Source organism: [Clostridium] aminophilum (genome assembly GCF_900101295.1).
Lineage (GTDB): Bacteria > Bacillota > Clostridia > Lachnospirales > Lachnospiraceae > Clostridium_R > Clostridium_R aminophilum_A.
This window is the reverse complement of record NZ_FOIL01000004.1, coordinates 1-57,671: the sequence shown is the minus strand read 5'-3', so window position 1 is coordinate 57,671 and position 57,671 is coordinate 1. Positions and strand designations below refer to the sequence as shown.

Genomic DNA, 57,671 nt, shown 5'->3' with positions numbered 1-57,671 from the left:
ATCTCTCCCGGGTCCGCATCCAGCAGTGCACAGGCAACGGCGCTTCCCGTCGTCGTGTTGCCGATTCCCATCTCGCCGCCGAGAATCAGGTCCATCCCCGCTTCTTTTGCGGCGCGGGCGCAGTCTGTACCGGTCAGAACCGCCATCCGCACTTCATCCTCCGTCATCGCCGGTTCCTCCAGAAAATCCGAAGTTCCCCGACGGATCCGTCGATCTATGACCGTCCGGTAAATCTCCGGATTCATCGCGGAAGCAACGCCGAGATCCAGAGCATACACTTCGGTGCCCGTCTCCCGTCCCATATGCGCCGAGCAGCTCTCGTCCCGTCCGATGACCTCCGTCACGCTCGCCGTCACATCCTGCCCCGTCTGGGTCACTGCCTCTTTGACCACGCCGTTGTCCGCGCAGAAAATAAAAAGCGCGCTCCGGTCCATCCGGACGTCAGGATCCCCCGTAATCTGCGCGATCCGTGCAATGTCTTCCTCCAGAAGTCCCAGACTTCCGAGAGGCTTGGCAATGCTCTGCCACCGGCGCCGGGCCGCTTCTCCCGCATTATGGTCCGCCGGAGTGATGCGTCCGACCCGCTCCTTATATATTTTTTTCAGTTCATCCGAAGAACAGGACCGCCAGTCGGCGATCCGTTCCGAAAGATTTCCAATCAATCGTGTATCCAATGTTCTTTCCGTTTCTATAAATTCTCCGCCGTTTTGCCGCACTCCGGGCGGACCGTTATAAGACACCGTTCCTGTGCAATGCGATATTTTCACACACCGTTCCGCCGAAACAGATGACCGTCACCGGGTTCATTCCCTTCATCAGATGAAAGGGTCCTGCCTTTTCCGCCCGCGCGGCGGAAATCTGTGATATCTCCGGTTCGATTTTCCGGTCCCGGAGCGCCGAAAGCACTTCCTGGATCGATTCCAGCGCAATCGCGTTGATCACAACACGGATCCCGCTCTGCGGCACTCGCAGAAGATCGAGAATTTTCGCGGTATTTGCCGTCGCGCCGCCGATAAAGACATAGTCCGGAGCCGTCTCCGGATGTCCGGTCAAATACTGCTCCAGCGATTCCGGAAGATTCCCCGGAACAATCTCCACCCGGTCTTCCACGCCGGCTTTTTCCGCATTCCGCCGGATCAGTGAAATCGCCTCATCCTTTTTCTCGAAGGCGGCAATTCTCAGATCCGGGTAGGTCACCGCCGCTTCCACAGACACCGAACCGGTTCCGGCCCCGATATCAAACAGAATGCTCCGGGCACATTTCCCGCTGCGTTCCCCACCGCCTCGTCTGCTTCCGATCTCCAGCTTCGCGATGGAGACCGCCCTCACTTCTTCCTTCGTCATCGGAACATTTCCGCGTATAAACCATTCATCTCTCATCCGTCTGTCTCCAGTTTCTGCACATGGCAAGCCAGTTTTCCACAAAGTCCGGATCCGACGGATAATAGAGATGCGGAAAGCCCGCTATCATTCCGTCGCGGTCATGGATGCACCTCCAGCTTCTTCCGTTCGGCTTGACCGCCATCCAGTCTCCGCCGCAGTCGCTGCTGTCCCAATAGTGGTACTCATGCCCCCGGATTCCGTCCGAATGGGGCCCCGAAAGGGAAATGTAGCCGAACCGCCCCAGTTTCGGCGTCCGGAATGCCCTTCCCCGAATGACCCCGGCGGCCGGATAGTTTTTCCCGTCATCGCCTTCCAGTTCTTCATGGAGATACATAAATCCACCGCACTCCGCAAGGATCGGCATGGACTGTTCTGCCATCGCCCGGATCTGCGCAAGCATCGCATGATTTTCCGAGAGTTCCCTCGCGAAAAGTTCCGGATAACCTCCTTCCAGAATCAGTCCGGAGATTCCCTCCGGAAGCTTCGCGTCATGAATCGGCGAGAACGGAACAATCTCCGCCCCCATTTTCTCCATCATACGACGGTTCTCCTGATAGTAAAAGCAAAAGGCCTCATCCGCAGCGGCCGCAATCCGCACACGCCTGCGGGTACTTTCCGGAGTGATCGCTTTTTCTGTCTCCGATCTCGCTCCCGCTTCCACCGGCTCCGCTCCGTCTGCCAGCGCAAAAATCGCATCCATGTCAAACGATTTCTCCATCTGATCGGCCAAAAGTCCGATCTTCCGGCGAAGATCCGTGATCTCATGCGGGAGACAGAGTCCCAGATGACGGCTCTCCATCTTCCAGTCCTCCGACTCGGGCAGAAAACCCAAAACCGGAATTCCGCATTCTTTCCGGATCATTTCGCCGAGAACCTTCGCCATCATCGCGGTAGTCCGGTTCAGAATCACACCGGCAATGCCGCTCCCCCGCTGTCCGGGATCCTCCGAAGCCGTCGGATAATGAAGAAAGCCGGAAATCAGCGGAACAAGGGACCGGGACGCCCCTTTCGCATCGATGATCAGGATGGCCGGCGTCCGGGTAATGCGGGCAATATCATAGGTGGACGCGGTCAGTTCCGTTCCGCTGACGCCGTCGTAATATCCCATGACCCCCTCAATCACACAGGATCCGCTCTCCGTTTCCGAAACCGTCTCCGCGAGGACTCGCCGGACACCGGTTTCGTCCAGAAAAAACGAATCCAGATTGGCGCCGCCGACGCCGGACACATAGCGGTGAAACATCGGGTCAATGTAGTCCGGTCCGCATTTGAACGCCGCCGGTTTCCTGTCCCTGCGCCGGAAAACCTCGATCATGCCGCAGGTAATAAGAGTCTTTCCGCTCCCGCTCTTCGGCGCGGTCAGCAGAATCCGCGGAATTCTTCGTCCGCTTTTTCTCTGCGTCTTCTCCATGTTCTCATCCTCCCGTGTTCATGCCGCCGTCGGTAATTCTTTTGCCGCCATCGGAACAAAGTCCGCAAGCGGACTTTGCGCGCCGCCGATGTCGCGGTCATTGCGCTTTATTCAGCGATACCGCAATCACCGATAATGCGGAAAAACGGACTTTTTCCGGCTTATGGCAGAGTTCCTCCGCCGTACTCTCCGTGATGTTCTCTTCCCGCATCGACAGATTCTCTCCGATGACGACCCGCGAAGTTCCGAATCCCCTCCGGGTCAATGCCTCCGCGAGATTCCGCACATCGTCTCCTGTCCCGGACAGAATGCAGAAATGTTCCTTTCCGGAGGCCAGAAGCGATTCCAGCATCTCCTCTGCCGGCTGCGATGTGCCATGCATGGACAAGAAAGCTGCATCCGCAAGCTCCAGGCCCATATAAGAAGCAAGGTACGTTACGCTTGAGATTCCCGGAAGAACCGAATACGGGATTCCGTTCTCCGCAAGAAGCGCTTCGCAGGCGCAGGCGCCGCTGTGAAACGCCAGACTTCCGGAAAAAAGCAGAAGAACATTCTGTCCCGCCGCTTCCCGGATCATCCGCAGAACCTCTGCCGGACGGTATTCGGCAATGTAGTCTCTCCGATCCGTTTTCCCCGGCTCAAACCGCCGCACCGCTTCCTGGGCACAGTCAATCATACGGGCAGCACCGATGATCCGGTCGGATGCAAGAATTGCTCCGATCACGGCAGCCGTCATATGATCCGTGTTTCCCGGACCGATTCCGGCAATCACAACACTCTGCCCCGAATAACGCTTTCGAAGAAGTTCCAGACACTGCGCAAGCCCGATTCCGGCCTCCTTTGGTCTGCCGATGATCACCGACTGCGCTCCACAGGCCTTGGCAGCCGCCAGCTTTTCCCGATATCCGCCGTTTTTTCCGCTCTCCTTGGTCACAAGATATTCAGCACCGGTCTGGTGAAGAAGGGCCTTGTTCATTTCCACGGAAAACGGCCCCTGCATCGCGATGATATGACTGCCCCGCAATCCGTTTTCCTGACAGGCGCGGATGCCTTCCTCGCTTGGAAGAACCCGCGCGTAAATCCGCTCGGAAGAATTCGGAATCGCCGCAAACACAGCCAGTGCGCGGCTCCCCGTCGTGAGAAGGATCTTCCCCTCCGTCCCGGCAAGATACGCTGCGGCGTCTTCGGGAGTTTCAAAGAACATGTTTCCCCGGCGGCATTTCTCATCCTGATCTTCCGTTTCTCCGGATTCCTCCGCATCCCGGAGCACGCGGACCAGTTCCGCGGAAGTCTCAGCCGCCGCAGCCCGGATATTTTCCGACACATTCTTCGCGTACGGATGCGTTGCATCGATCACCAGACGGATTTCCTTCTCTTTCAGAAGCGCTCCGATCTCTTCCCGGTCCATCGGACCGACCAGAACGCGGACCCCGGTCCCCGCCGTGTCCAAAGACCATTCCTCCGACCCGATCATGTCCGCGCCGTAACCGGAAAAGACACTGACAAAGGCGGAGATTCCATGCTGTGAGCAGAATTCCGCAATCTCTCTTCCCTCGGTCGTTCCTCCGAAAATCAAAATTTCCGGTCTCATGTTTATCATCCTTTTCTGTCTTCTCCCGCCGTGGCATCCAGGCCGCGGTATCCCCGCGGAGTCACCATCCGCCCCTGAAGATTCTTTGTACTGCTGCTTCCGATGAAAACCGTGGTAAACATATCCACCGGCGTACCGCTGAGTTCTCCGAGTGTGAGAATCCGTGCCTTTTCCCCGTCCCGGCCGATCTCGGACGCCGTACCGCAGACGGTATCCGACGAGCGGTAACGGCGGATGATCTCACACGCATGACGAAGATATCCTTTTCGTTTGTGGCTCTCCGGATTGTAGAGGCAGATGATCATATCGGACTGCGCCGCCGCAGCCAGTCTCTTCTCGATGGTCTCTATCGGCGTGAGGGCATCGCTCATACTGATCACAGCAAAATCATGTCCGAGGGGTGCTCCCAGAAGCGCACCGCCGGAAAGCGCCGCCGTGATCCCCGGAATAATCTCGACGGAGACATCCGGATAACTCCCTGCCATCTCCAGAATCAGGGATGCCATGCCGTAAACGCCGGAATCACCGCTGCAGATCATCGAAGTGATTTTCCCGGCTGCAGCAGCTCTGAGTGCCAGTTCGCAGCGCTCCTTTTCTTTCCTCATCGGCGTCGTGATGATTTCCGCCTGCGGGTATTCCGACCGGATCAGATCGACATAAACCGTGTATCCGGCAATCACTTCCGAGCACCGAAGCGCCCGGTCGGCCCGAAATGTCATATCATCGTGTCCGCCTGGGCCCATGCCCACCACATATAATTTCTTCTCCATTTTTATCCTCTCAAAACCGCGGTGTTTTTACAGAAAAGCCCGCCGCGCAGACCGTCACGCCGTCCCGGACGGTCTTTCCCGCAAGAAGCTTCACTTCACCGCGGTTTTCGTCCGCATCGAACGCCGCAAGTACCGCCGCCCGCTGGCAGACATTGTCTGTCCCGGTTGTTTTCTGCACGAAATCCGAGTGTTCGTAGGCGAATCCGTCCGGCGCCCGGTTCAGCTCATCCGCAGTGTAAAACCGGAGGTGTTTCTTTGCCTCCTGCGCAAACGCCCGGAGTCCCTCCTCATCCTTCTTCAGATCGATGGATGCGATCTCCGCAATCTCATCGATGGAAAGCCCGGCGGTCTCCAGAACCGACTCCACCGCTGACGCAATGGCTTCTTTCGGCGTGCCTCTCCGGCAGCCGATGCCGAGCACCGCCCGCTGCGGAATCAGAACCAGCATATTGTCATTTTGGGCCGAGCGAAGACTTCCCGCCTTCCGCACCAGCACAATGTTCAGTCTCCCCGGCTCATCCGGCGAAAGTTCCTCCGGACAGTCGCCCTCAATATAACACTCCGTAAAAAAGCCAACTTTCTCCCCGGCCAGAATCGCGGTGGAAATCCTTTTTGCCGCCGTGAGATCCGTCACCGTAAGCCGGTTTTCTCTCGCAAAATCGTCCACCGCAAACGCACGGTGAAGATCCGTTGCCGTGGTCACAACCGCCTCCGCTCCGAGGATTTCCGCCATCTCCTGTGCGGCGGCATTGGCTCCGCCCAGATGGCCCGATAGAATCGGAATGACGTATTTCCCCGTCTCATCGATGACGATCACCGCCGGATCCGTCGCCTTGCTCTTGATATACGGAGCGGTCATTCGGACCGCAATCCCCGCCGCGCCGATAAAGATCAGTGCGTCAAAGCGGTAAAAGCAGTCGCCGACAAACTTCCGCAGCGGCACTTGAAGTTCGGCGGAACCCGTCACGGAGAGATCTCCCATCAGGCGCTGTTTCTCCGGAATCCCCTCCAGTCCCCGGAGGAGCCGGTCGGCGCATTTTCCGCCGTTTTCAGTGAAATAGATAACCTGTGCTTTCATGATGACGTCCCTTTGCGATATCCGGTGGTAAATGCCGGATCATAGAGTTTCGAGAAATCATAATCCTTCTGTGCCACCGCATCTCCCACCACGATGAGTGCCTGTCTTGTGATTCCTGCATCCGCGGCTGCCTGCTCCAGTTTCTCCACTGTCGTCCGGACGATCTTCTCATCCGGCCAGGACGCGCGGAAAACCATTGCGCAGGGCGTCTCGGCGGAATATCCGCCTGCCATCAGTTCTTCCGCCATCCTGCCGGCCATACCGCTGGACAAAAAGAGCACCATCACTGCCCGGTGCGCGGCAAAGCTGCGCACCGACTCCCGCTCCGGCACCGGCGTTCTCCCCGCACCGCGCGTGATAATGACGCTCTGTGAGATTCCCGGCAGCGTGTATTCCATCTGAAGCGCCGCGGCCGCCGCGCAGAACGAACTGACTCCCGGGCAGACCGCATACGGAATCTTCCGCTCATCCAGCGCATCCATCTGCTCCCGGATGGCACCGTAAACCGACGGATCGCCGGTGTGAAGACGAACGGTCATTTTCCCGTCCCGCTCTGCTTTTTCCATCTGCGCAATCACTTCCGGAAGGCTCATCCGGCTGCTGTCATACACCTCGCAGCAGTCCTTTTTCCATGCCAGAATCTCGGGATTGACCAGAGAGCCGGCATAGATGATGCAGTCGGCCTCCTCAATCAGTTTTCTTCCCCGAACCGTGATCAGGTCGACCGCCCCCGGACCGGCCCCGACAAAATTAACCATAGATTGTTTTCTCCTCCTCCGAAAGGATTCTCACCAGTTCCTCCGCTCCGTCCGTCTGAGCAAGAAGCCCCCGCTCTCCGTCCAGAAACATCACTTCCACCCGGGCATGCGAAATCGCCTCCAGTTCGCATTTTACGCGGGCTGCCGCCTCGGCATACACCGGCCCCCGCAGTCCCGCCGTGTCGAGATATTCGGACGCTTCGTTGGTTGTGTTTAAGTTGAGAATCCGACGGCACATTTCTTCATCCGCTCCCACCGCTCTGGCACAGTCCGCCATAATCTCCATCCGGTGATCCCCGTATTTCGAGTGGGTATTCAGGATTCCTCCGGCAACCTTGATCAGTTTTCCCGGATGTCCCGCAAACAGTGCTTTTTTCACGCCAACCTGATCCAGCATCCGGAACGCCTCTCCCACATAATTGGAGCATTTGACAAAATGTTCCATATCCAGTCCCGTCTTATCGTGGAGATATTGCCTGCCGTAGTTGCCCGGAGCGATAGCGAGAACGGTCCGCCCTTCCGCGCTTCGGACGCGGATCTCCAGTTCGACTGAGCGGATCAGGGAGTCCTCGCTCATGGGATGCACGATTCCGGTTGTCCCGAGAACAGAAAGTCCTCCCACAATGCCGAGTTTCGGGTTGAATGTCTTTTCTGCCAGTTCCCGGCCTTTGGAAATGGAGATCCGGATGAGAAGAATCGGTTCCCCTGACGGTTTCCCCGGTTCCACGCCGCCTTCCCTGTTTTCTTTGCCGGGAGCCTGATAAATGCTGTTCCGCGGAAATGCATGATTCACAGCTGCCGGCGCTGCGCAGGGATGTTCCCCCGCATAGCGTCTTACAACGTCATGCACTTCTCTCAGAATCATGTTTCGCGGCACCGGATTGATCGCCGGAAAACCGACCGGGTCCGGAAGGCCTTTTTTGGTACAGATGCCGACGCCCTCCCCTCCGGTCAGAGCAATTCCGGGATAATCCGGATCCATATAAACCGGAATCGGTCCCGCCATCTCCCATTCGTCACAACCGGCCGTTTCCGCATTTTTCATCACAGTTTCTCTCGGCATTTCATCCGGAGTCACAAGCCGCGACCGCTCAATTCGGGAGATTTCCGCGCAGATTTCCGCCCGATCGGTCACGTCCGGATCATCGCCGGCATCCTTGATCACTGTACTCCGCACGCCCTCTGTTTCCGTGAACTCCCGGCGGACGATTTCCAGATCCACCGTCTTTCCCCCGGGCGTCGTAATGGAGACCATACACGGTTCACCGGACAGGACATCCTTTCCGGCGGTCATCTCCAAAAAAGCGGCGGCAGAAGCTGCCGCGGCCGCCGCCGCGCAGGTCCCGGTGGTGACGCCCTCCCGAAGATCCTTCGGATCCGCGTTCAGAAGGTCTTTGATCCGCTGTTCCGTGGATTTTTCTTCGATCCGGCTCACCTTGCACCTCCTGCGTTTTTTCATCAAATCATGTATGATCGTTTGTATTATAACAAATTTTCGGACTTGTCTCGACACTAAGCTTGAAAAGACTTCGCCATGTGCTCTGCGGAACAAAGTCCGCGGAGCGTTTTTGCTTCATAGAGAATTTCGGAGAAATTTCTTATGAAACAAAAAGGCTCCGCATCAGCCTTACGGTCAATGCGGAGCCAGAAATTCTATTATTCTCGGAAGAATTTAATTAGTCTTCCTTTGCAGCCTCGTCAGCAGCAACTTCCTCGATGTTGACATCAGCAACATCCTCGTCGCCGTTGTGACCAGCCTCAAGAGCCTTCATGGAAAGGCTGATCTTGTGATCGCCCTCGTTGAAGTCTACAACCTTAGCTGTGATGATGTCGCCTACAGCGAGTACATCAGCCGGCTTCTCAACGTGCTGTCTGGAGATCTGGGAAACGTGAAGGAGTGCATCGATTCCCGGCTCAAGTTCAACGAATGCACCGAAGTCGGTCATTCTTGCAACTCTGCCCTCTACGATGGTTCCTACCGCATATTTCTCAGAAGCGTTAAGCCACGGATTGGTTTCCGGGAACTTCAGGGAAAGAGCAATCTTCTCGCCGTTGATGTCCTTAACAAGGCATCTTACAACGTCGCCGTTCTTGAAGATCTTCTTCGGGTTCTCAACACGGCCCCAGGACATCTCAGAGATGTGAAGGAGACCATCCGCGCCGCCGAGATCGATGAAAGCACCGAAATCGGTAACATTCTTAACTGCACCCTCAACGGTCTGACCAACAACCAGCTTGCTGAAGAGAGCTTCCTTCTGCTGTGCCTTCTGAGCAACCATAAGCTGCTTTCTGTCACCGATGATGCGGCTTCTTCTGCCGTTCGGGTTGAACTCTGTGATAACGAACTCGATCTCCTGACCCTCGTACTTTGTGAGATCTCTCTCAAAGGAATCAGAAACCATGGATGCCGGGATGAATACGCGTGTGCCTTCAACCTCAACAACAAGTCCCTTCTCAACGACCTGAGCAACTTTCTCCTTCAGAACCTCATGGTTGTCGAAAGCTTCCTTCAGTCTCTTAAGACCCTTGTCTACAGCTGCTCTCTTGTAGGAAAGCGCTGCCATGCCTTCGCCGTCGTTGACCTTCATAACTTTAACTTCCATCTCGTCGCCGACCTGAACCTTCTGTGTCAGATCAACGCTGGAATCGTTGGAATACTCCTGCTTTGTGACGATACCCTCAGATTTGCTGCCTGCGATGCTGAGGATAATCTCATCTTCTTTAACCGCGATAACCTGACCGGTAACAACCTCTCCTGCACGTAACTGCTTAAACATAGACTCGTCAAGCAGCTGTTCAAAACTCATTTCTGACATTCGTATGAACCTCCTCGATAATTTTGTTCGGGGTAGATGCCCCGGCTGTAATACCTACGTTGCGCACAGTAATTGTTCTATCAGGTTTCAAGTCCTTAAGTGTCTGAATGTAGTAAGTGTTACTGCATTCCTGCCGACAAATGTCATATAGCTTACGTGTATTGGAACTGCTTTTGCCGCCAATGACGATCATTGCGTCCACACTTGAAGCCAGACTCTTTGCCTCTGCCTGTCGCTCCTGTGTTGCATTACATATTGTATTTAAACAAAGAGTATCATAACCTAATTCGGCTATTTTTTCAACAAGATATTGAAATTTCTTGTAATTATACGTAGTCTGTGCAACTACACTCAATTTTTCTTCCCGTGGAAGTTTAAGGTCCAGAAATTCTTCCAGAGAATTAATAACCCGGGTGTGCTCATCCGCCCATCCGACAATCCCCTGAACCTCTGGATGATCCCCGGATCCGACGATGATCACACGTCTTCCGTTTCGGTTCTGTTCCTGCACGATCTGATGGATTTTCGACACGAAAGGACAGGTCACATCCACATACCGGATTTTTCTCTCATTCAAAAGATCATAGACCCTTCGGGCCACGCCGTGCGACCGCAAAATCACGGTTCCCTCCCGGATCGCGAGGAGTTCCGCCTCGCTCTCCAGAACCTTTACCCCGCGGGCCTCCAGATCTTTCACCACTTCCTCGTTATGAATGATCGGGCCATAGGTGTAGATCGGTTTGATCCCTTCGGAAATCTGTTTTTCGACAATATCCATTGCCCGTTTGACTCCGAAACAGAAACCGGCGCTCTCTGCCACAATGACACGGATGGAATTATCTGCCAATTTTCTCTCCCCTGTCTGCCACAATCCCTTCGATGGTCTCAATCACTTCCGCCAGCGTCATGTCGGACGAATCGACCAGAACCGCATCTTCCGCCTGAACCAGCGGGGAGATTGCCCGGGTCATATCCTGATGATCTCTCTCGATGATCTCTTTTTCCACCTCATCCAGCGTCATATCCGTTCCCTTTTCCAGAAATTCGCGGTATCTTCTCTCCGCGCGGACTCTGCTGGACGCAGTCAGATAAATTTTTACTTCAGCATTCGGAAGAACCGCAGTACCGATGTCTCTGCCGTCCATGATCACATTGTTTTCCGATGCGATCTTTCGCTGCAGCTCCACCAGTTTCCTGCGAACCGGTCCGTGAGCACTGGTCTGGCTCGCCATACGGCTCACCTCTGCGGTACGGATCTGCCCGGTCACATTGACTCCGTTCAGAAACAGCTGCTGCACTCCGTCCTCATACGTGATTGCAATGTCGATGTCATCCACCATGGATGCGATCGTCCCGGCGTCATCCCCCGGCACTCCTTTCTGCAGAAAGAACAGAGCGATCGTGCGGTACATCGCGCCGGTATCGACGTAGATGTAATTCATTTTCTCCGCCAGTTTTTTGGCAATCGTGCTCTTGCCGGCGCCGGCCGGCCCGTCAATTGCGATGCTAATTGACATGTTTTCATTACCTCCGAATTAACATTTGGAGCCGGTCCCTCTCCGGACCGCCCACCGTATTATAATAAAAGATGCCTGCTTTGTGAAGTATCCTGTGTTACGGCTGTCACCTTCCGGCATTATTTCGGGCAATATCGATGAACGCCCTCATCTGCGGAAGTTCCGCGATATCCGAGTGACAAAGAAGATACGTGGACCGGGTAAACTCCGTTCCGTCCGCAAACGACAGCGGCGTCACCTTTCCGGAAAACTTGCTGAGCCCGATCTCCGGGACAATGGACCAGCCCACCCCCTGCTCCACCATCTGAACACAGGCGCCGATACTGCCGAGGGAAATGTTGCCGGTGTCCGGTCTCAGATCGTGCTCGCGGAACCAGCGGCTCACCTGATTCTCATAAGCCGGCTCGGTTCGGCGGCTGATAAACGGCAGATCCTGGATCGGTACATCCGCATCTTTCGAATTGACAATCATGCAGACCCGCTCGGTGGCCAGCTTCTGGCTGAAGCCATCCCAGGGAAACTCCCCGCGGATGATCGCGATGTCGTACTCGCCGATGCAGAGTTTCCGGTAAATGCTGACGCTCGTATCCGTGGATACCTGGGCATTGACATGGGGATATTCCATGTGAAGGTCCGCCAGAATTTTGCCGAGCCGGTAAGCCGAGTAATTGATCGACACGCCGGCCCGAAGGGATCCGCATACATATCCCCGCTGAGCGTCCAGTGTATTTCTCATATCCTGCAGAACCGCCTGCGCACGCCGCGCATGCTTCAGGATAATCTCCCCCTCCGCCGTGAAATGAATTCCCTGCCGGGACCGCACCACAATCCGGGCATTCAGTTCATTTTCAATGGATGCAAGTCTCTTGGAGAGTGCCGACTGCGTCACATACAGCATTTCTGCGGTGCGGGTAATGTTTTTGGTCTTGTCGAGAGCATCCAGCATCTCAAAATCTTTTTCATCCATGTGTTTCCTCTTTTCGTCTGCATTTCTTTAAGTACAAGAAGTTCCGCCCGAAGTTCATTTCTTGCCGCACTTTGTATACACGTCAGTCGGATTCCGATTCCATTTTACTGCACTTTCGCCAAAACACGTTCAATAATTCCTTTCGCTACTGAAACATCATTATTATAATTCCTTTTACTTCTAAATGCAATTCGTGTTTAATAAAGGCACAGGTTGCGAGACCTGAGTTAATACTTCCTGAATGTTTTAACTTTTAGTACCTTCTTCTACAGAAAGAGCCGCTGACCCCCATCAGCGGCTCTTTTTGTCATTCCAAAATGTCACCGAGCGCATGCCGATGTCAGATCATCCAGAAAGGTGCGAAGTCTCTCCCTTGTGACATGCTGCATTACCACAATATGAGCCAGATCACCTCCGAGACGCTCATCATAATCCGGCGCCAGACCGTATTTTTCAAACACTGCCTGAGGCGGACGTTTAAAATAGACGGTGTTGGACATGGGTTCCAGCCACGCCGGATACTCCATCTCATCCATCCGCTCTTTTAACCATCGGGCATTGTTCAGCATTTCTCCTGTCATCTTCTCAAACTCCGCCCGGGACGTATGCTTCAAAATCCACCAGAATTTCAGTGGAGAGATCGCGGATCTGGTGCAGTTGACCATCGGCATATTGGCATTCAGATAAGAGACCTCAAAGGATTTCTGGCGATCCAGAACCTCCTTCGTGGTCAGAAAGATCCCGGCCGGATCGTCCATTCCGAAATACTTGTGTCCGCTGATGGCAATGGAATCATAGGGCTGAATCTTACGGTTCAAAACATCCCGGTATTCGGTATAAGGAAGGTATCCTCCGAACAGCGCCGCGTCAATATGACGGTAAACCGGCATGTCCGGATACTTTGCCAGTACCCGGTTCAGGGCTTCCTGATCATCCACGCCCCCTTTAAAAGTCGTTCCCATGGCGTAGACAACCAGAGCCGGTCGCTCGGGGCGAATGGCCTTATCCAGTTCTTCCGGAATCATGCAGCCGTGAACATCCGAGGGAATAAGCTTCAGTTCCAGATTCTGCAGATCCGCCAGACGTCTGCCGGAATAATGAGCCGCATCGGACACATACATAACCGGCCGGGATCCGGTGGAATTCTCCAGATACCGCGCTCCAAAATAAATTCCGTGGTTGTTGCCGTCGGTTCCGCTGAAGGTCACGATTCCCCAGAGATTCGAGAGGTCAAAGCCATACAGCGGTCCAAAGGTTTCGATCACTTCCCGTTCAAAATCCAAAGAATTCAGAATGCCTTCGTGCTGTGCAAACGGATCCCCCGCATTATCGGCCATGGAAAGGTTCAGCCCGCTTCCAATAAACCATTTGTAAAAGTCGACCAGACGGCTTTTCTGCGCCGCCGGATAACCGAACTGATGTTTTTTTCGGGATACGATCTCTCCGGCAAACTCATCCAGTCTTGCGATATAAGGATCTGTTTCCGGCGCTGTGCTTCGGATCTGTTCTTCCTTCATATTTCCGGTTCTCCTTTCCCGGATGTCCGTCATACGTCTGCATTTCTCCGGACTCCGCTCCACACTGAAATAACAGATTTTATGGCTGATTTCATTATACCATATAAGCCACGAGCCACGCGAGCGTTTACGCTCATGTGGCGACGGCATGACATAACAGTCGCGAAGCGGCTGTTATACCAAGAAAAGCACGGGCGCAAAAAACGTTGACGTTTTTTCGACGCTGCGTGAAACAGTCTTTTTTTGCCTGTTATACGAAGAACAAAGTCCGCAAGCGGACTTCGGCCCCCCATCCCCTCAGTCCTGAGGGGAGCCCCGCGGACTTTGCGCGCCGCCGCTGGTCACCGTTAGGTGACAGCTTCCTTACAGCGGCGTGCGCATCCTCGCGGAGCGTTTTTGTTTCATAGGGAATTTCGGAGAAATTTCCTATGAAACAAAAACAGGGCCCGGGATAACGCATCCCGTGCCCTGTACTGTCTTCATATGAAATAAGAAACGTCCTGTCTTTATCTGCGAACCGTCGGACTCTGCATTCTCTCATCGCTCTTGAGCCACTCTTCCCAGTCTCCGACGATGGAACGGTCGTCAAAGTAGTCGATCCGCATCGCACCGCGAACCTCGTTCAGTGTCGCGTTGGTGGTCTTGACCGCATGGTCGGTGCCTGCCTTCAGGATATCATAGACATCGCCGATGTTGGCCTCCCACTTTGCGCGGGACTCGCGGATCGGGGCGAGAAGCTCGTCCATGACCTTCATCAGGAACTTCTTGCACTTCATATCGCCGAGTCCGCCCTTGCGGTAATGCTCTTTCATCTCATCCAGATTCTGATACTCCGGCAGATACTCCGCAAACTGGTCTTCGCGGCAGAACGCATCGAGGTATGTGAATACCATGTTGCCTTCCACGTGACCCGGATCGGCCACATTCAGGTGCTGCGGATCGGTGTACATGCTCTTGATCTTCTGTTCCACCGTCTTCTTGTCGTCACAGAGGAAAATGCAGTTGCCCAGAGACTTCGACATCTTCGCCTGACCGTCCAGACCCGGAAGTCTTCTCTGAACTTCATTTTCCGGAAGGAGAATCTCCGGCTCGACAAGAATATCCTTCTTGTATGTTGCATTAAAGCGGCGAACAATCTCTCTGGTCTGTTCGATCATCGGAGACTGGTCCTCGCCCACCGGAACGGTCGTAGCCTTAAATGCAGTGATATCGGCCGCCTGAGATACCGGATAGGTAAAGAAACCGGCCGGAAGCCCCGCCTCGTTGTCGGCATCGTCGCCTCCGTTGAAGCCTCTCAGCTTCATCTCGGTCTTTACCGTCGGATTTCTGGAAAGCCTCTGTGTGGTCACGAGGTTCATATAGTAGAAAGTCAGTGCATGAAGGGCCGGAATGCCGGACTGAATGCAGATATTCGATTTATCCGGGTCAATGCCGATGGAAAGATAATCCAGCGCCACCTCAATGATGTTGTCGCGGATCTTCTTCGGATTATCCCAGTTGTCGGTCAGCGCCTGATCGTCGGCGACGAGAATGTTGATCTCATCGAACTTTCCGGAATTCTGCAGTTCCACGCGTCTCTGAAGAGAGCCGACGTAGTGTCCGAGGTGCAGTTTTCCGGTCGGACGGTCACCCGTGAGAATAATCTTTTTCTTGCAGTCTTTTGCTTCCATTCCTGTTTCCTCCGTATTCCAACGCATCATCGATGCTTTTGTCAGTTTTAATCGTATTCTTCGTTAGTATATCACATCGTATCCGCTTTGTGCCATTGAATTGTACAAAGACCGCTGTAGATATCCCGCTGTGGGACGTATCTCTCCGCCGGTCACCGTAAGGTGCGCAGGGTGACATCGTCCCGTAACACAACATCAGGGTGCTGCCTTTCGCAGCACCCTGACCGGCAGCCTTTCCTGTCCGACGGTTCTTTGCCCAAAACAAAATCGACGATTATTCCTTCATATGCTGCGCCAGCCACCCGTTGGTGTACTCCGCCCAGCTGAACTGTGACATATACTCACCGGAATACTCCTGTCTGGCATTTTTCTCCCCGTTCAGGAACCGGAAAAAATCGCAGTCCACCTTATCCACCGCAATTCCGATCCGGCCGCGGGTCTTGATCAGAGCATCGCCCGCCCCGAGAGACTGGAGCGTTTCCGCCAGATCCCATTTGCAGTTCGCAAAATACGAGTACTTGCTCTCCGGCATATCATCCTCCCAGAGAATGCCGATAATCTCACCGTTGGAGCAGGCCGCACCGCGGCGGTCGATCAGATAAGCGAACATTTCCTTGGTTTTGTTGTATTTGAATTTTACCGGTTTATCGCCGGAAAAGACCTCAAAATTGCCGAAGGTGCGCACGCGGAGGGCGTCCTGTTTGACTTCTCCCACCGGGAAGCGCAGATGCGCCATCTCATTGCGGATATCCTCCTCTGAGATGGGCTTCAGAAGATAACCGCTGACATGGAGATCCAATGCCTTTTTCGTGTAAGAATCGTATCCTGTCGCGAAAATAATATTGATCCGGGGCTGAATCTCTTCCAGCCGCTCCGCAAGTCCGATTCCGTTCATCGTGTCCATCTCGATATCGAGAAATGCCACATCGATCGGATATTTTGCCGCATAAGAAAGCGCCTCCGCCGCATTCAGGAAGCCGACGACCTCGGCATCCGGAACCGCCTTGCGGACCTCATTCATTTCTCCCTCCATGGAGATTCGTTCGTCGTCCACAACCATACATCTCATGTATCCCAACCCCGCTTTTCTGATGTTATGCCTTCTCCTGCGCAAAAATGAGTTTCCACTTCTCACAGCCCCTTCTTCATCGGCACACAGATCTCCGCCGCCGTGCCGACTCCCGGTGTACTTTCCACGGTCAGTGTGCCGCCGCACATGCTCTTCAGCCTGGTCCGGCTGGTGCGAAGTCCTGTGGAATCCGCTCCCACTTCCGATATATCAAACCCCACGCCGTCGTCCTCGACGCGCACCACCGCCTGATCGTCCCTGCGAAAGGCCAGGATCTTCAGGGTGCCGCCTTCCGGCTTTTTGCAGATTCCATGCTTGACTGCATTTTCCGCAAGAACCTGAACCGTCAGTGCCGGAATTTCAAAATCCCACTCACGAATATCTTCCTCCACCCGCAGCCGCTCCTCAAAGCGCATCTGCTCCAGCCGGAGGTATTGTTCCACATGCTCGATCTCCATGGAAAACGGTATCGTCTCGTCGCTGTCCAGAATCTTCAGACTTCCCCGCAGGAATTTGGAGAAGACGCCGACGGACGTTTTCGCCTTGCCCGGATCGGAATCGCACAAAAAATAAATCGTGTTCAGGCAGTTAAAAATGAAATGCGGCTGAACCTGCGATTTTACAAGCCGGAAACGCATATCCTGCAGCTCTTCTTTCTGTCTCATCATTTCATTGTACTGCTGAATATAGAGATCATTCTGTTCCTGAAGAAGATGAAGGAACAGCAGAATCACGGACACCGTAACCGCGATGTTCAGGAAAGAGTATCCGTAAATGACCGCCTGTACCAGAGTTGCAGCAAACGGAAGGGCATAAAAGGAAAACAGAAACGAAAACGAATTTCCCGCCGCCGCGCGTTTCCGGAAGAGTTCGTATTCCATGTATGTCGAGGCGACAATACCCGGAACATCGATCAGCCAGAACAGCGGGAGCCGGTAGTACCGGTTCTGTGCGTCAAACGAATAAAAGACGGGCCAGAACTGGTTGACAACCACCATGACAATACCGATGGTTGCAATAAAATGAACCTTGGGCATCCAGTAGTCTTCGTCCCCGATATAGCGTGAGACATAGACGGCATAGATGGTGATCAGAATGTGCGGCATGACAAAGGAAATAAAGTTGCTGATCCGGACCATGTAATACCCCAGCTCTGAGACATTTCCGCGAAATATCCACGCCGCTGCGTCCGCGATCAGCCAAACGGAAGTGCACAGAAACAGCTCGACGATCAAGCGACCCTTCTCGCCGAGTTGTTTTCTGGATATCAATGCCCAGAACAGCGCAATTGCGGTTACGATGGCTCCCCATACCTCCATGGTCGCCATCACGATCTGCTTCACTTCCAAATTAGCCATCCCCTGCTGTCAAGATAACACTCAGGAAATCCTGTTTATCCCAGGTTTTCCTATAACCTCCGGCTCTGGCACGGATTTTCAAAGGAAACTGCTGCCCCGCAGCGAAAATCCGGCCAGAGCCAGGGAAACGTTTTCATCAGCGTTTCCCTTATTTTACAGCATTTTGCGGTCACTGGCAAATGCTGTTCATCACAGAATACTTGCCTGTCGATCCCCTGCCGGAAAACCATTACGGATAATATCAGGGACGTTTCCCCGGCCGTGTCTCGGCATTCATGCGTTTTCCGGTTTTGCGGCGCTTTTTCCCGCGAGAACACCGGTCGACCATGCGATCTGAAGATTGTATCCCCCCGTCTCTGCGTCCAGATCCAGCACCTCTCCGGCAAAATACAGTCCCGGCGTCAGTTTGGATTCCATCGTGGACGGATCGACCTCTTTGACGCTCACGCCGCCCTGGGTGACAATCGCCTCGTTAAATCCGCGGAGTCCCGTCAGCGTCAGCTCAAAATTCTTGGTGACCTGCACCAGTTTTCTTCGCTCTTCCCGGGTGACTTCATTGACCTTTTTGTACGGATCGATTCCGGAGCGGCGAACCATAACCGGGGCCAGTCTCGCCGGGAAAAGATGCGACAAACTGTTGCGGAATTCTTTATTCTTTTCACCGTCAAAATCCCGCAGGATCCGGTCGTCCAGCTGCTGCTCACTCAGCGCCGGCTTCAAATCCAGCACCAGTTTCAGCGGGTTCTTCCGAAGCCGTTTCGCCGAGTAGGCGCTGGCGGAGAGAATGATGGGGCCGGTCACGCCGAAATGCGTGAACATCATTTCACCGAACTCACGGAAAATCTCTTTTTTTCCGTCATAAACCGCCGCCTCCACATTTTTCAGCGAAAGCCCCATCAGCTCGTCACCCACCGGCTCTTTCGTCTCAAAGGGGACAAGGCTCGGGCTGCACGGAACAATGCTGTGTCCCGCCGCTGCCGCAAAATCGTATCCGTCGCCGGTGGACCCGGTGCTGGGATAGGAAAGACCTCCCGTCGTGATGATCACACAGTCTGCGGCAAGTTCCCGTTCCGACCCGGCAACCGGAGAAGACACCGGCCCCTTTGACGTTCCGGACCATCGCACCTCGCGGACTTTTACTCCGGACACCCGCTGTTCGATCCTCTTTCCTTTTCGCTCCAGCGGCTCAGCCAGATCCGCAAAGAGAAGTCCCGTGACTTCCGTGTTCAGCAGCAGCTTCACGCCGGCCTTTTTCATGCGGCCGTTCAGCGCCTTCGTGACATCCGATGCGTGATCAGATAGCGGAAATGCTCTTCCGCCGCGCTCAACCTTTGTCCGGATGCCTTCTCCCTCCAGAAATTCGATCATCTGCTGATTGGTAAACCCGTAAAGACTGCTGTATAAAAACCGCGGGTTGCTCACCACCTTGCGAAAAAACTGCTCCGGATCACAGTCATTGGTAAAATTGCAGCGTCCCTTTCCGGTGATGTAGATCTTTTTTCCCGTCTTTTCATTCTTTTCCAGAAGTGTGACCTCGGCTCCCGACTCAGCGGCTGCGATGGCAGCGGCCATGCCGGCAGCTCCCGCACCGACGATAATGATTTTTTTCTTCATACGATTCCTCTATTCTCAAATCAGCGGACAGAGTTCACTCCTTCCTCCGTTCGCCGTGTCATCCTCTGACAAGGTTATAATGTACCATGAAATTCCCGGCTCTGCACCAACAAAGTTCACAGTTTTTTTCGGAACAAAGTCCGCAAGCGGACTTCGGCTCCCCAATCCCCTCAGTCCGCGGGGCTTTTTTTCATAGGGAATTTCGGAGAAATTTCCTATAAAAAAAAAGAGATCTGCAGAAAATTGCTTTTCTGCAGATCCCTGTCATTTGTTATCTTCCGTTCTTCTGTCTTACAGAGTTCCGTCTGTTCCGGCCCATCTTCCGTCCGGTGTCATGCGGCTCGTCCAGAGCTCGCCGTTGGTCGGATCGAAGAAATACCAGCGTCCGTTGATCATCTGATAGCCCGTCATCATTTTTCCGCGGGTTCCGTCGGATACCGGGTTTGTGTAATACCACTTTTCATTATCCAGAACCCAGCCAGTCTTCATCGAGCCCTTATATCCGTCGGATACCGGGTTCATATAGAAGTAACCGGTTCCGTCATTGAACCATCCGGTCACCATGTATCCCCTGCCGTCCATGTAATACCAGTTGTCATCGATGAACCGCCAGGAATTCGCCACCGCCGATCCGTCTTCCAGATAACGCCATCCGGCCTGATCCTGAATCCATCCCTGTGTCGCGATCTTTCCGTTCGGGCTCAGCGTTCCGCTCGGGCCGTCGCCGGTCGGAACCGTTCTTGTCTCCTCATCCGGGCTGAGATCGTCCTTCAGTTTTTCATTGCCGGTATACTTCTTGCTGTCAGAAATCCACAGGTCGTTGGACTCATCACTCCAGTCGCCGTTGATCTTCGCGGTCTTGTTGATGGCTCTCACCTGGAAGGTGTAATCGCCCTCTTTTTTCATGCCGTGATACAGGTCAAATGTGGTCTTCTTGGTCTTGTAGGTGCCCACCGCTTTGCTGTCGCGAAGAAGTTTTACTTCATAATATTCCGCACCCGTGACCTTGTCCCATTTTGCCGTCTTTCCACTCCAGTGCAGATCGTCCGGAACATCGAGGTCATTGACCAGACCTTTCAGCTTCAGGCTGACTTTCAGGGTGTACTGGTTTTTGCGGTTCGCATTCTTGGATACAACGTATGAACTTCCCTCATCAATCTTGATGTTGCTGTCGCTCCAGCCGGAAGCAAAACGGTAATCATCCGTATCATTGATCTCCAGCGTCGCATAGATGGTTTTTTCCTGTCCCATCTTCCACGGACCGCCGTTGGCAAATTCAAGTTTTTCCAGCGAATACGGCGCGTCGTCTTTGATGTTGACCATATCGGTGCTCAGCTCATCCTCTTCAATGCGATCGGTATCTCCGTCAAAAATTTCCTTCGTATTGACTTTAAAATGAACCACAGAAACTTCCTTCTTTTTGCTGGCGGCATAGGCCGGCACCGATACCGCGAACACCGCAGCGGCCGCCACCGCCGTAAAAAGCGCCTTCTTCGCGCTGAATGTGAATCTCATATGTTCTCCTCTCTCCGGATGATATCCTATCCCTGTATCGTTTTTTCTTTTATCCTAACACAAAGAGTTTAAAAAAATTATGCTCCGCATTTACATTTGTCTTACAAACGAGTCGAAACACGATTCACGGATTCTCCTTGATGATCCAGTAAAATTCCTCGAACTTTGGTCATTTTTCCGCAATTCGAACGATCGTTTCTGAAACAATATATCGTCACATTCTTTCAAAAATATAAATCGGGCCGGGATCTTATGATGATCCCGACCCGATTCCGCCTTCCCTTCATCCGGTCTTTCCGCGGGGAGACGATTTTCCGGTTCTTATTTAAAGTACTGAACACCGCTGCGGAAGATGTTCATATCCGAAGAGTGCCAGGTATTGACGAAGGTTCCGTCCAGAGAGCGCTCCGGATGGCCCATCTTTCCGAGAATCCGGCCGTCCGGGCTGGTAATCGCCTCGATCGCCATCGTGGAGCCGTTCGGATTCCAGGTCTCGTCCATGGTCGGATTGCCCTCCGGATCCACGTACTGGATTGCCACCTGACCGTTGGCGTACAGCTTCTCAATCCATTCCGCATCCGCCACAAAGCGACCCTCACCGTGGGAGATCGCATTGGCGTACACGCGGTCGAAGGAACAGCCCTGCAGCCACGGAGACTTGTTGGAAACCATCTTCAGATAAACCATGCGAGACAGATGGCGTCCGATGACATTTCTCGCCAGCGTCGGAGAATTCTCCTGCTGCGCGGCAATCTCTCCGTTGGGCACAAGTCCCAGCTTGATCAGTGTCTGGAAGCCGTTGCAGATTCCGAGAATCAGACCGTCGCGCTTCTGATACAGATCCATGACTTCATTTTTCAGAAGTTCATTGCGGAATACCGTCGCAAAGAACTTCGCGGAGCCGTCCGGCTCGTCGCCGCCGGAGAAACCGCCCGGGAACATGAGGATCTGGGACTCACGGATACATTTGCGGAACTCTTCAAGAGAGTCTGCAATATCCTGTGCATTACGGTTGCGGAAAATGCGTACTACCGGCTCTGCTCCGGCGAGTTCGAACGCTTTTGCCGTGTCATACTCGCAGTTGGTTCCCGGCATCGCCGGAATAAATACCTTCGGCTTTGCCACCTTGTGATTGCAGATATAGATTTTGTCGGTCCGGTACTCATCGTCTCTCACCGGAACCGGCTTCCGGTCCGTATGAGTCGGATAAACTTTTTCCAGTGTACCGGTCCAGTTTGCGAGAGCCTCTTCCATGGTGATCACGACATCGCCGAAGACAAAGGTTCCGTCATCGGTCACTTCACCGATCACCTCATAGTCGCCGGCCAGCTCCTCCACCATACCGGCCGGAACCTCGCAGACGAGATCGCCCCACGCCGGTGCAAAGAAATCTGCCGCATCGACGGAATCCCTGATCCGGACGCCGAACTCGTTGCCGAAGGCCATCTTGGACACCGCTTCCGCCGGGCCGTTTGCTCCGACCGCGTACGCGGAAATGATGCGTCCCTGGCTCATGTCCATGTGAACCATGTCGTACGCATCCATGATGCGGTCATACATCGGAAGATCGTTTCCGTCACGCTCTGCACGGCAGCGGACGATCACGCTGCCCGCTTTCTTGAACTCCGGCGTAACCACATGCCTCGTGTCCGTGACATCGACCGCGAAGGAGACCAGAGTGTTCGGAACATTGATCTCTCCCGCCTCATCCTCAAAGCTTCCGGAGGAAGAATCCTTTCCGCCGATGGAGCCAAGGCCCAGCGCATTCTGTGACTCATATGCGCCGAGAAGTGCGGAGAACGGTGCGCCCCAGCGTGCCGGATCACCAGTCATCTTCTTGAAATATTCCTGATAGGTGAAATGGATCTTACGGAAATCACCGCCGTTTGCCACGATCTTCGCCACGGAATCCAGAACGGCGAACTGGGCGCCGTGATACGGGCTCCAGTTGGACAGATACGGATCATAGCCGTAGGCCATCATGGTAACCGCGTCGCACTTGCGGCTTCCGGTCGGAAGTTTTGCCAGCATGGCCTGTGTCTCCGTCATCTGATGGAGACCGCCGTACGGCATCTCGATCGTCGCATCGCCGATGGTGGAGTCGAACATTTCCACTAAGCCCTTCTGGGAACATACATTCAGGGAAGAAAGCATGGAAAGCCATGTCTTCTTCACATCAGATACCGGCTTTCTGCCGAACGGGCTGCCCTCGCTCGTCGGAACCTCGACGATAACCTTCGTCTCCTGATGCGCACCGTTGGTGTCAAGGAACGCACGGCTGAGGTCAACGATGGTCTTTCCTCTCCACTTGAGAACCAGTCTCGGATCCTCGGTCACAACCGCAACCGGAACCGCTTCCAGATTCTCCTCCGCCGCATACTGCAGCATTTTATCCACATTCTCCGGAGAAACCACCAGCGCCATACGCTCCTGGGACTCGGAGATGGCAAGCTCTGTTCCGTCGAGGCCGGCATATTTCTTCGGAACCTTGTCGAGATCGATATCCAGACCAGCCGCAAGCTCACCGATCGCAACCGATACACCGCCTGCACCGAAGTCGTTGCACTTCTTGATGATCACACTGACTTCCGGACGGCGGAAGAGTCTCTGAAGCTTGCGCTCGGTCGGCGCATTGCCCTTCTGAACCTCTGCCCCGCAGGTGTCAATGGATTCCTCGGTGTGTGCCTTGGACGCGCCGGTAGCGCCGCCGATTCCGTCACGGCCGGTACGTCCGCCGAGAAGAACGATCACATCCCCCGGATCGGATGTGGCGCGGGTCACGTTCGCTCTCGGTGCCGCAGCCATAACCGCGCCGAGTTCCATGCGTTTTGCCGCAAAGTTCGGATGATAGATTTCCTTTACATAACCGGTGGCAAGACCGATCTGGTTTCCATAGGAAGAATATCCTCTTGCCGCGTCACGGCAGATCTTCTTCTGCGGAAGCTTGCCCTTCATGGTCTCCGAGAGCGGTCTGGTCGGATCCGCCGCGCCGGTGATGCGCATTGCCTGGTATACATAAGTACGGCCGGACAGCGGGTCACGGATCGCACCGCCGAGACAGGTTGCCGCTCCGCCGAAAGGCTCGATCTCGGTCGGATGGTTGTGCGTCTCATTCTTGAAGTTGATCAGCCACTCTTCTTCCTCGCCGTCGATCATCACCGGAACGATGATGCTGCAGGCATTGATCTCCTCCGACTCTTCCTGATCGGTAAGTTTCCCCTCTCTCTTCAGCTTTTTGGCCGCAAGGCAGGCCATGTCCATCAGACAGTGATATTTGTCATCTCTGCCGCTGTAGATTTCCTCAAAGTCATCCTGGTACATTTTCCAGGTCTTCTCCATCGCGTCGTTGTAATCACCCTTCGTGAATTCAACGTCCTTGAGTTCCGTGGAAAATGTGGTATGACGGCAGTGATCGGACCAGTAGGTATCGAGAACACGGATCTCGGTGATGGACGGATCGCGCTTCTCCTCATTCCGGAAATAATCGCGGATAAAGAGGAAATCGCGGTAGGTCATCGCAAGATTCAGGGAATCGTAGCGGCGTTTGAAATCCTCATCGCTCTCGTCACGGAACCCGACAAGAATCTCGACATCCGCCGGTTCCTCGAACTTCTGCACCAGCGTTTCCGGCTTCGGATTTTTATCTTCTCTCGAGTCGACCGGATTGATTACCAGTGACTTGACGGCAGCCAGCTGCGTCTCGTCCAGTGTTCCGGACAGAACATAGGCGGTCGCGGTGCGGATCACCGGATTTTCATCATTTTTGAGAAGCTTTACGCACTGCTCCGCGGAATCCGCTCTCTGGTCAAACTGTCCCGGCAGCGCCTCGACGGTGAAGATGATGTCGCTTTCCTCATGCGGGAATTCTTCCTCATAGACGGTGTCGATGGGCGGCTCGGAGAAAATGGTTTTCAGCGCCTGTCCATATACTTCATCGGAGACATTTTCCATGTCATACCGGATCAGCTCCCGGACTTTCGTTACCGTGGTGATGTTCAGATAGCTTCTGATCTCTTCCGCGAGCTCCATGGATCTGACATTGAATCCCGGTTTCTTCTCGACAAACACGCGCTTAACGCTCATTTTGTTCCTGCCTTTCTTCCGGCTTTTCGCCGGTCTGCTGGTGATCACTTTCTCATCGTAATATAGCATAGTTTTGTGAAATCGGATATTGTTTTTTAATCCGATAAAATTCTGTAGAGCATGATCATTTTGTCACTTTTTTCTCTGAATTGTCTTATGTTTTACCACATAAAAAATGTATTATTCTCCCTCCTTTTTCCGCAAATCCGCTTTCCATGGTGTCCTCTCATCCTGTGACAGATGGGATATATCATTCATGAAGACGAGACGTCCGGTCCCGGTTTCGGGATCGTACTCCACCTTCGTGATGCTTGCATTTTCCACGATGATCTCGCGGCGCTCGGTCTCCTTCCGGAGAAGGTACGCGATGACATAGACCAGAATACCGCCGTGGGCAACGATCGCTGCTGCGTCTTTCTTACCCGCTTTTCCGGAGTCCTTCAGGCTCTTTACCATCTTCTCCACCGCGTCCGCCGCCCGTTTTGTCAGTTCCTCTCTCTTCTCGCCGCCGGTCGGCGTCTGAAACGCCGGATTTTCGGTCCAGCGGTGATAGTCTTCCGGGAAAAGCTTCTCCACTTCTTTCAGTGTTTTTCCTTCCCAGTCGCCGAACGCCACCTCCTTCAGTTCCGGAAGAAGCACAAGGCGGATCTCTTCGCCCCGTTTTTCCCGGCGTTTCTGAAGGATTTCCGCCGTCTCGGCTGCGCGCACCAGCGTGCTCGCCCAGATCCCGCACAGGGGAATCCCGTCCATCGCCTCCGCCATTTTTTCCGCCTGACGGATTCCGGCTCCATTGAGCGGGATATCGGTTCTGCCCTGAACTTTTTTCTGTATATTCCAGTCAGTCTGACCGTGGCGCAATAAATAAAAAAACATTTGTCCTGTTCTCCTTGCCAGGCTTTCACTTGTTTCCCTCGAAAAACAGCAGCCAAAATGTCCCGGGTTCTTGCCGAACCGGAACATTCTGACTGCTTCCGCTATTCCTTATTCTTCCTGATTGCCGGACGGACTCTGGCCGCCGCCGTAGAGATCTGCCTGCCCCTCTGCGCTTTTGACACTCATGGCATTCAGCATTTCCTTCATGATACCGCGGATCTCATCCTCGGTCATCTTCATCTTCTCTGCCAGTTCCGGAACGGTCGGAGCACGGTCAAGCTCCTTCGCCATGGCGGCAGAAATATCCTTCAGGACATTGACTCTGGCTCTCATATCCTCTTCGATGGTCTTCTCGCGCTTCTGCTCTTCGATCAGAGCCTCCAGACTCTCGCGGATCTTCTTCTCCATCTGTTCGTCAAAATCGCCGCCCTCGTACTCTGCTGCCGCCATCAGAACGGCAACGCTCGCCTCCTGCACCAGATCGTTGATATGAACGCCCTGATTCTCGAACGTTCTCGCGATCCGGAGCGCAGCCGACAGTTTTCCCTCTGTCAGTCTCCGGGTGTCGTTTTTTCCGGCGGTACCGTTCTGAATCCGGTCAAGAATCTCTTTCTCTTCTTCGAGGCCAAGCTTCGGAACATCCTTCAGCTCCTCGAGATACATCTTGAAAAAGTCTTCCCCGGTCATCTTCTCCGGCTCATAAATATCGTCATTCTGAGCAAGCTCCTGAACAAATTCCTCCAGTGTCTGCTCATTGTTTTCGTTTCTTACTGACATTCCTGATTCCTCATTTCGTTTCTGCCGTCGAGGTACTTTATACTACATTCCGGCGTTATTTGCAACTTGCAATCGTCCCGTCACGGATCTCATACCGGTTCCTCAAACGGCACATACTCGATTTCTTCCGCCGCGGATCCCACTCTATCCGGCTCCTCCGACCCGTCCTTTCCGTTTCTTCCGTCCTTCCGTTCCCATCCCCGCCAGAACCGTTCCAGATATTCCCCGATATTGCGGATATGGACGATCTTTGCGTCGTTCCACTCTCTCGGGAACATGGCCCGGTATTCGTAATGGGTAAACCGGTCATCCAGAAGAACGATCACTCCCCGGTCCTTCATGGTCCTGATCACGCGCCCTGCTGCCTGCAGAACCTTTGTCATCCCCGGATACTGATAGGCAAACGCAAAACCGCTTTTGCCGTCCCGGTCGAAATACTCCTGCAATACTTTCTGCTCCGTGCACACCATCGGAAGTCCCGTTCCCACGATCACCGTTCCGATGAGCCGTTCTTCCGTCAGATCGATCCCCTCCGAAAAGATTCCGCCCATCACGCAGAACGCCGCAAAGCTTCCGGTCCGTTCTTCCTCGAAGGCCTGCAGAAACGCTTCCCGATCCTGTTCTCCCATGGAACGGCTCTGCAGAACAATCTCCGTATCGGTCTCATCGCCGAATGCATCGGCTACCTGCTCCATAAAGAAATAGGACGGGAAAAAGACGATATAATTTCCTCTCTTTGCCCGCACAACCGTCCGGATGTATTCTGCGATCTTCCGGTACTCGTCCTCCCCGCGTCTCCGGTAACGGCTCGTCACATCATTTCCCAGAAGAAGCAGCCGGTTTTCCTGCGGAAACGGCGAATTCACATAGACGGTGTAATCTTCCTCCTGATTGCTCAGCAGTTCCCGGTAGTAGGGAAGGGGGATGAGTGTCGCCGAGAAAAAAACCACCGCGGATGCCTGTTCCAGACAGTTCCCCAGATTCCTGACCGGATTCACGCAGAACAGACGGACGACGAACTTCCCCTCCCGGTCAATCTCCGAATAGATCCGGTAGTGTTCATCCACCAGCGACCACGTATTCAGGAACGACCGGAGTTCGAAATAGAACTCCATGAACGCATCCCGCCCCTCAAATTCCGGATGCTGATCGGCGTATTTCTGCATCGACGAATAGAGTGTATCCGCATCCCCGATCAGATCGGCAATGTCATCGACCGCAGTGAACTCTTCCGTGCAGCAGCGCTTCAATTCCAGCATTCTCCGGTTGAGGCTGTCCAGATCCCTGGTGAGCCTGGTTTTCTTTTTCCCGAAAAGCCGCTTGGCGGCAAGAATGTCCTCTTTCGTCAATGACGCGCTGTACATTTCCCTGGCCCTGGCCGGAAGATTATGAGCCTCATCGATCAGAAAAATGTATTTTTCCTTCGGCGCATCCGCAAAAAAGCGGGCAAGACGGACATCGGGATCAAAGGCGTAATTGTAATCCCCGATGATCCCGTCGCAGAAATCCGTGATATCCAGCGAAAACTCAAAGGGGCAGACCTGATGTTTTTCCGCATATGTCAGAATCACGTCCCTCGTGATCTCCTTCTCATGGGTGATCACATCATAAACCGCTTCTCCCACGCGGTCAAAATGCCCCTTTGCTCTCGGGCAGGACACCGGGTTGCAGTCCGGCTTTTCGAGAATGCACATTTTCTCCTTTGCCGTCAGCGTAACGGAAGAAAAAGAAAGCCCTTTTTCCCGGAGTGTCCGCAGCGCCTCCTCTGCCGCCGTGCGCGTGATCGTCTTTGCCGTCAGATAAAAAATCCGGTCCGCCAGTCCCTCCCCCACCGCCTTGACGCTGGGATAGAGAACCGACATGGTCTTTCCGATTCCGGTGGGTGCCTGAATAAAGAGCCTTCGTTCCCTCTCCGCGGTCCGGTATACCGAAACCGCCAGATCCCGCTGTCCATTCCGGTACGGAAAGGGGAATTCCAACGGACGAATGGACGCATTTCGCGCCATCCGCGCCTCATACAGATATTCCACCCAGCGAAGAAGCTGTGAGAGGATATCCTCAAACCACTCCGCCAGTGCCGGAACAGAATAACTCTCTTCAAAAAACCGGATCTCCTCTTCCGCATCCAGGTTGCAGTAAGTCATGCGGACACCCACTTCCGCGAGATCCTGATCCATCGCATAAAAAAGGGCGTAACACTTTGCCTGCGCAAGGTGCACCGGAACCGGTGCCTCCATCGCAAGGACATCTGTGTAAACACCCTTGATCTCATCAATTATTTCGTGTCCGTCATGGGGAAAGATTCCGTCCGCACGGCCTTCCACCGTAATGTCAAATCCCGCCCGGACAAAGGTCTGTTTCAGCGGAACCTCGGCACGGTATTCCGCCCTCTGAGCTTTCTGAATTTTCCGGTGAATCCGGCTTCCCTCGGCCATCGCATCGACCTTCGCCGCGCCGGTAATCCGATTGTCGAGGTCGCCGGACCTGAGAAGAAACTCCACCAGTCTCCGGACAGAAATCCGCACCGATCTGTCATTCAGTTCCAGGGCCATATGCCGCCGTGTCCTCCGTCATCATCATCGTAAAAATCATCGTCATCGTCGTCTTCCAGCCGGCGTCTCCCGGAAGGCTCCGCCGGAGCGCAGTAACCCGGTTCCGGTGCGATGCCCTCTTCGGGATTGCCGGAATAGGCGTGTTTCCCCCAGGCGATAAACAGAAGAAACGCCTCGGTAAAGAGAAGGGAGCCGATCATAAAGAACAGTTTGTAATCAAACCTGACGGCAAGCATCGGATAGATTCCGATGTTCAGTGCGATGGTCACAAAATCGATGACCGCCTGGAGCACCGTCAGATACAGGCTTCCTTTGGGGTTGATCATCACATGATTCGCCAGCATCAGAACCGTCATGGCAACGCTGTACCAGTAATATTTTCCTCTCCATCCGATCTTGTAGGTCAGATACCCGCCGTAAAACGGAATCAGGCACTTCCATCCCGCAAAACCGGCTCTGCGGAAGATTTTCCACTTTGCGATATAGATAAACAGCAGTGCGATCGCCAGTTCCGGCAGAATCGCCCTCGCCATTGTAAATGCCTCTGCTGCGGTTATGCCGGCAAAGGATCCTCCAGGTATGATATTCATAAAGCACCTCCGGCATGTCCTGTCATTCTCTCCTCAGGGCTGCGTCACGAGCCGTCAGGCAAATCCGCGAAAGAGCCCCTGTGATCTCCGTGTCTCTTCGTGTCTCCGGCAAATGGCAGGGATTTTCAAAGGTAATTGCTGCCTCACAGCGATAATCCGGCCGTGGAACGCCCTGATCCGCGTATCCCAAATCCGAAGAATGACCTTTCAAACTCATCATACTACTCTCATGATACCATGATTCGCGTTAAATTAGTACACTTTCGGCTTGTAGATAATCTCGCTCACGTTATATACCGTGACAAAGGCATCGGGATCCGTCTTCCGGAGATATGCCATCAGTTTCTGATACTCCGGCTTGTCCACGATCGCAATGATCTCCTTGTGCACCTCGAGATTGTACGCGCCGATGGCATCATAGAGGGTGGCGCCGCTGTGAAGCGTGTGAAGAATCCACTGCCGGATCTCCTCTTCCTTGTTCATGGACACAATGCATACCCGGCGCTTGATGGTCTGTCCGAAGATGAAATGGTCCAGAATCAGACCGTTGAGGTACGTTCCGAGCACGCTGAGGACCACGGTTTTCTTGTCATAGACAAAGGCCGAGCTGAGGGCAACCGCCATACCGGAAAGGGACATCGCCTTTCCGAGATCAATATGCAGATAAATGTTCATGATCTTCGCGACAATGTCGAGACCGCCGGAAGACGCATTCATATTGAAGAGAATACAGAGGCCGATGCTGACCGTAAAGGTATAGCAGATGACATCCAGAAACGCGTCGCCCGTGATGGAACCGTTATCCGGAAAGATCCGCTCAAACATGGCAAGAAACAGCGGAAGCAGGATCGACGTGTAGACGGTCTTTGCGCCGAAATCTTTTCCGCAGAGAAAGAATCCCACAATCAGCAGAAGAATGTTCAGCGCCATTGTGATGGCCGAGATCTGGAACGGAATAAAATTCGAGAGAATGATCGCCAGACCAGAGATACTGCTGACCGACGCATGGCTTGGAATCAGGAAGAAAAAAACGGCCGCCGCGATAATCAGCACTGCCACTGTCATCGCCGCGACCTCTTTGACCGCGGTATAGGTTTTGTTCATGAGTGGTACTCCTTCGTTCTTGTATTCCGCGCCGGATCCGGATGCCGGAAGCTGGCGCGGCAAGAATAGATTATACCACGAAAACCACAAACCGGTCGAGCACTTGTGCTCACCCGGCGGTGTATTTTAATGATCCTGCCGCGGCACTCCGGACAACTTGCTCCCCGTGTTTATCCGGAGTCAGGGATCCGACATGCCGGTGCGTTACTGCGACCCCCATCAGATGAAGTTCTTCCGCATGGGCCCTCATTCCCTCAATGACGATCGCAGCCACATCCCTAATGTCCATCTCAAGAAGCGCGCAGCCGGACAAGATCAGGTCGCGGTTGCATTTCGCCGCAAACTTCTTATCCTTCCACTTCTTCATAAAACTCTTCACTTCCAGATCCATGATGCCGTTCGGCCTCATCCGAGCTGCCGCCTGAACGATTCCGGTCAGCTCATCCACTGTGAAAAGACTCTTTTCCATGTTGGTTTCCGGCTTCACCCTGTTCCGGATGGTATAACCGTGACAGAGAATCGCCCGGATATCTTCCTCCGGAACGCCGGCCGCACGCAGCGGCTCTTCGGTATGCAGAAGATGCTCTTCCGGATACTTCTCATAATCGTAATCGTGAAGATAGCCGACTGCCTCCCAATGCTCCTTATCCTCCCCGAAATGCTCCGCCATCGCACCCATGGCCGCGGATACATTGGCCGCATGAAGTTTCAGGGATTCCTCCGAAACCATGGTATCATTCAGCCGCTTTGCCTCTTCCAGTGTCAGTCTTTCCATCTCAGCCTTCCTTCCCCGTCGGTAAACGGTACTCCTCATCCATGTTCCCGTCATGGTATTCATTGTCGGACTATGACTGTATTCTACACCGAAAGCACCGGATTTACACGTTTTTTAATCCACTTCCTGATGCAGATCCGCCGGTTTGCCTCTCCGTCTGCGCATCGTTCCGATACACCAGATACAGGTCGGGACAATGTAGCAGCTCGCGGAAATCCACGCTGCCTGATCCGCCCAGCAGATGGCATTCCATCCGAAATGCGGCGCAGCAAGAAGGCAGACCCCGACTCTCGCGAACATTTCGACCACGCCGGAGAAAATCGCTCTTCCGGAGAAGCCGAGAGCCTGTGTGCTCATACGGCACACATTGAGAAAGGCCAGCAGCCAGAGCATGAATCCGATGCACCGCAGGTACTGGGCCGCCGCATCGAGAACCGCGCCTTCATCGGCGCTCACAAAAAGCAGAGAACCGACACGGCCGCCGATAATCATAAGGATTCCCATGAGGACCGCGTAGATCACGCAGATTGTGACGCCGATCCGGATCCCCTTGCGCACCCGTGCTTCCTCTCCGGCACCGTAATTCTGTCCGGAGAAGGTGGAGACACCGGTGGCAACCGCGTCAAAGGGACCGAGGGCGAACTGTTTGATCTTCATGCCGGCGGTAAAACCGGATACATAGATGCTGCCGAGAGCATTGACGGATGCCTGCATAACCATACTTCCGATCGCCGTGATGGAATACTGCAGGCCCATGGGCGCTCCCATCGCAAACAGGCGCACCGCCCGATCGGCGCGAAACTGCCGGTCCTCCGCCTCCAGCTGCAGCGTCGGTACCTTCTTTCGGATAAAGAGAAGGCACAGCACACCGGAAACTGCCTGTGAGATGACGGTTGCGGCAGCCGCTCCCGCACAGCCCATCTTCAGAACCAAAATGCAGAAAAAATCCAGAAGAATGTTCAGAAACGCCGAAAACGCCAGAAAAAGGAAGGGCGCCCGGCTGTCGCCGACAGCCCGGAGCATGCTGGACAGCAGATTATATAACAGCGTAAACGGAATTCCGAGAAAAATCACCAGAAGATACCGGTAGGAATCCTCAAAAATATTGTCCGGAACCTGCAGCAGATGCAGGATATTTCCGCAGAAAATCGAGCAGACCACTGTGAGAATCAGCGCACAGACTGCCGTCAGCACATCACTGTGAAAGATATCTCTCCGCATACCCCGGAGATCTCCTGCGCCGAAGCGCTGCGCCACCGGAATGGCGAAACCGGAACAGATTCCGATGCAGAATCCGAGCACCAGAAACTGTACGCTGGCCGTCGATCCCACCGCGCCGAGGGCATCCGCCCCCAGTGTCCGTCCGACAATCGCCGAGTCCACGACATTGTAGGTCTGCTGGAACAGGTTCCCCAAAAGGAGCGGAAACGAAAATTCCAGAATCAGTTTCAGAGGATTTCCCTCTGTCATATTTTTAACCATATAATTCCTTAACCTCCGTAATGGCAGATTTGAGTGAAATAGCGTGCTGAGGCTGGTTTTCCCAAGCCTGAGGGATTTGCCCGCAGAGGCGTGCGCATCCTCGCGGAACGTTTTTGTTTCATAGGGAATTTCGGAAAAATTTCCCATGTAAGAACAAAGTCCGCTTGCGGACTTTGCGCGCCGCCGCTGGTCACCGTTAGGTGACAGCTTCCTTACAGCGGCGTGCGCATCCTCGCGGAGCGTTTTTGTTTCATGGGAATTTCGGAGAAATTTCCCATGAAACAAAAATAGACTGCCCCGTATCATAGCACGGGGCAGTCTGAGAATCAATATCGCCTTATATGGTTTTTCGGCCCATTTTATCTCAATTTTTGTTCGATTTTCTCAATCCGTCATTAATCCTTCATTGCCTCACGGATTGCCGCCATCAGCTCGTCGAAGGTCTCATACGCCGGAAGGTCCGGGTTGTCCGCCTTGATCCTGTCGGTGCTCTTAAAGAGGAAGCCCGCTTTGCTCGCGCGGATCATGCCGAGGTCATTGTAGCTGTCTCCGGAAGCGATGGTCTCAAATCCAATGGACTGAAGCGCCTTTACCGTCGAGAGCTTGGACTGCTCGATCCGCATCTTAAAGCCGGTGATCTCGCCGTCCGGCGCAACCTCCAGTGTATTGCAGAACAGGGTCGGCCAGCCGAGCTTCTTCATCAGCGGCTGCGCGAACTGTGTGAAGGTATCGCTGATAATAATGACCTGAGAGAAGGAACGAAGCTCATCCAGAAACTCTTTTGCGCCCGGAAGCGGATCGATCTTTGCGATTACGTCCTGAATTTCCCGGAGGCCAAGTCGGTGCTCTTTCAGAATACCGAGTCTCCAACGCATCAGTTTGTCGTAATCCGGCTCGTCACGGGTCGTCTTCTTCAGCTCCGGAATCCCGCTCGCTTCCGCAAACGCAATCCAGATCTCCGGTACCAGCACGCCTTCCATATCAAGACAAGTAATATACATTCCGCTCCTCCTGTCAAAACTCTGATTCTCCGCATATCGCAGACTACAGTCTGATGATAGCACAGAGCTTTATAAAGTTAAAGCATAAAAGCCATTCTCCGGAATGCCAATTCGGAATACCGGTCAGATCAGGCCGAAATGTTCCATCGCACGGCGGATTCCGTCTTCGTTCAGATCGGCCGTAATGTAATCCGCATAAGCCGTCAGCCCCGGATCATGTTTTCCCATGGCAATCGACGTCCCGCAGGCGCGGAACATCTCGATATCGTTCGTGCTGTCGCCGAATGCGAACGACTGCTCCGGGGAAATGTTCAGATGCTGCAGCATTTTTTTCACGCCGATTCCCTTGCTGTAACCCTTCGGGACACACTCGAAGAACTTCCCGTTCCGGTCAATGACGCAGAAGCCGTACTCATCCGCCAGTCGTTTGAATTTTTCAAGGTCGGTCTTCTCGTCCGACTTTGCACAGAATTTGGACGCCTCAAAATACGCGTCCCTGCTCTCCTTTCCGTCGATGGCATTGAACGCTTCCATCTTCTCAAGAAAGATCCGGAGTCCGGGATGGCGGGCACGGAATGCGTCATCCACCAGATTCTGCCATCCCTTTCTCCCCTCCAGAAAAATGGCAATCTCGCAGTCATCCTGAAGACTTCGAACTTTCTGTTCCAGCTCCTTTGTCATTTTATAGTAGAGAATGCTCCGGTCGCCATCGATCAGCTCCGTTCCGCAGCCGCAGATCCATCCGTCCACAAGTCCGTCCATCATCTCCATAACGCCGCGAAGTGTTCCGACCGGCCGGCCGGAATTCACAAATACCAGGTTTCCCTTTTCCCTGGTCTCTTTTAAGGAAACCCTTGTCGACTCCGGAATCACGTGGTCATATCCCATCAGTGTTCCGTCCACATCAAAAAACAATATCTTTCGATTCATTTTATTCTCTGTACTCCCATGCAGTCTGTCTGTTAATGGTCAATATCTTATCACAAGACAGACGGCAAATCCACCATACTCCCAAAATCCTCTTCCTCCGCGCGTTTTTTTCGGAAGCGCGGTCTACGGATGTAGGAGCGGTCCTTCCGCGGCGTGCGCATCCTCACGTTTTCTTGTTGCATGGGAAATGCAGAACTCTTCCCTGTACAAAGAGAACCAGCCGAAAGCCTTTCAGCTCCCGGCTGGTTCTCAATATATCGGAAGGGTTCATTGTTGTCATTCTTCTGTCAGACAAGTCTGCGGATCGCTTTGATTCTGGAATAGGTTGCGGAGTGAACGGTGATGCCGTATTTTCTTCCGAGTGCGCTCAGAAGCTGACCGTCGCCGACATATATTCCGACATGATGCGGATAAACGATGATGTCTCCCGGCTCCGCCTGGTCAAGACTTGCAACGGCAGTTCCGACGCTCATCATGGACTGGGACTGGTGCGGAAGGTTGTATCCGAAATTGGCGAATACCGATTTCACAAATCCGGAGCAGTCTGTTCCTTTTGTCAGGGACATTCCGCCGTAACGATACGGATTACCGATAAACTGGCTGGCAAAATCGACCACGTCCTGACCGTCGGTAACTGCCTCCTCTTCTTCCTCCTCGATGCCAACCAGTTCCTCCTCAGAGGGACCTGCGTAAGCCTTGAAGGATCCGAAAGCAAATACCATCATCCAGATCATGAAAATCATCGCGATCTTTCCAAATACTGCCGTTCTCAGTGTCATCGTACCGTCGTAATTATGTGTTTCGATCATCCAATTGCTCCTAACATTGTGTTTATATAATTCAAAATCATTTCATTTGTTTCATTTTTGTTACAATGTTAAGATATCAGGTATATATGAACAAATTATGAACAAAAGCTAAATATTTTACAAATGTGTTACGTTTCTGCGGAATCGCCCTCTTTCTATGAAAGAACAACCCCCGCAAGCATAGGCTTTGGCGGGGGATCCGCGCAAAACAAAAAATGGCTCAAAGGAGCCATTTTTCGTTTTATCAAATTATTACATTTTGAAATAAAAGGAAATTCTATCTCAGATCGTATCAGTCACAGAAACCGCAGGCATCCGGTTCCGCATGCATTTCTTTTTTGCAGTCCGGACAGCGAAGCTTGAGATCCATAATCTCCTTTTCTTTAACCATGCGCATGACTTTTCCGCACTCCGGGCAGACATGTCTGTTCTGCTTCACAACCTTAAAATCATCTGTTTCCAGCGGATTCGCGCTCAGAATGTTCTTTTTGAATTCATTGATCCAGCACCCGCAGCTGCACACATACAGGCATTTTTCCTGATCCAGAACATATTCCGGATGTGCCTCCATCTCCTGCTGAATCTTTTCTCCGTAGGTACCTTTCAACGCCTGTTTCCGGAGTCCCTTGCTCTTGTCAAAATAACTGCGGCCTGTTTTCACAGACTCGGTGTGGGGACAGGAAGAACAAGCAAATGTATAAAAGTAACCCATAATTACCTCCGTTAAAACCGATAGTCATCCTTTTTATTATAATGGTATTTCGCTCCGATAGGAAGCAGAATTTTTGTCAGTCCCCCATTCCGTCCCCGCTTTTCCCGTTTTCGGAAACGACATCTTCTCTCCGGTGCGCGTGCGTAAGACGCTTTTCCTCATACATGGCGGCATCGGCCCGCTCAATGGTATCATAGGCATTTTCGCCTCTTGCTCTCTCCGCGATACCGAACGAGAAATCAATCGGGTAGTCACCGAATTCCGGCCTGCATTTTCCCATTTTCCGGATTTTCCGGATGACCATCTCCGCATCCTGCGCCGACAGTTCTTTGGTGATAAAGCAGAACTCATCTCCGCCGATCCGGAATATTTCTCCGTACAAAACCAGCTCTTTGCGCATCGTCTGCGCAAACGCCCTCAGATAGGCATCCCCCTCCACATGGCCGAAGCGGTCATTGTAACTCTTTAACCGGTTCAGATCGAAGACCGCTGCGGTAAAACCTCTGCCGCCGATCCGGTACAGATACCCGACATAGGCATCGCGGTTGCGAAGCATGGTGACCGGATCCAGTTTTGCGTACATAAACTCGATTGCCAGATAGAGAAGCAGATAACAGAGGACCAATGAAGTCCATGTGACGGAAAGTGCCTGATATATCAGATCCGCTGCGACGCCGACTGTCACGATCGCCTGGGCGAACCAGACCAGTACCAGATCATTCCGGTCAAAGGGAAAATTCCGCATATAGCAGACATGAACGACAAAGACCATCGACGCCAGCTCAAAGAGTGCATAGGGCAGATGAAACGGCGCATAGAAAAAAACGCTGTCTTTATGGTAAGACAGAATGGGCACAAAGAGATTGATCACCGGAATTCCCGTCAGCACCACCATCATGAGATAATTCGCCATTCGGATCCAGAAGCTCATCCTTTTCCGAAAAAGCCTTGCCACGGAATTCATGGCAAACGGGATCAGGAAAAAGATCGCACAGGTGATTCCGTTCAGCAGCCGGTCCGTTTCCGGGCTTTTGGATTGTGTGATGAAAAGGTACTGCCACACCTGATCCAGAATCAGAAGCAGAAACAGCGCGACGCCGCCGCGAAAATACGTCATTTTATTTTCGTGTGTCATCCGGTGGTTGACATAAAGCCGAAACCATACATATACGATCAGGATCATACTGATCAGATCTTCATACACAATCATTGGCGTCCCCCTTCTCTCAATATTTCAGATTTCTTCGGCGGTGTGCGCAAAGTCCCCGGGCGCACTTCGCCTCTCCCATCCCCTCAATCCCGGGGCATCCTGACGGGAATTACAAGCCCCATGGCATAGCAAAACCGGCAATCCGCCGCCGTGCATGCACGGAAAGCTTCTTGCCGGCCCTAAGAACATCCATCATTCAATGCCTTATTCCGCCTGTAAAACCCGGTCCGGAATCCGACGTCCGGGTTTTACAGATTCATCTTCTTTTGTTCAGCGCCGACATTAATCGCAGATTATAACAAATCATTCGCCGGGAATCAACATGCGATTACCGGTTCTTCGGATCCGTGATTTCGATGAGAACCCTTGTCATTGCCTGCACATCTTCATTGTCCTCGTCGTCCTCCGTGAGATTTCCGTCAAATTCCACAAAGCGGACCCGGCGATCCTCGTCATAAAATACAGTCGCACCTTTCCCGTCTCCGAAGCTGACGACGATCGATTCCTCACAGTCATCATCCATAAACTCGATGCCTTCCACTTCGATGTCGAAGATGTCATCCGTCACCTTTTTCCCTTTAAAATCTCTGATCCTCATATACTGTCCTCCGCCCGATGAGCGGTTCTCCTTTCCTTTTTCGGTCACGCCCTGTTCTCATGCATCCGCTTTTTGTTCACATACATTCTGCGATCCGCTTCTTTCAGCAGTTCGTCGATATTCGCGAACTCTTTCGTTCTCCAGACACAGCCGAGCGCTACGCTGACGCTGTTCTGTTCAAACATTTCGCGAAGCATCCGCATCTGATCATCCACCTGATCCTCTGTCGCGGAGCGCAGAAGAATGACAAACTCATCGCCGCCCATGCGGAACACATTATTGCGGCCGAAAACGCGGATCATGACATCCGCCGCACGGACAAGGAGCCGGTCGCCGGCATCGTGGCCGTGCTGGTCGTTTGTTTCCTTGAGTCCGTTGATGTCGCCGTAGATAATCGCGTTTTTCCCGTTCACCTCCGTGCGCTCCAGCACTTCGATGAATGCGCGTCGGTTCAACGTTCCGGTCAGCGAATCTCTGCGGGAAAGTTCATTATAGTTCTTCATCATATCACGGTTCCGGATCAGAATCGCGATAAACCGTGCCAGTGTACACAAAAGCACCTCTGCCTCATCCTGTTTGTCCAGCGGCACATTGTCCACTCCGAAGAAACCGGTGCGGACCCCCTGATTGGAGATTTCCACGATGACATAGTTCTCAATTCCGCGCTTGGCAAGCCTTGAATAGGCGTGAAACCGGACTTCCCGAAGTTCTTCCCGATCGCGGATTCTTGCGATGCGGTTTGCGGAAAATGTCTCCGAAAACGTGTTCATCTCCTCCGGTGTGAGAAGCCACGCCGAGTCACTTCCCGGCCAGTGATAGGTCCGAAGCGCCGAGCCGTCCGCATTTTCCTCAAAGACGAAAGCATGCGCAGCTCCCACCTCATGGACAATGCGCTCCAGGATGCTCAGAATACCCATATCCGGATCCTCCTCGCGAAGCGCCACGGTAATCGCATCGTTGACACCGACCTCCCGATGAATGAGACTGCGGTTTTCTCCGACATTTTTCAGAAGACTCGTAATCTCGGTTCCGCCGGTGAAGCGGACATTGCGGCCGCGCCACGGAACGAGCGTTTCACGCATCAGATAATCCACGCCGGTTTCGTTGTTGTGGAATTCCCAGGTATAGAACCGGTCGCGGCGAAGAACCTGATTAGTACAGTTTTCGCACGGCGCGTTGATCTTGCGGCGCACTTCATAACACTTTTTGGAGCGGTAATCGTAGTTCTCCGGATATCCCAGATCCCGGAGCGCTGCCTTATTGATATAGATCAGGTCATACGTCTTCGGATCCGCCATATAGACGCGTTCCTGACTCAGATCGTATTTTTCGCGGTCAAACTGAACCCGGTCTCCGACAAACAGTTCCAGATTGGTCTCCGACTCGATCGCCTCTTTCAGCCGGACGCTGAGAAGCTGCTGAAGGTCTGTGATATCTCTGGTCTCGGACGCCTGCGCCAGCGCGTAATGCGCAAACATGGTACAGTTGTATCCCCTCACTTCGTGAATCCGGTGAATGTCATTCTGAACCTCCTGAACCCTGTTGCGGACTTCGGAGAGATCGTTGTTTTTGTCCACCAGAAGGAACCGTCCGCTGCCCATGCTCGAGATGGCGATACCGTAAGAGAACTGTTTTTTGAAACACTGGGCAATCCGCTTCAGAAGCTCATCACCGACTTCCTGCCCGTATGCCCGAAGGAGAGGTTCAAACTCCGGCACCTTCACGATCGCGCAGATGAAGTCCTGTCCGTTTTTCAGGTAGTTTCCGTAGTAGCGGAATACGGCCTCAAACGTTCCCCGCTCATTCATAAACCCAGTCACCGGATCGATCATATGGAGCCTGTTCCAGGCGCGGTGCTGTTTCTCAACCTCTTCCGTATCGACAAAATACCCCATCAGTCCGGCGATTTTGCCATTATGATAGATCGGAAACTTGGTTGAGCTGATCGTATGATTTCTTCCGCGGAGCAGACACTGCCCGATCTGGTTGGAGAACGTCAGTCCCCGGTCAATCACTTTCTCCTCCACATCGGCAAACGGCTCATCGTCGATGTGCCAATGCATATCCTCGTCGGTTTTTCCGATCAGTGTTTTGTCCGACTCCAGACCGAACGCGTCCAGAAATGCCTTGCTCACGCCGACAAAGCGGCGCTTTTTATCCTTCCAGAAATACCGCAGATCGGAATTGTTCACATAACTGGACCAGAGTTCCGCCGAGGTGCAGAATTCCTCACCGTCCGCGTCCAGAATCATCCCGTCACCGGCGTTCTCGGAAACCATGCCCGCAATTCCGAGATCCCGGATGGTTTCCAGCACCGATTCCCGGACAAAGATTACCACATCGCCGAGTTCCCGCGCGGACAGAAGCTGAGCCGTAAAATCTCTCCATGCGTAGTTTCCGTCCGGCTGACGCACGCGGAAGCTGTTGATCAGAAATCCTTTTTTGCTCTCGGAGATTCTCTCCGACATGGTCCGCCAGTCGATAAATTCCAAAAACCGTCTTCTGTCTTCCGGAAAGACACCCTTATCCGCAAATTCTCCCGCATGCTCATCCAGACCGGCAATGATTTCGCCCGGTTTATCCCATATTCCCGCGGACGTCAGGACATGCATCTCGTCCTTTTCAAAGTTCATGATATAGACCTGCGCGAAAAGGGAAATGGAGTTTCGCAGAACGCGGTCGAACTTGATCATTTCCTCATCGTCCGTGTCCATCGTGATGTCGGTCATCGTAATCTTCTGAATCGAGATATCCCGGTTGCCGGCAAGGACTTCCAGACGGATCCGGAAATACCGTCCGTTCCTTGCAAAGCTCATCTCCTCCACGGTTCCGTTCTCCAGTGCGCGCTGGGCTACCACTCTGACGCGCTCTGCCGTCCCGTACGGATCCAGCGAAATATCGTCTTTCAGCTGACTCAGGGTATCAAAACCGCCCGGACGGACGATCTTAAAATAGCTTTCCGTCGCGTAGAGCGGCGTGATCTCCGGTCCGTTCTGATAGATCAGAATCACCGGCGCGTCCGTCAGCACATTGAATTTTCCGGCCTCGTCAAAGACATGGGACTCCATCGGAGTCTCCATCTCCATCCCGTAATTTTCGCAGTGCTGCAGAGTTTCCTCCAGTTCCTGCGGCTTTCCGTAATAATATCCCTGAATCTTCTCACAGCCGACGCTGCGCAGAAATTCAAACTGCTCTGCGTTCTCGACGCCCTCTGCAAGCGTGTGGATTCCCAGCCGTTTGGCCGTGTCGATCACACTCGTCACAATCGATTTTGCCTCCGACGTAAAATTGCGGAGGAACATCAGATCAATCTTAATCTCATCAAAATGATAGTTATGAAGCATGCTCAGCGAAGAATATCCGCTGCCAAAATCATCCATCCACACCTGATATCCGTTATCATGGAAGAGATCGATGGAGGTCCGGACGCGCTCCGGATCCTCGATGAGCGTCGATTCGGTGATCTCAATCCGGAGATACTCTCTTGGAATGCCGTATTTGTTCACCGCCTCATCAACCAGTTCGAAAGGTTTGGCAGTCACAAAGTCCACCCGGGACAGATTAAAAGAAATCGGAACGGCATTCTGTCCGGAATTCAGCTGATTCTTGATCTTTCTGGCCACCTCATCGATCACAAACATATCCAAAATGTCAACCATATGCGCGTGTTCAAGGATTGGCACGAAAGTGGTCGGGGAAATCAACCCGAACTTTGGATCAATCCAGCGCGCCAGCGCCTCAAATCCGCACAGTTTCCCTGTCATCGTCCGGATGATGGGCTGATAAAAAATGTGGATGTGTCCTTCTCTGACCGCATCCCGGATATGCTCGGTGATGTAGGAGCGCATCGCAATATTCCGGTCAAGTTCCTCACTGTATACGCAGTAGACCTGGCCGACATCGTATTTGATGCTGTCGCATGCAATCTTCGCCTGATCACAGAGAATGCTGAGAGCATTTTTCCCCATGGCATCCTCCGGACAGTTCCGGATTCCCGCCTTCAGATGAAAACCACCGTTTTCGGCCAGAACCGAGAGTCGGTCATTCACCCGGACAATCCGTTCCCGAACGTCTACCATCGATGTAAACAGGACAAAATGATCATCCGAAAAACGGGCAATGTCATATCCCATGAACTCTTCCGACAGAATTCCCGCTAGACTGCGCAGAATCTCATTTCCCTTTTCGACACCGTGAGACGCATTGTAATACTTAAAATCCGTCAGGTTAAAATATATGATTCTTCCGTTGATACGGTAGGCCATGTCAAAGCCTTTTTCTTTCCGGTCATGAACCGCATTGAAGAATCCCATCATCGTCAGGAGCCCCGTAAGCGGGTCTCTCTCTTCACTGTAAGTTCCCATAATCCTTCTCCATAATAGAGATTCTGCCCGGAATGCGGTCAAAGCCGCACTCCTCCTTATCCCGTTCTTCTATAATCTTCGTCCGAACCGGCTCTGAGATAAGCCGGAGGCCGGTGTCTTCCGACAAAGTTATTCTTATTTGTATATTATACCCTTTTTTCGGTCGGTTATGCACTCTGTTTCAAAGGATTCTTTTCCGGCTTCTGTTTCCGGCAATCTGTCCACTGGCGAATTTCTGTCCGGTCTTCTGTTCGGATTCACCATAAGATGTGATAATATTACATCAGAAAGGATGTATGAAGTTTGAAAGTAAACTTTCAAACTTTGATTGACGACTCAAATAGACAAGCAAGCTTGTCTGCTTGAGCCTGGAGGACAAAATTATGAAACACAGATCGATTACTCTCCTGTCCCTGCTGCTTGCTGCCGCAATGGCCGCGGCAGGCTGTTCTTCCTCCGGCAGTGCCGCGTCCGTTTTTCCGTCTGCGGCCGCATCTTCGGATCCGCAGGAGCGCTCCGGAATATCCAATGGCAACGGCGATCCGGTCAAACATGCAGACAGCAGTGCCGGAACCGGCCATATAACCGGCTCGGACGACAGTTCGGTTTCCATCGGAGACATCCCGTCGATCACAGCCCCGGAGGCAGCCGGCTCCGTCTCCCTTTCGCCGGACTCACCGCAATCCGGCGGTCTCAGAATCGAGTTCTTTGATGTAGGTCAGGGTGACAGCGCCCTCCTTACCTGCGACGGTGTCTCCATGCTGATCGACGGCGGTCCGAAAAAAGCTTCTTCTTTTGTCTTCAGTGCCCTGAAAAAGCGCGGCATTGAGAAACTGGATTATCTTGTGGCAACCCACGCCCATGAAGATCATATCGGCGGTCTGGCCGCCGCACCCCACGCGGCAGACATCGGTCGCGCGTTTTCTCCAGTCTTAACCGACACGACGGAAGCATTCCGTGACCTTGTGAAAGCATTGAAAGAAAAAAACGTCTCCCTCGAGGTTCCCGCTGCCGGAGATGTGCTTCCGCTCGGCTCCGCGTCGGTGGAAGTCCTCGGGCCGGTCTCCGCACAGGCAGACAACAAAAACAACACGTCCATTGTGCTTCGGGTAACCTATGGTCAGACACATTTTCTCTTTACCGGTGACGCAGAGCGCGAAGAGGAAGAGACCATTCTGAACTCCGGCAGATCCGTTCAGGCCGACGTGCTCAAGGTCGGGCACCACGGGAGCAGTTCTTCCACCTCCTACCTGTGGCTCCGCACCGTAGATCCGAAATACGCTGTCATCTCCTGCGCGCAGGGCAACTCCTACGGTCATCCTCATGAGGATGTCACGAGCCGTCTCCGTGATGCCGGGACAGAAGTCCTCCGTACCGATCAGTGCGGAACCATCACCTGTGTCAGCGACGGAAAAGTCATTTCCTTCTCCTCGGAGAAAACCCCTTCCGGAGATCCGTATGCACCCGGAAGCGGTGTTTCCTCATCCGGACAGAAAAACGAAAAAAAGACTTCCTCCGGCGCAGCGGTATCCTCCGGTCAGTCCGGTGCCGGTAGTGCGGCAGGCGGGTATATTCTGAACACCTCCAGCCGCGTGTTCCATCTCCCGGACTGCAGTTCGGTCAAAAAGATGAAAGACCACAACAAAAAAGAATTTCACGGCACGCGGGATGAAGCGATTGCGCAGGGGTATAAGCCCTGCGGAAACTGTCACCCGTAACGTTCACCCGAGATAATAGTTCCCGAACCGTTCTTTGTCATCCCCAAACGGGAAACTGTCCTATGACACATCAAAGAAGGCAGGAAGTGCATCTCCCCCTGAATGCACCTCCTGCCTCTTTGTACGTTAACACGGGCTGCCGGCCAGAGTTCTTTTACAGAACCGAGGCAAGCTGCTGCTTGACGCCCGCCATATTTCTCGGCGGAATGCCGAAATGGAAGCCGTCCTCCATAAAGATCTCGTAATTGTCGATTTCGCGCACGTAATTTGCATTGATGATATATCGGCGATGAACCCGGACAAAGGGATCCCGAAGTTTTTCCGCCATATCCGAAATCGCCTCCCGCACGGTAAACGTTCCATCTATGGTCGTGATATTGACATACCGTTTGGAAGACTCCACATAGAGAACCGACGGTGTATCGATAAAATGAACGGTGCCCTCGACATCTTTCAGCATCAGCTTCGGCTGACTGCCGTGGTGGTCGGACTGCCCCGCCGTATAATGCCGTTTTGCGTCTTCCAGTGTGTGGACGAAATCGTCCTGCTCCGGAAGGACATCCTCGGACATCGTTGAGAAAACTGCCAGGTGCTGTATTCTCAGCTGACCGGCATACTGTTTCCACACAACCACACAGCGCTTTTCTTCCTGAATCGAATTATCTTCGTCGTCAACCACCCAGTAACGACCGATAATGGTACAACTGATTCCTGTGTTTGCAGCCACATGATACTCCTGATTTCGGATATGACTGCATCTTGAAAACTCCGCCGCATAGCGGATGTCTTCCTGAACCTGCTCAAAGCTCAGATCGAACTGTCCCATTTTTCCACCAATCCAGCTCACATCTGAAAGACACAGATCCAGAACCGTTTCCGGATTCTTCTGGTAAAAATCCCGGAGAAATCTCTGCGTAAGGCGTATCGCCTCGTTCAATTCCTCTTTTCTCATTGCCATCTCCCCTTTTCTTTTTCTGACAAAGGTCTCTGCTTTCCCACCACAGAAATTTTTATTGTTTATCATTATATTATTGAATTGAAAAGCAAAAATACAGTCCCAAAAAACCAAAGATGGCTGCAAAATTGGTTCTTGATAAATATTGCATTTATGTTTATAATAATAATTTAATGTTTGTCCGAATGTTGTTTCAAAAAAGTTTTTCAAAATTCATTTTTTTCTTGACTTTTTGATTCGGATGGTATATCATTTATTTGTTCGCGCTTTTAGCTCAGTTGGTAGAGCAGTAGACTCTTAATCTATTTGTCCAGGGTTCGAGTCCCTGAAGGCGCATCCAAAGCTTTCCGAGAGATCGGGAAGCTTTTTTTTCATAGGGAATTTCGAAGAAATTTCCTATGAAAAAAAAGCTCCGCCCTTCCGAACCGGAAAAGGCGGAGCGTTTTTCTTGCCCCATGAATGAATGATTTTTTGCTTACGCTTTCTGTTTTACCGCATAGGCCATCGCAGCCTGACCGGCGATCAGGCCCTCGCCCACTGCCTTGGAAACCTGAAGCGGCGCCCCCGTGCAGTCTCCTGCGGCCCAGAGTCCGTCAATGTTCGTCTTCATCGAGCGGTCCACACGGATAAAGTTTCCGTCCAGTGCCAGCTCCGGAAAAAGATCATTCGGAGCGATGGACGGTCTGAGGATAAAGACGCAGCTGACTTCATACTGCTCTCCGTCTGCCGTCAGCAGGACACCGGTCTCCGCATCTTCGATCGCGACGCTCTTCGGTTTATCCAAAAGAGTTACCTCGCAGCCGATTCCCGACAGAAAATCAGCCTCTTTCTTATCGGCGTCGCCGTAGACAATAACCGCCGTTTTCTTTCCTTTATACAGCATACCGTCGCAGGTTGCACAGTAACTGACACCGCGGCCGAGATGCTCTTTTTCTCCCGGGTATGCCTGTCCTCTCACAATTCCGCCGCCAAGCACAAGCGCATATGCCTCATAGACTTCGCTCCCGGCGCCGACCATCCACGTCTTTCCCATATTCATCGCGCTGAGAACACGGTTCTGAACAAACTCCACGCCCATCTTTTTTGCGTGCTCGGTGAAAACCTCCAGCATCTCTTTTCCGGAGAGCCCCGGAAGTCCGAGATAATTGTCAATCCGCTCTGCCTTATACAGCGGATTGCTGTCCTGCGCGGTTCCGATCACCAGAACGCTTCCGCCTCTCTGTCGGACATTAACGGCTGCAGACAGTCCAGCCGGACCGGATCCGATCACAATCACATCATACATCATATCAGTCCTTTCTCCATCAGAAATCGCCTTAATTAAATTGTGCACAATCTTTTTTCTGTATTGTAACGGATCGGATGCGTTCTGTCAACCGTCTCAGTTTTCTTCCCTGTAAATACATCCGAAGATGCCTCGTTTTCCGTTATTCTTTACCTTCTGCAGATTCTGGCCCGATGCGCGGAGCATGTGCCTCAGCATCTCATTGGACTCGCAGTATGCCGTGACATATCCCACGCTTGCGCTCAGTTTCTGCTCCGTGCCGAGAACCGTCATGCTCTCAAGACCGGACTGATACGCCGCAATGCTCTGTTCAAATGCTCCCGGCAGATAATCACCGATAATTAAAAACTCATCGCTTCCGTACCGGTAAATGTTCATCTCCTGAAATGACTTCCGAAGGAGCTGTGCGTAATCGCGGAGCGCGGCATCTCCGGCATCGTGTCCGCACTGATCGTTGATTCTGCGGAACTCGTCGATATCGAACCGGCCGATCACCAGCGTTCTTCCCGGAAAGCCATTGAAATCCTCCCGCAGTCCGAAACGGTTGTTCAGTCCCGTCAGCTCATCCGTCATGGATTCCTGATATACTTTATTGTAATTCCGTACTTCCTGATCACAGTCCGAGAAACCGACGATCATCCGGGTCACCTCGCCGTTTATCTCCTTCATCCGGACGGCACGGAATTTTGTAAAAAATCCGCTGCTGGACTCAAAAATGTAATCGTAGGTCGGGATCTCCGAAAGACGTTTTGCCATATAATCCAACTGACTGTATTTGGCAAAGGTCTTCTGATAACGGCCGGAGACCATATATCGGGTAAATGCCCGGCACACCTTGTCATAATCGCCCTCGTTGATAAGGTCCACCAGAATCTGCGGCGAATTGTCATAGATCTTATACGGTTTGATTTTCCGCTCCTTCACATCGATTTCAATCACCGTAAAGTACTCGTGGGCGAGGGCCGACGATTTCTCCGACTCCGGACTGTTCGTTTCCGAACGGTCCATATACTCTTCAACCCGGTCGGTAATATCATTCAGCAGAATAAAAAACTGTCCCGATCCCCGATACGGTTCCCGGAGCTGCGCCAGCTTGATGCGCCCGTCTTTCCGGAAGGTCCATCCCACTTTTTCTTCATCCGCTGCCACATTGCCCAGTGTGACCAGAAAATCCTCCGGCTTCTCTTCCGACAGTCCGGTCTCCAGACAGATGCGTCTTGTCGAGGCTCGAAACGACGCTTTGACGCGGACCGGCTCTTCTCCGCGGTGATCTTCCACCAGCACCACGTCCGCCGGACCGTCGATGTAGATCAGTTTCTCAAACAGATCTGAAATTACGGTTCCGATGATTCTCTCAAACAGCATCTCCGTGGAGTTGTTTTCATTCTGCACCAGCACGATCACATCGCCGGTGTCCGGATTCTCCGTCATCGTAAAGTCGGTGTGTATATTCACCCACCCGCCGCGGCACAGGTAACGCAGATTCGTCTGGAGCGTGCGCTTTCCGGACTGATAATATGTCAGAAGCCGGTTTCGGGAAAACTTCTGCGCGGTCCGACGGTCTTCGTCATTGAACATCCGCGACGTCAAAAATTCAAAATGATCGTCATAGGTGTACGTCTTTTCCTCCCCCGCCGGAATATAGCGGATGCCGTCATATTTCAGAACCGGCGCGCTCTTACTCAGGTTGAAATACAGGTATCCCTTATATCCCGGCTCCGGCAGATCTTTTCCGTTGGTCTCGCCTTCGCACATAAAATGCTCAAACGCGGCTCTTCTGGCCTGATATCCGCCCAAAACGTGATCATTGTCCGCCAGAAAGACGTAAAAGACAAAACCGAAATCCGGATCGTCCGTCAGACGGCCGAAGGCATCCAGCTGCCGCATGGTGCCGTTTTTGGTGTGCACACGAAAAACCACATGATCATAATTCCTTTTTCCGGTGTCAATCTGTCCCCAGATGCCTTTTTCCGCGCGGTAACGGTCTTCCTCAAAGATTCCGCCGATAAAGCTTTTCCCGGTGAGTTTCAGGAGTTCTTCCATGGAAAAGCAGCCGTAGATCTCCATGGCTCTCCGGTTTGCATACACAATCTCACTGGAATCATCCGCGCGGAATATGATCATTCCGCCGGGAATATTTTCCATCCATTCTTCGATATTCTTTCTCATTCGCTCTCTTCCTTCCGGTATTTTTCCCGTACCTCATCAAACGGGATCGGCCGTCCGAAAATGTATCCCTGCATCAGCCGGGCTCCCATCTCCGAAATCATCTCTTTCTGCTCTTCCGTCTCAATACCTTCCACCAGCGTCACGATGCCGAGTGCCTCCACCAGCTCGATCAGGTGCTTCAGGATCGTACGGCTTTTTTCCTCATCGGCCAGATTCCGCACAAACTGCATATCGAATTTCACCGTATCAAAATTAAACTCCCGCAGAAGATTCAGCGAAGAGTAACCGCTTCCGAAATCATCCATCCAGACTTTGAATCCAAGCCTGCGGAACCGGATCAGCGATTCCCGGATCCGGGCATTGGCGATGGCAAATGCGCTCTCCGTCACCTCAATCATAATCCGGTTGTGCGGGATATTCATAGAATCCAGAATTGCGGTGATCTCCTGCGGCATATCCTTCGCCGTAAAATCCATTCTCGAGAGGTTGACACTGACCGGATTCTTCGGAAAACCGATCCGGTCGCCAACCAGCATCTCCTCCGCCACGCGGCGGACCACATACAGATCCAGTTCCGTGATAAACCCGTTGTCCTCCAGAAGCGGAATAATCACCGCCGGGGAAATGAGCCCGCGCTCCGGGTTCCTCCATCGAACCAGTGCTTCCGCACAGACAATCTCTCCGGTACGGCTGTCGACAATCGGCTGATAATAGACCTCGAATTCCCCGGCAGCCATCGCCTCATGAAAACGGTTCAGCAGATGCTGCGTAAGTTCATGCTCCGTCCGGAGTTTCTCATCATAAACCCGTACCGGCTGTGCCTTGGTCGCGCTCTGCTGTGCCAGCGCCGCACGGTCACAGGCCACCGTCACGGAATCATTTTCCGCAATACGGTACATGCCGATGGTAATCACAATCGGATGCCCCGACACTCCCAGAACCGGATGCTCGCGAAGATGATCGATCGCCAGTTCCACCATGTTCTGATGCGCAAACACATAATAATGATCTTCCTCAAACCGCGCGGTCAGACACCCCGGAAATTCCTCCGACAGGCGCTTTCCAACCTCGATCAGCAGCTGATTTCCCTCGTGATACCCGTTCTGTTCGTTATAACTGCGCATTTGGGAGATATCGAAGGCGGCGATCACCAGCGGGCTGGGATTGACCGGTCGAACTTTGTGTCCCCCCGCTTCGCCCGTTGCCTCCGACGCCGGAATACCGTCCCGTTCCCCGACCTCGCAGATTTCCGGTCCGATGAATGATGCTTTTCTCGCCATAATCAGCTTCGACACATTCATCAGAAAAAACCGCCGGTTCAGCAGCCCGGTCAATTCATCGGTCTCAGAGTAACGGATCATCTCCAGATGATTCCGTATCATCTTAAAACGGCTGTCAAGAATGATAATCTGCGCCCCGAGGGAGAGAAAATACGCCTGCATAATATGCAGAAAATCCGCACGGAAAACCGGTTCCTCTTTGCAGTACCAGCTCAGTCCGATAAACAGAAGTGACCACAGACTCATCACACTGATCGCCTTCCCGGGCCGGTCAAGGACAAACGGCGGCAGGGCAATAATATAGAGCAGAAACGTGATCGCCTGATAATTGGGATCCAGAACCGTTCCACTCAGGATCGTGATCAGATAGACCGGAGCCTGAACCAGATAGATCAGTGTCGTCCCTCCGGTATATTTCACCAGGGAAGCAGCCCTCGAAATAATCAGAACGGCACAGTAATACACCAGCAGAATGATCCCGCTCTGTTGGGCATAAGTCTGCCGGGTCATGATCATGTGGGCCAGAATATTAAATACACTTGCCGGAATTCCGATCAGCGGCATCAGCGAAACCGCACGGAGATTGATCCGGTTGATCTCATCCGCATAATACAGCGGATTCTTCTGCATTTCCTCTTCAATCTTGAAAAACATGGTCAAATCCCCCATCCGAAAGCTGCCGTCCGCAAAAAAGAAAACTGCAGATCCTTTCGGGTGTCAATTGTTTCCGAAAATATATATCGTCTTTATTTCGGCGAAACCGGGGAAGAATATAACTTATGGCTTCTTTTCGGACACCGGTCCGCCAAATTTGCGGTATTCCTATTCGGTCTCATTCATGTTAAACTGTACTTTGCGTCATGAATGACGAAGTGCGGAGTGTCCACCTGCGAAATCGGTCAGGGACTTTCATTCCCCGCATATGGGCAATGTCTGCAGGCAGACTTCGCCTCCCCACTCCCTCAATCCTGAGAAGGCTCGGGGAACTTCGGCGCTCCTGCCCCTCAACCCTGAGAAAAGCTCTGCGGACGGAACGCACGACGCTGATAAGAAAGAGAGTCGCACCGCAATGAATCACAATATGGAGGATCACATGAAGAAAATCAAGATCGGAATGCTCGGGATCGGCAATATCGGCCAGGGAACCTACCGCACGCTTGAGATGAGCCGTGCCAGAATCGAGGAGGCAACAGGGCTCAATCTGGAAATCACTAAAATCCTGAACCGTCATCCGGAGCGCGACCGAGGGATCGACATTCCCAGGGAGAAATACGTCACCGACATCCACGAGATCATCGACGATCCGGAGATCGACATCGTTGTCGAGCTGATCGGCGGCATTGAACCGGCCACCACCTTCATGGCGGATGCCCTCCGCGCCGGAAAGCATGTTGTCACGGCAAACAAAGCAGCCATCGCGGCAAACGGCGAACTTCTCCAGAAAATCGCCCATGAGAACCATCTCATGCTTCGCTTTGAGGCCAGCGTTGCCGGCGGAATCCCGATTCTGAATGCCGTCACCACCGCGCTGATCTCCAACGAATTCAGTGAAGTTCAGGGAATTCTGAACGGAACGACCAACTATATTCTGACCAAGATGACCGAGAACCGTCAGGCGTACGCCGACGCCCTCCGGGATGCCCAGGCCAAGGGCTTTGCCGAGACAGATCCGACTGCCGACGTCGAGGGAATCGATGCTGCCAACAAGCTCAGCATCCTGATCTCCCTCCTGTTCGGAATCGGTGTGGCCCCGGATCAGATTCCGACCCGCGGAATCACCACCGTTACCAGCGAAGACATCTCATTTGCCCGCGAATTCGGTTACCGGATCAAGCTTCTTGGTTCCGCCCGTGCCAAAGACGGGGAAGTGACCTGCAATGTGGAGCCGAGCCTTGTTCCGGAAGACCATCCGCTCGCAAACGTCAACAACGAATTTAACGCCGTCTATGTGACGGGAAATGCCGTCGATAAGCTGATGTTCTACGGAAGAGGCGCCGGACCGCTCCCGACCGGAAGCGCGGTGATGGGTGACATTATCAGCATTGCACGCAAAATCGAGAAGAATGCCGCCTACGACCTGCTCCCGCATCTTCGTTACGATGCCGGCCTCTCCTTTGCCGGAGAAGGAAAGAACCCATATTATATCCGGGTCACCGCACCGGATCACCCGGGAGTTCTCGGACAGATCACGTCAACCTTCGGTGTATACGGCGTCGGAATCCGCACCATGATGCAGCGGGCCGTTGCTTCTCACAGCGATACCGTGCCGCTGATCTTCATTGTCTACGCCATCGAGAAAAACATTCTCAGCACCGCGCTGGATGTGCTGGTCGGCAACGGATCGGTTCTTCGGGTTGACAACGTGCTCCGCGTTCTGGATTTCTAACGCCGAAAACGAAAGACCGCATCCGCGTAACGTTTGCGTGATCGGAATACCGAAAGAATTATCTGATGAAACCAAAACGCTCCGCGCGGATGCGCACGCCGCTACAAGGAATCTGTCACCTGACGGTGACCAGCGGCGGCGCGCAAAGTCCGTGGGGCTCCCCTCAGGACTGAGGGGAGCCCCACGGACTTTGTTCAATTTGCCGGAAGCCGCGTCAGCAGCCCGGAAGTTTTATTCTTCGAGACGAAGCTTGCTCTTCAGGAGCTCATCTATTTCATGCAGTTCCTCCGGAAGTTTTCCCTCGTCCTTCGCACGGCGGTAATCAGCAAGATAACCGTTATCTTCCTCGCTCTCGTCCGGAATCAGATCGCTGCGGATATCCTTCGGCATGTGAAGCACCGCAACCAGACCGCGGAACACCTCACCGAGTTTATTTGCCAGCTCTTTCTGGGACAGATGCGTCACACCGCAGGCACACATAACGGCAATACCATGAACGTAAATCGCCAGATTACGGTATACAAAGACTGCATTGTCACGATCCACGCCGTAGCGGTTCACAAAACATTCCATCAGATCGCGCGCATATTCCGCAGTCAGCAGATATTCATCCATGTTGGCGGAATCGGTCGGATTCATAAACAGGATACGGAACAGATTCGGTTCTTCTTCCGCAAAACGAACATACTCCATCGCAAATGCCTTCAGCGGAAGATTTGTGGAGAGAGCCCGGTCCTGATAGGAACGGTAAATCGTCAGCGCCTGTTCATGAGCTGCCTCACGAATCTCATCAATTGTCTTAAACTCATTAAACAGCGGATAGGTTGACATCTCCAACTCCGCCGCAAGTTTCTTTGCGGTAATGGAGTTCGGACCGTCTCTGCGGATAATGTCTACCGCAGCATTGATAATATCCTGTTTGCTGTGTTTTCCTCTCTTGGAGAGTCTTCCGCGCGTTTCACCGGTAAGTGCCATATTTTTTTCCACCTTACTATAAATTCTATTGAGTAAATACCCACTTCAAACGGGTATTTTACCATAAAATAATTCTACTGTGTGGAAAATTTATCAATTTTTTAATATTTTCTTTGATATTCTTCTTCCGCACTCTCGCTTTCCTTTTCCGGAATTCATTTTTTTGCCTCATTATTCGCCGGATCGGACGCCTTCGTCTTCTCTTTTATTCCTTTTCCGCGATTCCAGCGGATGGTGCGATAGACCGCCGTGATCAGAATCATTCCGATTGGAATGAGCCAGATCAGTGTTGCAATCGCACCAAGGAACATTTTCGCTCCCTCCAGGAACGTTTCCAGAGTATCCCGGAACGTATTCTTCATGATTCTCGCCGCCATCTCTCCGGTCGTCTCCTCATGAATGGTCTTGGTGCACTCCAACGCAATCCGGACCGTCGTCGCATCAATGCGGGAATTCAGGGAATTCATCCGGGCCTTATAGGACTCGAGGCCCGAGATGGCCCGGGTCAGCTGCTCCTCCACCTTCAAAAGCGTCTCCGTATCCTCCGCCTTCTCCAGATAGGACTGCAGTCTGTCCACTTCCGTCTGTTTTGCCTTGAGACGCGCATCCACATCGACATACTGCTGCGTCACGTCCTCTGTCCGGTCATCAATCCGGCTGACGTTCATCCCCTGTTCGCGGACCCCCGCAAGGAACCCGTCCACTTCGTCCTTCGGAATTTTAACCGTGACCCGCCCGCCCGCATTGTACTTGCTGTAGGACATACTGCGGTCAGTCACACTTCCGTGATACTGCTTTGTGATCTCCACGATCCGGTCTGCCGTCTCATTGAGTTTTGAGTCATCCTCCAGACTTACCGTCAGATCCACCGTGCGGATCAGCTTTGCCGCATCCTGCTCCGGCATGTCCATTCCATTCCCGCCGTCCTCCATGCGGACCGCTTCCTCCGCCCCGGCAGCATCCATCATGACTTCCGGAGCCTCCGCCCGGTCAAGTCCCGCACCGCCGAAGCCGTTCTTATCGAAAGCACCGTCCGCCTTCATCGCCGAGACGGATACATCCGCTGTCTTTCCCATGGTTCCCGACACATTCTTCGCACCGCAGCCGACCAGAACGGCAACCCCCGCCGCCAGAAGAATCACCCGGAGATCCATCCCCGACGTTTCCTTTTTTGCATTTTCCCTTTTTGCGTTTTCATTTTTTGCGGAACCTATTTCTGTTCCGGAATTACGCCGACAGCCGGAATCAAATTCTGTTTTATACTCTTTCTTCATATGCAGCCTCCCGTATATATTCGGATCTTTGTTGTCCCTTCACCTGATATACAGCCAAAACTGCCAAAATGTTGCAAAGCAGAGAATGAAGTTTATTTTTATCGTTTTTCGTTGTTTGTGTTTCTGTTCGGTTTTATTTGTTCAGACCGCTTCTCGCTCCTCTTCGGTCGTGTCCGGTCTCACGGTAATATTTCGTCTTCGCCTCATACATCCGCCGTTCCGCCTCGACGCGAAGATCTTTCAGTGTGGGATCGGGTATCTCCTCCGCCGCAACATAGCCCACGGAAATCGACAGCTTCTGCCCGCAGGATCCGATCCATGATTCGCAGTTCTCGCGAATGCGGTCAAATACCGCCTGCCGTGCTTCCCGAGGAATGTAACCGATGGCGGCAAATTCATCGCCCCCCACACGGAATACCCCTCCGTACGGTTCCATGATGGAATTCAGACAATGGGCAGCGGCTATGATCAGCTCATCTCCCGCTTCATGCCCCATCGTGTCATTGACCTGCTTCAGTTCATTCAGATCCGCCGAAAGAAAGACAAAGTCACCGGAAACCGGTTCATTTCCGATCTGGACCACCGCCTCATCAAAGGATCTCCGGTTTTTAATTCCGGTGGTATTGTCAATGTGTGCCATGCGGTCAAGATCCCGGCGTTTTTTGCGGCTGATCACAATATAGACCATTCCGCCGATCAGTACCCCCGCCAGCAGCAGCGCTACGGCAAACGTGCCGTAAATATTGGCGTAGATAAATTCCTCCAGGGAAAATTCACCGTTTTTCCCAATATATTTGTATGTCGACGTAACCGCATAATTATCCGGAAGACCGGTGATTCCCCGCTCAATGAGTGACAGAAGCAGCGTCTCTCCCCGCTTCACCGCCATACAGATATTTCTTCCTTCCGGCAGCGGAACGGACTGCATATCACGGTAGCGGAACGAGCTCATCAACGCGTCTTTGCGAAGCTCGTTGATCGCAATGGAATCCGCGGCGCCGCTCTTTACCATGTCAAATCCGCTGTAGATGTCATCGCAGAAAACAATCTCTGCCTCCGGGAAATTCCGCCGTACATAATTCTCCTGAAAACGATTTCCGCGGATGACCGCAATCCGGTTCTTAACACTCTCGTCATATGTCCCGTCAAACACGAGAAACATCGATGTCTTCACCAGTTCCGAACTCAGAAAAACCCCGTCTTTTTCCGCCTGAGCCATGTTATTCTCGATGGGAAATGCCACATCGATCTCGTCGCGTTTCAGCGCAGCGATCATCTCCTGTGTGGATCCGTACGCCCGATAGATCGGCGAAACACGCTTTTCCAGCCGCAGCTGTTTCAGCATCTGGTCAACCAGATCGGTGAGTATACCCTGTGTCTTTCCGTTCTTGTCCGTTCCGGAAAAGGGCATATAATTGTCAAAATATCCGATCCGGATTCTCGGATTGCGTTTCACGAGAGTATCCTCCTCCCGTGAGAGAAGCCGGCTGACCGCACTGCCCTTATAGTATTTTTCCAGAAGCTCCTTGGTGAATCCCGGTTCGATGGAGGTAATCGCCCCCTGTGCCCGGTTCAGATCATCCAAAAGATCTTTCCTTTTTTTCGCAACCGCAAGATAATAATCCGAACCCCCAACCAGAGCAATCGGAACCATGTTCATCTCCGGCTTGACCGAAAAATCCGTCGATACGGTTGCCACCGTCTCATTGGCGTCAAATGCCGCCATACGGGAGCGGTTTCCCGGATAGTATCGGATATCCGCCGCAAAACCGCCTTCCTTATTCCAGCGCTCCAGCATTCCCTGCTGAATCGTATTCTCGTTGACGCCGATGGTGACACATCTCAGGCTGCCCTCCCGCGTCGGTGCCAGCGGATCGTCTGCGCGGACATAGATATAATAGTTCTCGGTTCCCATCGGATAATCGGAAAAGAGAGCCTTTTCCTCTCGCTCCGGCGTCTTGGACAATCCGGGGAGAACGTCAATCTCTCCGTTATAGAATTTTTCAGTGATCTCATTCCATTCACCATAAACATACCGGTATTCCCAGTCGGTGTAATAGGAGATTTTCTGGAGATAGTCGTATGCAAGACCGCTCATCTCGTCATTCTCTTTCCGCTCCAGAAAATTCGTGCTTTCCGTAAAGCCGACCGTAACGATCTTGCGCTGTTCTTCCGATGCTTTTAATGAGATCGAATTCACGCTGCTGAACACACACACCATCAGCAGCATCCATAACATCATAAGCATCGCCCGGATGCTTCCGACGGTATTCTTATCCCCACAACATTTCCCTCGTTTCATCATTCCAACTCTTCCCTAAAATATTGCTTCCTTACAGCGGCGTGCGCATCCTCACATAATTTTTTTTTGATACAGAAAATTCAGTGCCATATCCTATATCGATCGGATAGGGGAGATTTGACACTCCCCTTCCACACCACCGTACGTACCGTTCGGTATACGGCGGTTCAATAGTTTACACGAACTTTTAGATAGTGGGCTGATAAGGATGGATATCCGAGTCTGACCACTATTATCGTTTTGGTAAGCGCTGTGTTTAGCATCATCGCCGCTCTCCATGTGCCTTTTCTACAGTTAGCCAGTTCATGTACCTTCCATTCTGGCAAGTGTAGCGCCCTCAGCATCTTGTACCTCGTTCGCACCTTTTTCCATTGTTTCCAATACACTGCCCGGATTCTGTGGCGAAGCCACTCGTCCAGTTCCTCCATCAGGC

The 57,671-nt window shown here is 52.8% G+C and carries 42 protein-coding genes, 1 tRNA gene and 1 pseudogene (1 of these 44 running past the window's edge); 3 read left to right on the top strand and 41 right to left on the bottom strand.

Translation table 11 applies throughout. The features are described 5' to 3' along the window. From cobT to BMW41_RS01965, 33 genes are all read right to left on the bottom strand, one after another. Window positions 1-662 carry the 5' portion of a nicotinate-nucleotide--dimethylbenzimidazole phosphoribosyltransferase gene (gene cobT / locus BMW41_RS02125; protein ID WP_177171136.1) on the bottom strand. 481 nt of this gene lie to the left of the window's left edge, so the window shows 662 of its 1,143 coding nt (coding positions 1-662); the start codon lies at window positions 660-662; the stop codon falls past the left edge of the window. Window positions 663-729: 67 nt separating this feature from the next. Next, window positions 730-1,380: a precorrin-6Y C5,15-methyltransferase (decarboxylating) subunit CbiT gene (cbiT, locus tag BMW41_RS02120; RefSeq protein ID WP_074648452.1), complete on the bottom strand. Its 651-nt coding sequence runs from the start codon at window positions 1,378-1,380 to the stop codon at window positions 730-732. Beyond that, on the bottom strand, window positions 1,370-2,794 hold the full coding sequence (locus BMW41_RS02115) for a cobyrinic acid a,c-diamide synthase CobB (RefSeq protein WP_074648450.1): 1,425 nt from the start codon (window positions 2,792-2,794) through the stop codon (window positions 1,370-1,372). Before BMW41_RS02115 ends, cbiT begins: the two co-directional genes overlap by 11 nt. A 97-nt stretch (window positions 2,795-2,891) precedes the next feature. Beyond that, a complete protein-coding gene (gene cobK, locus BMW41_RS02110; RefSeq protein WP_074648448.1) occupies window positions 2,892-4,385 on the bottom strand; it encodes a precorrin-6A reductase in 1,494 nt (497 codons plus the stop codon). A gap of 5 nt (window positions 4,386-4,390) precedes the next feature. Continuing rightward, window positions 4,391-5,155: a precorrin-3B C(17)-methyltransferase gene (gene cobJ, locus BMW41_RS02105; protein ID WP_074648446.1), complete on the bottom strand. Its 765-nt coding sequence runs from the start codon at window positions 5,153-5,155 to the stop codon at window positions 4,391-4,393. Between the two features lie 10 nt (window positions 5,156-5,165). Then, complete coding sequence (locus BMW41_RS02100; RefSeq protein WP_074648444.1) at window positions 5,166-6,233, bottom strand: cobalt-precorrin 5A hydrolase; 1,068 nt, start codon at window positions 6,231-6,233, stop codon at window positions 5,166-5,168. Further along, window positions 6,230-6,991 (bottom strand): precorrin-4 C(11)-methyltransferase, encoded by a 762-nt coding sequence (cobM, locus tag BMW41_RS02095; protein WP_074648442.1) that lies wholly within the window; start codon window positions 6,989-6,991, stop codon window positions 6,230-6,232. The genes BMW41_RS02100 and cobM overlap by 4 nt, the downstream gene beginning before the upstream one ends. Beyond that, window positions 6,984-8,426 (bottom strand): cobalt-precorrin-5B (C(1))-methyltransferase CbiD, encoded by a 1,443-nt coding sequence (gene cbiD, locus BMW41_RS02090; protein ID WP_074648440.1) that lies wholly within the window; start codon window positions 8,424-8,426, stop codon window positions 6,984-6,986. Before cbiD ends, cobM begins: the two co-directional genes overlap by 8 nt. A gap of 241 nt (window positions 8,427-8,667) precedes the next feature. After that, window positions 8,668-9,807, bottom strand: coding sequence for a 30S ribosomal protein S1 (gene rpsA / locus BMW41_RS02085; RefSeq protein ID WP_074648439.1), 1,140 nt, complete (start codon window positions 9,805-9,807; stop codon window positions 8,668-8,670). After that, complete coding sequence (ispH, locus tag BMW41_RS02080; RefSeq protein ID WP_074648531.1) at window positions 9,788-10,639, bottom strand: 4-hydroxy-3-methylbut-2-enyl diphosphate reductase; 852 nt, start codon at window positions 10,637-10,639, stop codon at window positions 9,788-9,790. The genes rpsA and ispH overlap by 20 nt, the downstream gene beginning before the upstream one ends. Window positions 10,640-10,643: 4 nt before the next feature. Continuing rightward, window positions 10,644-11,324, bottom strand: coding sequence for a (d)CMP kinase (gene cmk, locus BMW41_RS02075; protein WP_074648436.1), 681 nt, complete (start codon window positions 11,322-11,324; stop codon window positions 10,644-10,646). 106 nt (window positions 11,325-11,430) lie between these two features. Beyond that, a complete protein-coding gene (locus BMW41_RS02070) occupies window positions 11,431-12,291 on the bottom strand; it encodes a LysR family transcriptional regulator (protein WP_074648434.1) in 861 nt (286 codons plus the stop codon). Window positions 12,292-12,611: 320 nt separating this feature from the next. Next, window positions 12,612-13,808, bottom strand: coding sequence for a pyridoxal-dependent decarboxylase (locus BMW41_RS02065; RefSeq protein ID WP_177171134.1), 1,197 nt, complete (start codon window positions 13,806-13,808; stop codon window positions 12,612-12,614). 506 nt (window positions 13,809-14,314) lie between these two features. Next, a complete protein-coding gene (gene trpS / locus BMW41_RS02060) occupies window positions 14,315-15,478 on the bottom strand; it encodes a tryptophan--tRNA ligase (RefSeq protein ID WP_074648431.1) in 1,164 nt (387 codons plus the stop codon). 274 nt (window positions 15,479-15,752) lie between these two features. Next, a complete protein-coding gene (locus BMW41_RS02055) occupies window positions 15,753-16,547 on the bottom strand; it encodes a response regulator (protein WP_074648429.1) in 795 nt (264 codons plus the stop codon). A gap of 62 nt (window positions 16,548-16,609) precedes the next feature. Further along, the gene (locus tag BMW41_RS02050) at window positions 16,610-17,905 is read right to left on the bottom strand and encodes a sensor histidine kinase (protein WP_083378734.1); all 1,296 of its coding nucleotides are present in this window, start codon (window positions 17,903-17,905) and stop codon (window positions 16,610-16,612) included. A 273-nt stretch (window positions 17,906-18,178) separates the two neighbouring features. Beyond that, window positions 18,179-19,519 (bottom strand): BaiN/RdsA family NAD(P)/FAD-dependent oxidoreductase, encoded by a 1,341-nt coding sequence (locus tag BMW41_RS02045; protein WP_074648425.1) that lies wholly within the window; start codon window positions 19,517-19,519, stop codon window positions 18,179-18,181. A 291-nt stretch (window positions 19,520-19,810) separates the two neighbouring features. Continuing rightward, window positions 19,811-21,034, bottom strand: coding sequence for an N-acetylmuramoyl-L-alanine amidase family protein (locus BMW41_RS02040; protein WP_074648423.1), 1,224 nt, complete (start codon window positions 21,032-21,034; stop codon window positions 19,811-19,813). Between the two features lie 321 nt (window positions 21,035-21,355). Beyond that, a complete protein-coding gene (locus BMW41_RS02035) occupies window positions 21,356-25,117 on the bottom strand; it encodes a phosphoribosylformylglycinamidine synthase (RefSeq protein ID WP_074648421.1) in 3,762 nt (1,253 codons plus the stop codon). Between the two features lie 180 nt (window positions 25,118-25,297). Further along, window positions 25,298-25,990, bottom strand: coding sequence for a histidine phosphatase family protein (locus tag BMW41_RS02030; RefSeq protein WP_074648419.1), 693 nt, complete (start codon window positions 25,988-25,990; stop codon window positions 25,298-25,300). 108 nt (window positions 25,991-26,098) lie between these two features. Continuing rightward, window positions 26,099-26,767, bottom strand: coding sequence for a sigma-70 domain-containing protein (locus BMW41_RS02025; RefSeq protein WP_083378733.1), 669 nt, complete (start codon window positions 26,765-26,767; stop codon window positions 26,099-26,101). Between the two features lie 89 nt (window positions 26,768-26,856). Next, window positions 26,857-29,319 (bottom strand): ATP-dependent DNA helicase, encoded by a 2,463-nt coding sequence (locus tag BMW41_RS02020; RefSeq protein ID WP_074648417.1) that lies wholly within the window; start codon window positions 29,317-29,319, stop codon window positions 26,857-26,859. Further along, entirely contained in the window at window positions 29,304-29,909 is a 606-nt protein-coding gene (locus tag BMW41_RS02015) for a DUF5684 domain-containing protein (protein WP_074648415.1), read from the bottom strand. Before BMW41_RS02015 ends, BMW41_RS02020 begins: the two co-directional genes overlap by 16 nt. 252 nt (window positions 29,910-30,161) lie before the next feature. Then, entirely contained in the window at window positions 30,162-31,013 is an 852-nt protein-coding gene (locus BMW41_RS02010; protein WP_074648412.1) for a YitT family protein, read from the bottom strand. Between the two features lie 109 nt (window positions 31,014-31,122). Further along, window positions 31,123-31,788 carry a hypothetical protein gene (locus tag BMW41_RS02005; protein ID WP_207646858.1) on the bottom strand — a complete coding sequence of 222 codons (666 nt, stop codon included), beginning with the start codon at window positions 31,786-31,788 and terminating at the stop codon, window positions 31,123-31,125. A 114-nt stretch (window positions 31,789-31,902) separates the two neighbouring features. Further along, window positions 31,903-33,270, bottom strand: a complete 1,368-nt coding sequence (locus tag BMW41_RS02000) for an MATE family efflux transporter (RefSeq protein ID WP_074648410.1) — start codon at window positions 33,268-33,270, stop codon at window positions 31,903-31,905. A gap of 395 nt (window positions 33,271-33,665) precedes the next feature. Further along, on the bottom strand, window positions 33,666-34,271 hold the full coding sequence (thrH, locus tag BMW41_RS01995) for a bifunctional phosphoserine phosphatase/homoserine phosphotransferase ThrH (RefSeq protein WP_074648408.1): 606 nt from the start codon (window positions 34,269-34,271) through the stop codon (window positions 33,666-33,668). A 123-nt stretch (window positions 34,272-34,394) separates the two neighbouring features. Next, window positions 34,395-35,201, bottom strand: coding sequence for a Cof-type HAD-IIB family hydrolase (locus tag BMW41_RS01990; RefSeq protein ID WP_074648406.1), 807 nt, complete (start codon window positions 35,199-35,201; stop codon window positions 34,395-34,397). 287 nt (window positions 35,202-35,488) lie between these two features. Continuing rightward, entirely contained in the window at window positions 35,489-36,010 is a 522-nt protein-coding gene (locus BMW41_RS01985) for a C40 family peptidase (protein WP_051684522.1), read from the bottom strand. 292 nt (window positions 36,011-36,302) lie between these two features. Then, entirely contained in the window at window positions 36,303-36,722 is a 420-nt protein-coding gene (locus BMW41_RS01980) for a hypothetical protein (RefSeq protein WP_074648404.1), read from the bottom strand. 76 nt (window positions 36,723-36,798) lie between these two features. Then, entirely contained in the window at window positions 36,799-37,932 is a 1,134-nt protein-coding gene (locus tag BMW41_RS01975; protein WP_074648402.1) for a GGDEF domain-containing protein, read from the bottom strand. A 328-nt stretch (window positions 37,933-38,260) separates the two neighbouring features. Next, window positions 38,261-38,530: a hypothetical protein gene (locus BMW41_RS01970; protein WP_143050788.1), complete on the bottom strand. Its 270-nt coding sequence runs from the start codon at window positions 38,528-38,530 to the stop codon at window positions 38,261-38,263. Window positions 38,531-38,574: 44 nt separating this feature from the next. Further along, a complete protein-coding gene (locus BMW41_RS01965; protein ID WP_074648398.1) occupies window positions 38,575-42,894 on the bottom strand; it encodes an EAL domain-containing protein in 4,320 nt (1,439 codons plus the stop codon). A 383-nt stretch (window positions 42,895-43,277) separates the two neighbouring features. On the opposite strand from BMW41_RS01965, the gene BMW41_RS01960 reads away from it, so the two are divergent. After that, complete coding sequence (locus tag BMW41_RS01960; protein WP_083378732.1) at window positions 43,278-44,612, top strand: ComEC/Rec2 family competence protein; 1,335 nt, start codon at window positions 43,278-43,280, stop codon at window positions 44,610-44,612. Window positions 44,613-44,766: 154 nt separating this feature from the next. Here the strand turns inward: BMW41_RS01960 and BMW41_RS01955 are convergent, their stop codons facing one another. After that, entirely contained in the window at window positions 44,767-45,570 is an 804-nt protein-coding gene (locus BMW41_RS01955; protein WP_074648396.1) for a LytR/AlgR family response regulator transcription factor, read from the bottom strand. A gap of 260 nt (window positions 45,571-45,830) precedes the next feature. On the opposite strand from BMW41_RS01955, the gene BMW41_RS01950 reads away from it, so the two are divergent. Further along, a tRNA-Lys gene (locus BMW41_RS01950) sits at window positions 45,831-45,903 on the top strand. 139 nt (window positions 45,904-46,042) lie between these two features. Here the strand turns inward: BMW41_RS01950 and BMW41_RS01945 are convergent. The 3 genes from BMW41_RS01945 to BMW41_RS01935 all read right to left on the bottom strand — a co-directional run bounded on the left by BMW41_RS01945 (window position 46,043) and on the right by BMW41_RS01935 (window position 50,955). Then, window positions 46,043-46,855, bottom strand: a complete 813-nt coding sequence (locus tag BMW41_RS01945; protein WP_177171133.1) for an NAD(P)/FAD-dependent oxidoreductase — start codon at window positions 46,853-46,855, stop codon at window positions 46,043-46,045. A 93-nt stretch (window positions 46,856-46,948) separates the two neighbouring features. Further along, window positions 46,949-49,021 (bottom strand): sensor domain-containing diguanylate cyclase, encoded by a 2,073-nt coding sequence (locus BMW41_RS01940; protein ID WP_074648394.1) that lies wholly within the window; start codon window positions 49,019-49,021, stop codon window positions 46,949-46,951. Continuing rightward, window positions 49,018-50,955 (bottom strand): putative bifunctional diguanylate cyclase/phosphodiesterase, encoded by a 1,938-nt coding sequence (locus BMW41_RS01935; protein ID WP_074648392.1) that lies wholly within the window; start codon window positions 50,953-50,955, stop codon window positions 49,018-49,020. Before BMW41_RS01935 ends, BMW41_RS01940 begins: the two co-directional genes overlap by 4 nt. A gap of 439 nt (window positions 50,956-51,394) precedes the next feature. Here BMW41_RS01935 and BMW41_RS01930 point away from each other — a divergent pair, with 439 nt between their 5' ends. Then, complete coding sequence (locus BMW41_RS01930) at window positions 51,395-52,687, top strand: homoserine dehydrogenase (protein ID WP_074648390.1); 1,293 nt, start codon at window positions 51,395-51,397, stop codon at window positions 52,685-52,687. Window positions 52,688-52,918: 231 nt separating this feature from the next. On the opposite strand, the gene BMW41_RS01925 is transcribed toward BMW41_RS01930, so the two are convergent. From BMW41_RS01925 to BMW41_RS14715, 4 genes and pseudogenes are all read right to left on the bottom strand, one after another. Continuing rightward, window positions 52,919-53,662 carry a TetR/AcrR family transcriptional regulator gene (locus BMW41_RS01925; protein ID WP_074648388.1) on the bottom strand — a complete coding sequence of 248 codons (744 nt, stop codon included), beginning with the start codon at window positions 53,660-53,662 and terminating at the stop codon, window positions 52,919-52,921. A gap of 155 nt (window positions 53,663-53,817) precedes the next feature. Next, window positions 53,818-54,936, bottom strand: coding sequence for a DUF4349 domain-containing protein (locus tag BMW41_RS01920; protein ID WP_074648386.1), 1,119 nt, complete (start codon window positions 54,934-54,936; stop codon window positions 53,818-53,820). 133 nt (window positions 54,937-55,069) lie between these two features. Further along, complete coding sequence (locus tag BMW41_RS01915) at window positions 55,070-57,241, bottom strand: transporter substrate-binding domain-containing diguanylate cyclase (RefSeq protein WP_074648384.1); 2,172 nt, start codon at window positions 57,239-57,241, stop codon at window positions 55,070-55,072. Window positions 57,242-57,405: 164 nt separating this feature from the next. Continuing rightward, window positions 57,406-57,671: pseudogene (locus tag BMW41_RS14715) on the bottom strand (maturase); the annotation flags it as partial.

Bases quoted from the DNA above. Each gene is read 5' to 3' on its own strand.
- cbiT (WP_074648452.1), bottom strand. From the start codon at position 1,380: ATGAGAGATGAATGGTTTATACGCGGAAATGTTCCGATGACGAAGGAA.
- BMW41_RS02115 (WP_074648450.1), bottom strand. From the start codon at position 2,794: ATGGAGAAGACGCAGAGAAAAAGCGGACGAAGAATTCCGCGGATTCTG.
- cobK (WP_074648448.1), bottom strand. From the start codon at position 4,385: ATGAGACCGGAAATTTTGATTTTCGGAGGAACGACCGAGGGAAGAGAG.
- cobJ (WP_074648446.1), bottom strand. From the start codon at position 5,155: ATGGAGAAGAAATTATATGTGGTGGGCATGGGCCCAGGCGGACACGAT.
- BMW41_RS02100 (WP_074648444.1), bottom strand. From the start codon at position 6,233: ATGAAAGCACAGGTTATCTATTTCACTGAAAACGGCGGAAAATGCGCC.
- cobM (WP_074648442.1), bottom strand. From the start codon at position 6,991: ATGGTTAATTTTGTCGGGGCCGGTCCGGGGGCGGTCGACCTGATCACG.
- rpsA (WP_074648439.1), bottom strand. From the start codon at position 9,807: ATGTCAGAAATGAGTTTTGAACAGCTGCTTGACGAGTCTATGTTTAAG.
- cmk (WP_074648436.1), bottom strand. From the start codon at position 11,324: ATGTCAATTAGCATCGCAATTGACGGGCCGGCCGGCGCCGGCAAGAGC.
- BMW41_RS02070 (WP_074648434.1), bottom strand. From the start codon at position 12,291: ATGGATGAAAAAGATTTTGAGATGCTGGATGCTCTCGACAAGACCAAA.
- BMW41_RS02065 (WP_177171134.1), bottom strand. From the start codon at position 13,808: ATGAAGGAAGAACAGATCCGAAGCACAGCGCCGGAAACAGATCCTTAT.
- trpS (WP_074648431.1), bottom strand. From the start codon at position 15,478: ATGGAAGCAAAAGACTGCAAGAAAAAGATTATTCTCACGGGTGACCGT.
- BMW41_RS02055 (WP_074648429.1), bottom strand. From the start codon at position 16,547: ATGAGATGTATGGTTGTGGACGACGAACGAATCTCCATGGAGGGAGAA.
- BMW41_RS02050 (WP_083378734.1), bottom strand. From the start codon at position 17,905: ATGGCTAATTTGGAAGTGAAGCAGATCGTGATGGCGACCATGGAGGTA.
- BMW41_RS02045 (WP_074648425.1), bottom strand. From the start codon at position 19,519: ATGAAGAAAAAAATCATTATCGTCGGTGCGGGAGCTGCCGGCATGGCC.
- BMW41_RS02040 (WP_074648423.1), bottom strand. From the start codon at position 21,034: ATGAGATTCACATTCAGCGCGAAGAAGGCGCTTTTTACGGCGGTGGCG.
- BMW41_RS02035 (WP_074648421.1), bottom strand. From the start codon at position 25,117: ATGAGCGTTAAGCGCGTGTTTGTCGAGAAGAAACCGGGATTCAATGTC.
- BMW41_RS02030 (WP_074648419.1), bottom strand. From the start codon at position 25,990: ATGTTTTTTTATTTATTGCGCCACGGTCAGACTGACTGGAATATACAG.
- BMW41_RS02025 (WP_083378733.1), bottom strand. From the start codon at position 26,767: ATGTCAGTAAGAAACGAAAACAATGAGCAGACACTGGAGGAATTTGTT.
- BMW41_RS02020 (WP_074648417.1), bottom strand. From the start codon at position 29,319: ATGGCCCTGGAACTGAATGACAGATCGGTGCGGATTTCTGTCCGGAGA.
- BMW41_RS02015 (WP_074648415.1), bottom strand. From the start codon at position 29,909: ATGAATATCATACCTGGAGGATCCTTTGCCGGCATAACCGCAGCAGAG.
- BMW41_RS02010 (WP_074648412.1), bottom strand. From the start codon at position 31,013: ATGAACAAAACCTATACCGCGGTCAAAGAGGTCGCGGCGATGACAGTG.
- BMW41_RS02005 (WP_207646858.1), bottom strand. From the start codon at position 31,788: ATGGAAAGACTGACACTGGAAGAGGCAAAGCGGCTGAATGATACCATG.
- BMW41_RS02000 (WP_074648410.1), bottom strand. From the start codon at position 33,270: ATGGTTAAAAATATGACAGAGGGAAATCCTCTGAAACTGATTCTGGAA.
- thrH (WP_074648408.1), bottom strand. From the start codon at position 34,271: ATGTATATTACTTGTCTTGATATGGAAGGCGTGCTGGTACCGGAGATC.
- BMW41_RS01990 (WP_074648406.1), bottom strand. From the start codon at position 35,201: ATGAATCGAAAGATATTGTTTTTTGATGTGGACGGAACACTGATGGGA.
- BMW41_RS01985 (WP_051684522.1), bottom strand. From the start codon at position 36,010: ATGATCGAAACACATAATTACGACGGTACGATGACACTGAGAACGGCA.
- BMW41_RS01980 (WP_074648404.1), bottom strand. From the start codon at position 36,722: ATGGGTTACTTTTATACATTTGCTTGTTCTTCCTGTCCCCACACCGAG.
- BMW41_RS01975 (WP_074648402.1), bottom strand. From the start codon at position 37,932: ATGATTGTGTATGAAGATCTGATCAGTATGATCCTGATCGTATATGTA.
- BMW41_RS01970 (WP_143050788.1), bottom strand. From the start codon at position 38,530: ATGAGGATCAGAGATTTTAAAGGGAAAAAGGTGACGGATGACATCTTC.
- BMW41_RS01965 (WP_074648398.1), bottom strand. From the start codon at position 42,894: ATGGGAACTTACAGTGAAGAGAGAGACCCGCTTACGGGGCTCCTGACG.
- BMW41_RS01960 (WP_083378732.1), top strand. From the start codon at position 43,278: ATGAAACACAGATCGATTACTCTCCTGTCCCTGCTGCTTGCTGCCGCA.
- BMW41_RS01955 (WP_074648396.1), bottom strand. From the start codon at position 45,570: ATGGCAATGAGAAAAGAGGAATTGAACGAGGCGATACGCCTTACGCAG.
- BMW41_RS01945 (WP_177171133.1), bottom strand. From the start codon at position 46,855: ATGATGTATGATGTGATTGTGATCGGATCCGGTCCGGCTGGACTGTCT.
- BMW41_RS01940 (WP_074648394.1), bottom strand. From the start codon at position 49,021: ATGAGAAAGAATATCGAAGAATGGATGGAAAATATTCCCGGCGGAATG.
- BMW41_RS01935 (WP_074648392.1), bottom strand. From the start codon at position 50,955: ATGTTTTTCAAGATTGAAGAGGAAATGCAGAAGAATCCGCTGTATTAT.
- BMW41_RS01930 (WP_074648390.1), top strand. From the start codon at position 51,395: ATGAAGAAAATCAAGATCGGAATGCTCGGGATCGGCAATATCGGCCAG.
- BMW41_RS01925 (WP_074648388.1), bottom strand. From the start codon at position 53,662: ATGGCACTTACCGGTGAAACGCGCGGAAGACTCTCCAAGAGAGGAAAA.
- BMW41_RS01920 (WP_074648386.1), bottom strand. From the start codon at position 54,936: ATGAAGAAAGAGTATAAAACAGAATTTGATTCCGGCTGTCGGCGTAAT.
- BMW41_RS01915 (WP_074648384.1), bottom strand. From the start codon at position 57,241: ATGATGAAACGAGGGAAATGTTGTGGGGATAAGAATACCGTCGGAAGC.